Consider the following 43,412-nt stretch of genomic DNA (forward strand, 5'->3'; position numbering starts at 1 on the left):
CGAGGCGGAGGCCAACTTCTACGCGGCTCTGGAAACTGAAGACATGGCCGCGTAACTAATGACAATAAGCCTCCGACAAACTCGGTGCGGTTCATTTTGTCTTGCTTGTGCCCAGTAAGGTCATCGACTTCGACGATCAGAATAATCAGATCAACGGGCATTGGATGGAGTTGCAAGCAATCTTCGAGCAGGCCGACCAATGTCTCGTCATCGATGATCCGCTGAAGGTGGTACTCGACCGCATTCACGACGGCGTCACGCAGATCGGCGCCTCAGCCTATCTCTTGAGCAAGCTGCCACTGGCAGTCGCCGGGGCCGAAGACGACCCCGCCGAGGTGTTGCTTAGCAGGAGCTTTAGTGCCTACCGCGCATTAGTTGCCGCTGATGCCGACTGGCTGAGCACAAGGGTCGCTTCGGCTCTAGCCGCACGAGCCAGTCTTGAACTGCCTGAATCCGACCGCTGGATCGAACAGGTTTCTGGAGCAACTGGACTTTCAGTCGAGTTGCTCCAGCAAATTGTCGAACACCTCGATGCCGGCGCTTTTTCGGGAACGTCTCTCGAGGTAGTCATGGCGTTGCTAGACTGGCTCGACACACATCCGAGCCTGCTGCTCAAATTGGTGCGGCCGGAGAGCCTAGAGGAGATGTTCGGCACGCCCTACAAGAAACTCGCCGACGATGAGGCGCGTGGAAAACATGCGTTGTCGTGGCTGCGCAAGCTTTGGCCGCTTTGGATGTCAGGCGTGCCGCTATGCGAGCTTGAAAAGGTATTTCTCGAACGCACCACGAATCTCAAACAATGCAAGAATGCCCGTGTGTTTTCATTACGGCTCGTACCCGATCTTGCGTTCCTGGCGGGCCTTCCTGGACGCCTGCTCGCCGCGCGGCTGCGCGCGGCTGAAGACGAAACACCTGTCTCGACGGTCTTGGCTACCCTGGGCAGCACCGTGCGCGAAGGCTGCGACAGCCCAGACAATTTGGCGGTGCGGCTTCATTTGACTCGATCAGTATCTCGTGTTGCCGCCCGCCAACATTATGACTCTATCCGACATCATATTCAGCCAGGCAGTCCCAACGAGAGCTTCGACGATACTCTAGAACGCATCCGCAATGCAGACATAATGGCCAGCTTCGACGATATAGATGATCTCAGCGGGGATAGTTGAAAGGTTGCTCGGCGGCGAAAACGCAAGCGCCCCCGGAGAAAACGTTTACAAAGTTGGTTGCGGCGGCATGGTCCGAAGCTACGTACCGTTGCCTATGAGCTTGGTGCCCCCGCATCCTCCAACTGCTCCTGATCGGGAAGATCGCGAAGACTCTCCAAGCCGAAAGCGACGAGGAACTGCTCGGTGGTGACGAAGGTATAGGGCGCCCCGCGTCGAGGCGACCGTGGCCCGGTCCCAATCAGGTCGCGCGCATGTAGCCGACCGATCAGGTCACGGCTGATCTCCTTGCCGAAGATGTCCTTCAGCCCGTCGCGCGTGATCGGCTGGTGATAGGCGATGGCCGCCAGGACCGCGACGTCGAACTCGCTCAGATCCAGCAATTTATTGCCGACATCCGCAGCGGCCCGGATCGCGGGAGCGTAGATAGCCCGCGTCCGGAATATCCAGCCGCCAGCGACCTGCGTAACTTCAAAAGCCCGCCCCTCCAGATCGGCGGCGAGGTCCTCGACCAGAAGGTCGACCGAAGCTCCGTGCCCCACCACTCGTGCCAGGTCGTCACGCGGCACCGGCGAAGCTGAGGCAAAGAGCACAGCCTCGATCCGGCGCATCCATTCCCGCCAGCGCAGCTCGGGCGGCAGGTCGGGCAACTCGCAATCCAGTTCAGGGTCAGAGCGATCCTTCGCCATCGCTACACCCCGTAAAGCCGGAAGGCGTCGCGCCCGGTCAGCTCGCGCACCGCGCCGAGGTCGACCAGCCGGTCGCAGAGCCGCCGCGCGGCGCGATCCGGCAAAGGCAAGGCCGACGGCGCCACCGCCTCCCAGGTCAGGAACATCTCGACCGCGTTCCCTGCCCCTTTGGCGCGAAGCTTCGGGGCGACTGCCTTAAGATGCGCCGCCCGACGCGCGAGGTCCGCGGCCTGCCGAACGGCCTCGATCACCGAAGAGATGAGCGCCCGATGACAGGCCAGACGCAAGTCGCCGCCCTGCTTGCGCAGATCGGCGCGTTTCAGGCCTACGGCCAGCAGCGGCACGAGATGATCCCAGCCGTGCGCATGAGCCAGGGCCGCATCCGCGAGGATCAGTCCTGCTACATCTGCGCGCGGCGCCTCGCGCAGCACCGCCTCGAGCACCATCGCGGCCCGGGTCACCGGGGAGCCCTGCCCCGCATCCAGCCACCTCGCGATCCGGTCCGGTTCGAAAGCCGACAAGCCGCGACTCATCGCCTTGACCGACATCGGCCGCTCCACCGCGCGCCGCCAGGCGAGGCAGATCTCGCCCGCCGGTCCGGGCAGGTCTCCGGGTCGCAGGAGGTTCACCGCGTCGCGCAAATCTCCGGCCCGCTCCGGTCGGCCAGAAAACGCGACACAAGCCTCCGCCGCGCGCAGCGACAAGCGATCCCGTAACAAGGCTTGGGGCACCTCGTCGCGTCCCAACATAAGATGCAGGTGGTTCAACGCCGCACCCGACAAAAACGCAACATCTTCAATAGTTTCGGCACGCGCGGAGATGACCCAGGCGGGTATCCGGGGTAGCCTGGCTGGGTCGTCGATGGGATCGTGCCGAGCGAATGTCATGCTTGAAGCCTAACTCACGGCGGCGCTTTCGTCCACAATATGATGCAAAAACCGCCCCACCTTGCCACTTCCATTTATGTCCAATAAGTTTGCATTATTGGACATTTGAAGTTACGCTTGGAAGCAGTTCAATTTCACCGCCGGGTTCAGTGGAAAGATGCCCTCAGAGACCGAGAAATCGACGTCAACGCCCTCTGTTAAGGCTGACGATGCTCCCGTCGACGAGAGAGGACAAGACGAAAGCGATGGCATAGCTTTGCCGTCCCAGGTCGCGGGGTCCGGTACGCTGGATCGACTAGTGGATACGGCCCGAAATTACGCCCGCGCTGCGGCCTCCGACAACACGCTGAAAGCTTATGCGAAGGACTGGGCGCATTTTACCCGCTGGTGCCGGATGAAAGGTACCGAGCCGCTGCCACCGTCACCAGAGATGATCGGGCTCTACCTCGCGGATCTGGCCACCGGATCAAGTCCCACCCCAGCCCTCTCCGTCTCAACCATCGACCGGCGCCTTTCGGGTCTCGCCTGGAACTACGCACAGCGCGGATCTTCCCTAGATCGAAAGAACCGCCACATCGCTACGGTGCTGGCGGGGATCAAGCGCAAGCATGCGCGGCCGCCCGTGCAGAAGGAAGCGATCCTGGTGGAGGACATCCTCGCAATGGTGGCTACCCTGCCCTATGACCTCCGCGGGCTTCGAGATCGGGCGATCCTTCTCATCGGCTATGCAGGAGGTCTCCGCCGCTCGGAAATTATCAGCCTCGATGTTCACAAGGACGACACCCCGGATTCCGGCGGCTGGATCGAGATTTTCGAGAAAGGGGCCCTGCTCAGTCTCAATGCCAAGACCGGTTGGCGTGAGGTCGAGATCGGCCGTGGCTCAAAGGACCAGACCTGCCCGGTGCATGCACTGGAACAATGGCTACACTTTGCTAAGATCGACTTCGGTCCGGTCTTCGTAGGCACCTCGCGCGATGGCAATCGCGCCTCTGAAACGCGGCTGAACGACAAGCATGTAGCGCGTCTGATCAAGCGCACGGTCCTGGACGCCGGCATCCGAGCCGAGCTGCCCGAAAAAGAACGCCTGGCGCTGTTTTCCGGCCACTCGCTGCGCTCCGGCCTCGCCAGTTCGGCGGAAGTCGACGAACGCCATGTCCAGAAACAGCTTGGACATGCCTCGGCCGAGATGACCCGCCGTTACCAGCGTCGGCGCGATCGGTTCCGGGTGAACCTGACCAAGGCCGCCGGCCTTTGACCCCCTGCCCCATCACGCCGCCTGCCCGCTGAGCCTGCCATAGAAGCTGCGTTCGAGGTGCAGCTCCCCTGCCCCGGCCTTCTCGACCATGCCGCGCAGATAACCGCCCGGGGAGGCAACCTCACCCGCGCTATGTTTTTCGAAGACAAGGGCCAGCGCCGCCGTCGCCACCTGCTTGCCGAGCCGGTCCTGCGCCACGTTCCAGGCGTGTTCAGACACACCGATCATCGGTCTGAGCTGCCCCGCCACCCGATGCAGATCGTTCCAATCCTTCAGGAACCCTCCCATATTGCGCGCCCAGGACGCGAATTCGGGACAGGCCTGCATCACGGTAGGCAGATCCAGCGCCGCCCGCTTCTTGCGGACTTCGGCGACCCATTCTTCCAACTCGCTATCAACCTGTTCCTCGGGCCGAGCATTGGGCGTCGCGCTTACGGTTTCCTCATTTTCTGAGGAATTACTAGTTACAGGATTAAGTTGGTTTGTAATTTGTATGTGGGTGTCAGAAATGACCTCCCTGGGGTTCATTTCTTGAGTCTTCTCGGACACTTGTTCCTTGTTTGCCGACGCGTTTTCCACAGGCTGAACGATCTCGGTAGCCTTAAGATAGGCAGCTTCAACGCGTTCCTGGAGCTCCTTAAACCAGCTCAACAGCCGCGCAAGCTGCTCGGACACTTCATGGCGACGCGGAAGCCGCTCCAGAAGCTCCTCAAAAAGCCGCGTGAACTGCGCCCAGGGGCCGCGCATCGCGCTGCTGACGGCTGCCTCGATCCGCGCGCGGATCATCCGGCGCGCCACGGTGATCTGGCGCTTCAAACGCTGGCAGAGCTCGCGCTCAGCCTGAAGCTCAGCGTGCAGCTCCTCGAACGCATCGACACGCGCCGACAGCGGCGACAGATCGAAGCCATAGGCCTCGACGATGCGCCCCTCGGCGTCCCGACGGCCCCAACGCTTGCCGTTCGGGCTGTCCTTAAAGGAAATCACCCCGGCCTCGGCCAGACGCCGGGCGTGTCGCTTGAGCGCGGAAAGCGAGAACCCCGTCTGCTCCATAAGATAGGCGTTCGACGCCCAGACGATCGGGCGCTGCCTCTCCTCCCAGTCCTGAGCCTGGGTAAAGGCCCCGAGTGTGTCGAGAAGCATCATGTCCCCGGCCTTGAGGCCTAAGTATGCCCCCACCCGCTTCACCGCCACGAAAGCCCGCGATTTGGGTACAGCGGCCCGTTCACCGGCTTGGGCAAGCTGCTCTGCAATGCCAAGACCCGGTGTCGGCTTACGCCAACCTGTATGTTTCATGTCTGTTTCCTACCTCCGGCTATGTGGAGGCAAAAGAAAGCCGTTCGCTCGGAAGCGTTCTTCGTTGACACCGATTCGAGAGAGACTTATCTTCAAGGCGACCAAACCAATTAGATCAGCTCTCAGGCCCTCAGCTTGGGGGCTTTTCTTTTGCCGTTAGATCACATTCTTTCCTTGTTGCTCATATCCTCAACGTGGGCAGATCGGCCGGTGGACAGACTTCAGTCCGCCGGCGAACCTTCCTTGCTCTTGACCAGAAAGTCGGCGATCAGATCGCTCAACTCCTCCAGCTTGTCCTGGCTCAGCGGTACACTGGCCGCCTTGATCGAAAGCGTGCCGTTCTCTGATGTCAGCGAAAGGTTGCGCCCCCCGACCTTGCGCTTGGCGGTCAGCTTCTGCGCGGACTTCTTGACCTGCTTCCTCGGCTTTCCCTCAAGGCTGGCCATGGCTTTCTGCAGGTCTTGGAAACTCATCTCGTAGGCATTCTTGAACGCATTCAAGATCTGATCGCGCGCAGCGAAGACAGCGCGCGCACGCGACACGATACTCTCGTGGACACCGATCCGGGACGCAAATGCCACCGCTGTGGTTTTCTCGCCCGAGGCATGAAGCGTCTCGTACATTTCACCGATGGCCAGCAGACGCTCGAAGGCGCTGAGGTTCTCGCGTTCCTCGTTCTCGCGGAAGCGAAGGAACAGCATCTCGAACTGCGTGTTCTCGGCATCACGCTTGTCCGGTGGGGCCAGGATGGCCCGCAGCTTGAGCCCCAGGGACTTGGCCGCAGCATGACGGCGCCGGCCGGTCAGCATGATGAAGCGCACGCCACTGACATCCGTCGGATTCAGCGGGTCGGGTTTCCAGTTCGGATCCTCGGGCCAGACCAGGATAGGGGTATCCTGCCCGTTGATCTCAATGCTCTTCAAAAGCGTCTGGAAGGCATCCTGCGCCATCCAATCATCACGACGATCCGACCCGATCGGGTCCTCGACCTGCTCGGGTGCGACCTGAAGTTCGTGCCGGCCGTTCAGGATATCATCGACAAGCTGTGCGCGCCCCTGCTCGACCGCGGCCTGCGATTGTGCAAGTGCACCGGCCTTCCACGCGCTTCCCGCACCCTTGAATGCGGCAGCTGCCGAAGCCGGTGCAGCGTCTGCTTTTGCCTCATCGTCATTACCATTCGGCTCAGCCGTCTGGTTCAACGCTTTAGAAACCAAGGACCTCGGGATCGTTCGCTTCATGCTGCGGTCTCCCCGTCATCGTCGTCATAGAACGTGTCCATCCAGGCATTCGCATAACCACGCTCGAGGCCTGGCCACAGGCGGCTGACGATCGCGTCGTTCACCGCGTCAGCGTTCTCGATAAACCTGTTGATGCCCTTGCGTTTGCCGGGCGTGTCAGGCTCATACTCATAAACCGACTGATAGACGTCTGAAGCGTTCGAAATCGCGTCTGACCGAAGATAGAACACGGGCAAAATTTCTGTGGGGCAGTGCTCCAGAAGATTGCCGATGTGGTTGAGATCCTGACCGTTAGAACGCTGCACGATGGTCGGCAGCAACATGTTTGCCCCCGAGCCGATATCGATCCGCTCATGCGCCAGGATATGCTGCAGCATGCCAAGCAAACCCGTGACGAAGGTCGACAGGGTCGCGATATCGAACCCCTTCATGGTCTGCGGAATGACCAAGGACGAAGACGCGATCACGTTGTTCAACTGAAAGAGCGTCAGCGCAGGCTGGTAGTCGATGATGATGCAGTCCAGCGTCTCATTGAGCGCCTGATCCAGGCGGGCAGGGTCCACCTTGCCATCCGTCACCAGTTCGTTCGGTGCGGTCACCGGGGGGTGCGCTTCTTTCCAGCGATCAATCGAGTCTCGCAGATAGCGATAGAAGCTCTTGCCCGCAGGTGCCTCACGCACCAGACGAGCGATCTGGATCTCCCCCTCGGAAGTCTCACCGTGTGCGGGCACCAATCGAAGTCCCGGCCAGGACGTCTTCAAGAAGAAGCTGTCCAGCGTCTCCGCAGAATGGTCTGTATAGGGCGCGTCTTCAGACTGGAAAAGACCGGCAAAGTCCACCATCGATGGCGTTGCCTCGGTCGGCATCTTGGACAATCCCTCGCCGCCGACGAAGTACAAGGTAATTGTGCTTTGCGGGTCCGCATCCATGACGCCAACGCGCATGCCGTAATGCAGGCTGAGATACTGCGCGAAATGCGCGGCACTGAGGCTCTTCGCCGTCCCGCCTTTTTGGCTAGCAAACGAAATCACAGGAAGTGGGTCACCGGGCTTGCGCCAAGCCAGATAATCGAAAGGACGCTTTGCCGATGCCGCCATAAGGACGCGCATATGCATCAACTCATGGAGCGTGAAGACACGTTCGCGGCCGACATATTCGCCCTTCGGAAAATCGTCGTTACCGTTCGCGAACTTGGTCAGGTACTGGATGCTGACGTTCAAGAAGCGAGCGCACTGTCGCATCGACCAGGTACGTTTGATGCGATGGCGCAGCGTCAGCTCTTTGTTGACGGCAACCATCGTGCGCTCCAGACCTCGTGACAGGTCGGTCAAAAACTGCTCTAGACTTCCGCTCATATCACTGCCCCGACGTCGGTTGATTCCGAGTTCGACTCGCTTCAGCTCTGATAGTAGCACCTTTAGGGCTACTATGGGAAGATACCACGCGCCTATCCGATTTTAGGAGCATGGTATAGGGCTGCACGGCTGGGAAACACCCAATCTTGAACGCGTTCAAGATTGCCTGTGAACCCGTTGGGATGAATGGCATCGGACCCAGCTTTCCAGATCGCGAAGTACGGTCGGAAGTGTGGAAGCTGATGGAGCACAAGAAACTCTTATCCCATGCTCGACCTCTCCACGGCTCGCCCCCTTTCCGGTCCGGCGACCAGGCAAAAGGCGGCCCACACCGCATGGCTACCCCTCCTCTCGACCAGACGCTCTATGTCACCGAGGGCTGCGCACTCGTGCAGATCGAACGGCAGGCGGTAGTCGTGACTGGTCCGGGCGCCATCGTCGTGATGCCGTCCACCGTGAAGCGCAGGAAAGGTGCTTCCGCGGCTGGTCCTATGAGCCATCCAGCACTTGCTGAATCCGTCAACGGCTCTGCCGTGCCTCGGATGGGAACCCTGACCGAAGCCGAATATGCCGCCGCCCCCTCAGGGTGCACGCAGGACTGACGGTCTTGTCGGCCCAGTTCTACGGATAGTGGCGGCCGACATTGATGAACTCACAGCATTAGCGCAATGGGATCTCATCACCTATTGGGCAGGGTGTCCCTGTGTTAACTTCTGTCATAGCTCGGCCGTGGCCCCGCGCGGGACGGCATCCGAGCCCCGGCCAGCCGCTCAGACCGGCGCCAAATCTGGCGCCCGGTCCGCCATGGCAGATAGAAGATCCATAAGGAGTGATCCCATGAAAGCGACCATGCTCTATGGCGCAGGCGATGTCCGGTTCGAGGACGTGGCCAAACCGACCATCCAGAAACCGACCGATGCCATCATCCGCCTTGCCGCAAGCTGCGTCTGCGGCTCCGACCTCTGGCCCTATCGCGGCGCGCAGCCAGTCGATGGCCCGCAAGCCATGGGCCACGAGTACTGTGGCGTGGTCGAGGCCGTGGGCGATGCCGTCACCAGCGTGAAGCCCGGGCAATTCGTCGTCGGCTCCTTCGTGCTGTCTGACAACAGCTGCCCACATTGCAAATACGGCTTCCAATCCTCCTGCGAGCAGCGCGAGTTCATGACCGGCGCGCAGGCGCCGCTGGCCCGTGTGCCGCTGGCCGACGGTACGCTGGTCGCGCTTGATCAGCACCCGGACGAAGACCTGATCCCCTCGTTTCTGGCGGTCTCGGATGTTTATGGCACCGGCTACTTCGCCTGTGACGCGGCGGGCGTGAAGCCCGGCATGACCGTGGCCGTGGTGGGGGACGGTGCCGTGGGCCTGATGGCCGTCCTTTCGGCCAAGCAGATGGGCGCGGATCGGATCATTGCTATGTCGCGCCACAAGTCGCGTCAGGACCTTGCCCTCGAATTCGGCGCGACTGACATCGTTGCCGAGCGCGGCGAAGATGGCATCGCCAAGATCCGTGAGCTGACCGGCGGCGTCGGCGCGGATGCGGTGATGGAATGTGTTGGTATGGAAGAGTCGATGAAACAGGCGATCTACGGCGCCCGTCCCGGCGGCTCGATCGGTTACGTCGGCGTGCCGCATGGCGTGACCTTCGACGGGCAGGAGCTGTTCTTTGCACAGCGCCAGATGCTCGGCGGGCCCGCCCCGGTGCGGCGTTTCCTTCCGGACCTGATCGACAGCGTGCTCAAGCGCGAGATCAATCCGGGCAAGGTCTTCGATCTCGAAATCCCGCTCGCCGACGTGGCCGAGGGCTACAAGGCGATGGACGAACGCCGCGCGATCAAGACCCTGCTGCGTGTCTGACGCCAGCGCGCCAAGACTGCGAAAGCGAAGGCCGGCCCGGTTCCCCGGGCCGGCCTTTTTCGTGTCCTGCCTGTCGTGCGATGCGCAAAGGGCGCGCCCCAGAGGCCGCGCCCTTGCGTGGTTGCCGTGAGTGGGCCGGAGGGGCGTGAAACTGCTGATCAAGCAGGCCTGAGCACAGCATACGGGCAACTATGAATACGCCGCCCGTATGCAAGGCCTTATGAACCCGCGGTATTGAACCGGGCCGGGGCGCGCGCCGGGCGAGGGATCAGGGCCCAGGCGATCACCAAAGACAGCACCAGCAGGATCGCTCCGGTGGTCATCGCGGCGTGGTAGCTGGCGGCGAAATCCGCAGGTCCGCCGAAGAGAGCGGCCATGGCGACAAGGAAGGCGAGGCCAAAGGACATGCCCATCTGGTGCGCTACGTTCACAAGCCCCGAGGCCGCGCCTGCGTCTTCCTTGCGGGTGCCCGCGATGCCCGAGGCCGTGAGCGGCCCGAAGCAGAAGCCCTGACCGGCGCCGATCAGCGCCATGGGCAGCGCGATGGAGGTGACATAACCCGCCCCCGCATCGGCCTGCGCCAGCCAGATCATCCCCACAGCGGTGACCGCGAGGCCCGCGAGCATCAGCGTCCGGTTGCCCAGTGTCTCGGTCAGGCGCGGCACCGTCATGGCGACGCCGAAGTTGACCAACGTCATCGGAAGAAAACCGAGGCCTGCCTGCAACGGGCTGAAGCCGTCGACGCCTTGAAGGAACTGTGTTGTGAAGAAGAAGAACCCGACCATGGCGGCAAGGAAGAGGAACCGCGCCCCGTACGCGCCGATCCGCTCTCGGCTGGCGAAGAGACGCAGTGGCATGATCGGCTGGGCGGCGCGGGCCTCATGCAAAACAAAGGCCACGATGATCAGCGCGCCGACCCCGATCGCCGAAAGAGCGGTGCTGTCGCTCCAGCCGCGCTCAGCGGTCGAGAGGACGCCCCAGATCAGCGCCCCGAACCCGAGGGTCGAGCCGATGGCACCGGCAAGGTCGAACTTGCCCGGCGTCGGCGTCGTCTCCTCCACGAAACGTGCGCCGAGGAAGATCATCGCCAGCCCGATGGGCAGGTTGATGAAGAAGCCCACGCGCCAGCTAAGCGTATCGGCCAGCACGCCGCCGAGGACGAGGCCGAAGGCTGCCCCGATCCCGGCGGTGGAGCCGTACCAAGCGGTTGCGCGGGTCCGTTCGCGCCCCTCCGCGAATGAGAAGGAGAGCAGCGCCAGCGTCGAAGGTGCGAGGATCGCCGCGCCGAAGCCCTGGATGCCACGGGCGATGATCAGCATCTCCGCGCTCTGCGCCACGCCGATGGCGAGGGAGGCCAGGGTGAAGATCACCAGCCCAGCCTGAAACGTCTTGCGCCGCCCGAGGATGTCGCCAGCCCGTGCCCCCAGAAGGAGGAAGCCGCCGAAGGTGAGCGTGTAGATGGATTGCACCCAGCTCAGCTCGGCCGTGGTGAACGAGAGCTCCTCGCGGATCTTCGGCAGGCCGGTTATGACGATGGAGACGTCGAGGATGATCATCAGATAGCTGATGAGGATGATGGCGAGGATCGCGCCGGGGTGGCGCGCGGGGGTCTCGCCCTGTTCAGGATGTGACATGGGGAGGGTCCTTGAAAGAGGGTATCAGGCCGACTGCGTCACGCCCATGAGCGAGCGGAGCCTGTCTGCATCGGTATTGGCGCGGAAACCGGGGGCGCCGCGCTGGAAGAGGCGCGCGGTCTCGAGCCCCCCGGTCACAACCGGGTCGCACCCCGTGTCACGCACCAGGCGGGCGGCGAGGGCCATCGCCTCGGCGTCATCGCCCGCCAGTGGCACGCCAAGGGTGGCGCTTTCGCCATAGCCATGGGTGTCTTCAATGCAGGTCGCATCCACCGCACAGAAGCAGCGCACCAGCTTCGCCGCCGGGAAATACCCCTGGCTGAGCGCGCCGACGCCGATACGTGCCCCCTCAATGCCAAGCCTGGAGCTGCCAGAGGGATTTGTGGCGTCGATCACGACCTTGCCCGCGAAGTGCTCGGCAAACCGCGCGCCATAGTCAGGCATTGCGTCATAGGGCGTTGCCATCACGATCACCTCGCAGGCGGCGGCCTCGTCTACCGAGCCCGCCCGGGCGGTTGCCAGCCCTGCCACGTCGCGCTTCAGTCTCTCGGGGTGGCGGGTTGAGAGCACGACCTCGTATCCGGCCCGGGCAAGTGCCCGTCCAACTGTACCGCCCAGCCAACCGGCGCCGATCACGCCGATGGACGGACGGCGCTCTGTCCGTTGTCCGTCAGTCATCTTGGAATGTCCTGTGATGAGGCGCCACTCCTTCATGGGGGCGCTGTCTGACACGTAAGATGGCAGATTTCAGAAATATGATTAGACGCTGAATGCCGCATGGGTTTATGCGGATGCGGCATGTATGGCGCGGTGCCCGCAACGGCAAGCCGTCGACCGAACCCATCCACATCAGCCGAAACACAGTCGCCGACCTGCCCGAGAGTTCTGGCGACGGGACGGCCCCTGTCTTGTGCGGACTACCGGGCCTGTCGCCGGGTGGCGCTTGCAAGCACCAGCCCGATGCCCGCAAAGAGGCCGATCACAGCGCCCCAGTGCAGGAAGAAGGGCCAGACCGCCGCGTTGAAGTCCCACATGGCAAGGCTGTAGCGAAAGCCGAGCCGGGGCCAGAGCCCCAAAAGCCCGCCACTGGCCAGCCCTTGCAGTGCGACGAGGCAAAGCAACGCGCATAGCCCCAGCCGCAGCGCCCGCGGTGTCGCGGGCAGGCCGACCTGTCGCAGCAATCGCCCGATCCGCCCGGTGTTCAGCCCGAGGTGCAGCGCGGCCAGTGGGATCAGCCAGTAGGCCGCGAACCAATGCACTTCGCGCAGGGTGAAGAGGGCAGGGCGGGGCAGTGCTGCCAGAAGGGATTGCGAGATGGCGAGGCTGGTGCCCAGCAGGACCAGCACGTCGAGCGCAACGAGGAGGGTCAGGGCCGTGGTCACGGCCCGCTCTGCCGTCCAGCGACCGGCGCGCAGCTGACGCCACCAGAAACGGTTGTTCAGTATATGCCGCGACAGCGCCAGCAGCATAACGGTGCCGGCGATCTCATGGGCAAGATTGCCCAGCCACCAATAGGCAAAACAGAAGACCAGCAGCGCCAGAGTCAGAAGGGCCAGCCACAACCGCGTGCCGGGTCGCTTCCAGCGGCTCATTCGAAGCGACGCGCGTCGTTGTAGGTGAACATGAAGTTCCGATCCTCGCGCGACATGTGGCAGGAGCGGCATCGACCGGTATTCTCGTCCATGTTGACCGTGCCATCGGGCCAGTACCACTGGAACTGCCAGTCATCGGCGCGGCTGGACTCGTCGTAGTCGGCGCCCCAGTTTTCGCCCTTTTCCATCACAAAGAGGCGATAGACCTCGCCCTCGCGCCAGTCCTGCAGGATCACCTGGGTGCCGTCGGGCACCTGGGTGCCCTCGCGGATGGCAGAGAGTGCCTCTGGCGAGGTGTACATGTACTCGGTGACATTGCCGCGGGTCACGGTCGTGTAGTGTTCCAATTCCGCGATCATCTCGTCGGTCGGAAAGCGGACGCGGTTCGGTTCTGCCAGAACGGCGGTGGCGGTAACGGCGGCGAAGGTGGTCGGCAGCAGGGCCCGAGCGAGCGTCATGGAGTATCCCTAATTGGCGTTCCACTGCCATCGATAAGATTGCTGGGACCGATAGAGCTTATCGGCGACGGGGCATAATCTGCGCTTAGTTCATGAGCATTGAGTGGTGCCCACCTGGCCACCCATGAATTTCCAGCATCAAAGCAATACCGATCCAGCGACTAATCATATCACCAAGGCGGCGTATATCAGTGTCAACGCAACCAAGGAGACGGTCATGAAGATCCTCAGAAATGCAGAACAGCCCTCGGGTGTCGGCCCGGCCAAGACCTTCACCGGCGATGTGCGCGTCGACCAGTATTTCGAGGCAGAGGCCCCCGGTCGCACCGGCTCGGCCATCGTGACCTTCTCTGCCGGGGCGCGGACCGTTTGGCACAGCCATCCTGCGGGGCAGCTGCTCTATATCCTCAGCGGCCGCGGTTGGGTGCAGAAGGCAGGCGAACCCAAGCAGGAGGTGCTGGCTGGGGACACCGTCTGGTTCGCCCCGAATGAACGCCACTGGCATGGCGCCAGCGACACCAAGGCGATGAGCCACGTCGCGATTGCAGAGAGCCTCGACGGGCGCTCGACGGACTGGGCCGAGCATGTCTCGGACGAGGACTACCTCGGCTGACAGTCGGACCGACATGGAACGAACAAGGACAAGACAATGGAAGATCTGAACAACAAAGTCGTCGTCATCACCGGCGCGAGCTCGGGCCTCGGCGCGGAAACCGCGCGCCAACTGGTCGCTCAGGGTGCCAAGGTCGCCCTCGGCGCGCGGCGGATGGACCGGTTGAAGGAACTGGTGGCCGAACTGGGCCCGGAAAACGCTTCCGCCTTTGCGGTCGACGTGACCAGGCAGACCGAGGTCGAGGCCTTTGTCGCCGACGCCAAGTCCAAGTGGGGCAAGATTGACGCCATGCTGCACAACGCGGGGGTCATGCCGCTGGCTCCGCTTGCGATGAAGCGCGTTGACGAGTGGGACCAGTGCATTGACGTGAACCTGAAAGGGGTGCTCTACGGGATCGGGGCGGTGCTACCGATCATGCAGGAGCAGGGCTTTGGCCAGAACCTCTTCGTCTCTTCGGTTGCGGGCCATGTAATCAATCCGGCCGGCGCCGTCTATTGCGCCACCAAGTTCGGCGTGCGTGCGATTGCCGAGGCCCTGCGGCAGGAGGTCAAGCAATACGGCCCCCTGCGCACCACGATCCTGTCGCCAGGTGCCGTGGACACGGAACTGCCCGGTTCGGTCAAGGCCGAGGGCGTGCATGAAGCCATCGCGGGGTTCTACGAAGATCAGGCGATCCCAGCCTCCAGCTTTGGCCGCGCTGTGCTCTTTGCACTGAGCCAGCCTGCTGACGTGGACATCAACGAGATCCTGTTCCGCCCGACCAAGCAGGACATGTAAGATAACAGTTCAGAAGGGGCGTCCTCGGGGCGCCCCTTTCTCTGTTCTGCCGTCAGCCGCCCAACCAATCATCCACGCGGTTCACCACCCGGCGCTCCTGTTCGCCTTCCATGACAAAGGGAGCGGTAACCTCCGCCTCTGGAGCAGCAGCGTGCAGCAGCGCCATCGCCTCGCCCGGGCCATAGCCGCCGTGGCAGATCATGGGCACCAACCGCTTGCCGCCGAGGTCATGGGCGTCGAGGAAGCTGCGAACCGGCGGCGGCAGGCTGCCGCCCCAGATTGGAAAGGCGAGGACAATCGTGTCATATCCTGCGATATCCGCCACGTCTCCGGCGAGTGGCGGGCGATAGTCGGCCTCACGTTCGCGTGTCACTTGCTCCACCGTTTCGAAATAGTCGATCGGGTAGGGGTTTCTGGTGCGGATCTCGAAGAGGTCGCCGCCGGTCCGGCGGCGCACCAATTCCGCCGGGATGCGACTGTTGTGGCTGCGGGTGTAGAGCACGACCAGTACGCGGCCAGAAATGTCCAATGCGGCAGTGCTATCTTGTGCCCTGGTACGGCTCGCCAGCGGTAGCAGCGTGAGCGCCGCAAGCATGAGCCGGCGCGAGAAGGGTAAGGACGGCATGGTGGTCTCCTTTCGGTCGGCAGGGCGTCCATGGCGATCAGCATTGGGTGATCAGGCAGCCTCCATCTTGACCATCATGTAAGTGAACGATTTATTCAGATAAGAAAGATCAGACCGGATACCTTTATGAAGGACATTCATCATTGAAGCGGGACGAACTGGGTGACCTCATGGCCTTTCTGGCGGTCTGCGAAGAGCGGAGCTTCACCCGCGCCGCGGCCCGTCTGGGCACCTCTCAGAGCTCGCTCAGCCACACGGTGAAGCGGCTGGAGGAGCGGCTCGACCTGCGCCTGCTGACGCGGACCACGCGCAACGTCTCGCCCACGCTGGCAGGGGAGCAGCTGGCCGAGACCCTGCGCCCGGCCTTCGACGATATCGAGGCGCGGCTTTCCAGCCTGAACGAGATGCGTGCCAAGCCTGCGGGCCTCGTCCGGCTCACCACCTCGCGCCATGCCGCGACCGAGATCCTCTGGCCTCGGCTGAACCCGGTGCTGGCCGAACATCCGGACGTTGAGCTGGAGATCAACGTTGAGCAGCGTATGGTGGACATCGTCGAAGAACGCTTCGACGCAGGAGTCCGGCTGGGCGAAAGCGTCGAGAAGGACATGATCGCGGTGCGGATCGGCCCTGACCTGCGGATGCTGACCGTGGGAGCGCCGGAGTATTTCGCCGCTCATGGCCGCCCCGAGACGCCCCACGACCTGACCGAGCACAATTGCATCAACCTGCGCCTGCCCACACTCGGCGGGCTCTACGCGTGGGAATACGAGCGGGATGGCAAACCCCTGAACGTGCGGGTCGAGGGCCAGCTGACCAGCAATGACGTGGATGTGATCGTGCAGGCCTGCCTCGACGGGCGGGGGCTATGCTGCCTGCCAGATTACCATTTGAACAGCCACCTGCAGGACGGGCGGCTGGAAGCCGTGCTCAAGGATTTCTCGCCGCCCTTCCCAGGTTACCACATGTACTACCCGTCGCGGCGGCAGGCCTCGCCCGCCTTCCAGCTCATCCTACGCGCACTGAGGTATCGCGATTGACCGCGTAGCGCAGGTGCACCGCCTGATGCTCCAGCGCCTCGACGCTTTTTAGGCTCAGCTTCAGCTCGGTCATCGAACGGCTGGTCTCCACGAGGTTGCGTGCGCCTTCGCGGCCATCAAGCGCGGGGATCATCAGCAGGCTGAACTCATCGATCAACCCGGCCTCCAGGAAGAGGCCGTTGATGACACCGCCGCCCTCGACCAGCATCAGCGTCGCGCCGAAATGCTCGGCCAGCTCTGCCAGAAGCCAGTCCGGGTCGATCCGCTGCGTCGGAGAGACCAGGTAGGAGATGCTGCGCGAAGCAAGCTCGCGGAGGTGGCCGTCCGGCACGTCCGGGCCCAGCACCATGACAAGATGTTCCCCGTCCAGGACACCGCTTTCCCAGTGCAGCTTGCCAGAGGGGTCCAGCACGACCGCCAGCGGCAGATCACGGTTGACGCCCAGGTGCAGGCGGCGGGCCGGGGCAGCGCCGCCGGGATCCTCCGCCATGCCCGTCGCATAGGGGGCCATTGTCACCCGCCCCACGATATAGCCACGGGCGCCGAAACCCCGCATCAGCTCGTAGTAGAGGTCAGTCTGGTCGCTCCGCTCGACGCCTTCCGTGGCGCACCAGCTGGATACGTCGACCCGGGCGTCCAGTCCGGTGACCATGTGGCAGATGACGCGGGGCCTCGAATTCGGGGGCGGAGAGTTGGTGTCAGTTGCCATTTCTCTGCTCCAGGATCTGTTTCAGGACGGGCACCGCGGACATGGCTCGCGGCCAACCGGCGTAGAAGGCCAGGTGGGCCAGGGCGGCACCGGCCTGCTCTTCGGTCAGGCCGTTGTCGAGCGCGCGGTTCATGTGGAACGGAAGCTGTTCGGGTTGGCCGATCATGACCAGCGCGGCAACCGTGGCGAGCGAACGGTCACGCGGGCTCAGGTCCGGGCGGCGCCATAGATCACCGAACAGGGCCTCGTCGGTCAGGTCGGCCAGCAACGGCGCGGTCGGGCGGACGTTCTTGTCCACGATGGCGGCGCGGGCAGCTTCGGCCTCTGCGGGCAGGTCCAGCTTGGGTGACGGGCTCTGCGTCACCTGCGCCACGCCCCTCTCGTCGAAAACCTTGCGCAGTTCCGCGGCGGCGGACATGGCATTCGGCCAGCCCGTGTAGATCGCCAGTTGCAGGGTAATCTCCGCCAGCTCCTCGGGCAGCAGCCCATTGTCCAGACCGCGTGCCGAGTGGCTGCCCAGCTGCGGGACCTTGCCGCCCGCGATCAGCGCCGAGATGGTCAGCAGCGACCGGTCGCGCTGCGTCAGGGCGTCCGATGGCCAGACGCGCCCGAACAGCACCCGGTCCGTAAAGGCCCCGAGGCCGGGCGTGGTGTCGTAGATCATCGCGGGGGCGACGCGCGGAAATTCTTCGGGCATGCGGTTTCCTTAACTTCTGTCTATTTCTGGGGTCGGGGACGCGCCCCGGAGTAGGGCCGGGGCGCATCGGAAGGACAGGGGCTCAGAGACCAGTGGTGGCTTCCAGCGCCTCCGTATAGCGGGTGCCTTCTACCTTGGCGGCCGCAGCGTTGATCGAGCCGAGTTCGTCCGTGCTCAGAACTAGGTTGGCCGCGCCGTTGTTTTCCTTTACACGGGACAGCTTGGTGGTGCCGGGGATCGGAACGATCCAGGGCTTGCGGTCCAGAATCCAGGCAAGGGCAACCTGCGCCGGGGTGGCTTCGTGATCGGCCGCGATGCCTGTCAGCAGATCGACCAGCGCCTGGTTATGCGCCATCGCCTCCGGCTGGTAGCGCGGCAGGGACTTGCGGAAATCACTGTCCTTGATCTCGTCCGCCTTCGGCGCCTTGCCGGTCAGGAAGCCCTTGCCCAGGGGCGAATAGGCGGCCCAGCCGATGCCCAGCTCCTCGCAGACCGGCATGACGGTCTGTTCGTGCTGACGGGTCCAGAGGGAATATTCGCTCTGCAGCACCGTCACCGGCTGCACGGCATGGGCCCGGCGGACTGTGTCAGCGCCCGCTTCGGACAGACCGAAATGCTTCACCTTGCCCTCGGCGATCAGGTCCCTGACGGTGCCCGCAACGTCCTCGATCGGCACATTGGGGTCGACCCTGTGCTGATAGAAGATGTCGATCACATCGGTGCGCAGCCGCGACAGGGAGTTCTCGCAAACCTCGCGTATCCGCTTGGGATCTGAAGAGGCACCCTCCACCGTGCCGTCGTTGGAAATGCGGAAACCGAACTTCGTGGCGATGACAACCTCATTGCGCACCGGAGCGAGAGCCTCACCCACCAGACGTTCGTTGCTGTAGGGGCCGTAAATCTCGGCCGTGTCGAAAAAGGTCACGCCGGCATCATGCGCATCGCGCAGAACCGGGATCATGTCCTTGGGATCGGGAATGTCGCCGTAGGAAAAGCTCATCCCCATGCAGCCGAGACCGATGGCCGAGACCTCCGGGCCCCGCTCGCCGAGTTTGCGCGTCTTCATGGCTATCTCCTTTCATGGAATGCTTAGGGGACCCCTGGGGGTCTCCCGGTCAGAAGGTAGCCATTGCGAGATATCTGATTAGCTGGCGAATACCGCAAGCGCTTATGCAAGTGCCTCATTAATGCGCCACGCGCATGAGCCCTTGCCGCATCATATCTCTAATCGCATGGACCTCACTGCGTTACCTTCTGCGTCAGCAAGAGGAAAAGCCCATGACGAACATTCTGATCATCGGTGCAACCGGCGGGATCGCCCGTGAGGCCATTGGCCTCTTCGAGGACCGGACCGACTGCACCCTCACCCTGTACCAGCGCCGTCCCGCACGAGGCGACATCGAACACCGCGTGATCATAGGCGACGCCACGGATGAAGCTTTGCTGACCCGCGCCATGGCCGGGCAGGACGTAGTCTATGCCAACCTCTCCGGTAACCTGCCGCAGCAGGCCCGGGCGATCACCTCCGCCATGGACGCCGCCGGCGTCAAACGGCTGATCTTCATCCTCTCCATGGGTATCCATGACGAGGTTCCCGGCGAAAGCTACGGATCCATCCTGGACCCCTACCGCCACGCAGCTGAGGTCATCGCGCACAGCGACCTAGATTATACGATCCTGCGTCCCGCCTGGCTGAACGACAAGGCATAGATTTCCTACGGGACGACCACCCGGAACGAGCCGTTCAAGAACCCGGACGCCTATGTCTCTCGCCGCAGCGTGGCCGACATGGTCGTGAAACTGGCCACCAACCCGGGCCTAGCAAGCCGCGAAAGCCTTGGCATTCACAAGAAGTGAACCTGGAGTAAAGACATGCAGACCTTCAAACTGAACACCGGTGCGGACATTCCCGCCATCGGCTTCGGCGTCTACCGCGCCGCTCCGGAAGAGACCGTCGAAGCCGTGAAAGCGGCCTTCGAAGCCAGGTATCGCCACGTGGACACCGCCGCGGCCTACATGAACGAAGAGCAAGTCGGCGAAGCCTTCCGCGCCTCGGGCCTGGCCCGCGAGGACGTCTTCATCGAGAGCAAGCTCTGGATTTCCGACTACACCTATGACGGCGCGATGCACGGCTTCGACCGCTCGCTGCGCAAGCTCGGCATGGACTACGTCGACCGCTACCTGCTGCACCAGCCGGCCACCGAAGAGTTCGAGCGTACTCTGGGCGCCTTCAAGGCCATGACGGAAATCGCTGCCTCTGGCCGTGCCCGCGCCATCGGCGTGTCGAACTTCTCCATCGACCAGATCAAGGCCGTCATCGACGCCACGGGCGTGGTGCCCGCCACCAAACAGGTTGAGCTGCACCCGTTCTTAACCAACGCACCCCTCGCCGCCTTCCACCGCGAACACGACATCCTGACCCAGGCCTGGTCTCCCATCGGTGGCGTGACCCGCTACTTCACCGAGGACCCCAAGCCCGAGGGTGACCCCCTGACGCACCTGACCATCGTCGAGATAGCCTAAGCCCATGGCAAGACCACCGCCCAGGTCATCCTGCGCTGGCAGGTCGAGCTTGGCCACTCTGCCATCCCGAAATCGGACAAGCCGCACCGGATCGCGGAAAACATCGACGTTTTCGACTTCTCCCTGACGGAGAAGGAAGTCGCGCTGATCTCCGCCCTCGATACAGGCAAGCGCGGTGGTCCGGACCCGGATACGATCAGCACCAAGACCTACAGCTTCGCGATCCCAGACTGATCTCTCCGTCTGTGGTTAAAGACCAAGCATCCCAAACCTGCCCCGCCGCATCTCCGGTAGGGCGGGTTACATGATTACTCATGCGCCACCTGACAACCCATGCTGGATTTAGCGGATACTGACACAGGCCACGAAAATCATCGTTAGGTCTATAAGACGGCGGGAGACCGGCGCTGATCATTATTAGGAGCAGGACCCTGATGGATTTCGAACATGACGGCGCCGCACTGCCCTCCATTAATGTGATCGGTCCCGGGTCGCTCGGAGAAACGGTTGGACGGGCGCTGGCCGCTGCCGGCTACCGGGCCATTCTCTCTCCCCCCCGAACGGCTGGAGCACGACGCGGCAGAGATGAAGAGCAAGCTGATCATCGACGCCACCAACCCCTCGGGCCCCTCCGCCCAAGGCCGCCAAGGCGAGAAGATCGGCACGAGTGAGATCTGCCTGCGACGCGGGCCGCATTCTGAACCCGGTGACAGCGCGCACGACTCTCGGCGGCGACGTCGATCTGGGCATCCGCATCGCGCCCCTGCCGGTCAATCCTGCCATCGTTTTCGACGAAAACCTCGCTACCTTCGACCCAAGGTTGACGGCAAAACCTTGCGGTAAGCGCCGCATCTTACTGAAGTTAAAAGATGAAACCATCCAGGCCCTATGCGGTCGTCGCCTAGACAGTATTGGTCCGATCATTTTGTTGACCTGCAAGGCAAAAAGGTAGAACCATTAAGCACCCAAGCAGCGCATTCCAATCTTGGGCGCAGCGCCCTGGAGAGAGGGGCGCAGTACAACGAAGCGGACCGGTGGCAGGGAGGAGAGCTGCCGTCGCGTCCCTATCCGGACGACAATTCATTGGTAGGAGGAGACCAAGATGAGGACGCCGAAAAATGCGACGATGGCAGATGACGGACGGCACGACACGATGGCCGGGCAGGCCCGTTTTCGCCGAAGCGCGGGTGCCGGGGCAACAGCCCTCGCCCTGTTCGCCCTGACGGCCTCGGCAGGCACGGCGGAGAGTCTGACGCTTGCGCATGGCTTCAACCCGAACCATTACTGGTCCACCCAAATCATCGACCCTTGGATGGCCTGCGTCACCGAGGGCACCGGTGGCGACTACACCTTCCAGAACTATCCCAGCGGCCAGATCGTGAAATTCGCGGAATCCATTGACGCCATGCATGGCGGTCTGACGGATGTCTCGACGATTTCGGTCGGTTACGAAACGACCCGGCTGCCGCTGAATGGCGTGTCGATGCTGCCCGACATGGGGGGCACATCGGTCGAGATGGTGGGGGCATACCGTCATATGCTGGACGAGAACACGGTGCTGAAGGCCGAATACACCGACAACGATGTGCATCCGCTGATCGTCAGCCTGCTGCCGGTCTACCAGTTGGTCACCCGATCGGGACCGATCACCAGCCTCGAGGGGCTGCGGGGCAAGGTCATCCGATCCTCTGGCGGCGCGCTGACACTGACGGTCAACACGCTGGGAGCCTCGGCGACCGAGATGCCTTCGTCGGATGTCTATGTGGCCTTCCAGAACGGTGTGGTGGACGGGGCGCTCTCGGCGATTTCGAGCATCAAGCCCTATCACCTGGAGGAGGTCGTGAAAGGGGTCAGCACCAACGGGCAATTCGGCTCTTTCGCGACGCTGCTGGCGATGGAGATGCCGACCTACGAGGCGCTGCCCGACGACGTGCAGCAGGTCTTCGATCAATGCGGCCTGCAGGTGGAGCGCGACGTTGCCGCCTATCTGGATGCAGAAAACGAGACGCTGAAGGAAGAGCTCTCGGGGATGGGGATCGCAGTCTATGAATTCCCGGCCGAGATGCAGCAAGCCATGCTGGAGGCCATGGCACCGGTTGCCGAGGGATTCATTTCGCGGCTGTCCGAACGGGGCCTGCCGGCGCAGGAGACCTATGACGCCTATCGCGCGGCGCTGGCCGAGTAACGCGACAGATCTGGCATTTGGTTGTCCCGGCCGACGGGCCGGGGCCGCCGTTCGGTCGGCTTGCCGCTGGCGGCCGCCATCAGGGGAGGCAGGACATGACGGAATGTGGAATGGCGAACCAGGCAGAGCGGATCCGAATCCGCTCGATCCTGGTGGCGGCTTTCACCACGGGGCTGGTCAGCTTTGCGGTGCTTTACTCTCCTCAGCCACTGCTACACCTGGTGGCGGCGGACTATCGTGTCACACCGGCTGCCAGCGCGCTGACCATCTCCTTGCCCTCGTTGATGCTGGCGGTCTCTTCGATCGCGATGCTCTGGCTGGGGCGGCGGTTTCCGGCGGCGAAGGTGCTGCCGCTGGCAGTGCTGGCGTCCGGTGTGGTGAACATGGGCGTCTGGATGTCGCCCTGGTGGGCGGGCGTAGTGGCGGGGCGGACCGTTTTCGGTCTCTTGGCCGGGGTGATCCCGGCGGCGGTGGTGGGCTACCTGGCGGCCGAGATCCCGGCCGAGCGGATGGGGCGGGCCATGTCCTGGTACATTGCGGGCACCGGTGCGGGCGGGCTACTGGGGCGGTTGATCGCGGGTCTGTTGACCGAACCCTTCGGCTATCGCGCCTCGTTGCTGGGGATTGGCGCGGTGGCGCTGGCCTTCGGGCTGATCCTGCTCGTGGCCTTTCCGAAACCCGTGGTGGGGGATGCGGCGCGGCCTCCAGGGCGGCTCGACCTGGCCGGGCTGGGGCAGGCATTGTGCAATCCGCGTGCCGCCAGCATCTATCTGCTGGGTTTCTTTGCGATGAGCAGCTTCGTCGCCATCTTCAACTACCTGCCGTTTGAGCTATCGTCGCCACGTTTCGGACTGTCGCAATCCAGTCTCACGCTCAGTTTCCTGCCGCTGGCGCTCGGGGTCTTCATGGTGCCGATCTTTGGTATGTTCTATGATCGGCTTGGCCCGCGCGTGATGACCAGCCTGGCCTTTTTCCTGCTGCTGACGGGGTCGTTGGTGACGCTGACGCGCTCCATTCCCGTGCTTTTCCTTGGCATCATGTTGATCGCGCTCGGTGCCTTCGCTGGACACAGTTCGGCGACCGCGACCCTGGGTCGCCAGCGTGAAGTCGACCCGGCCTATGCCGCTTCGCTTTACATGTTCTGCTACTACATGGGCTCGGCCATTTCGGGTTATCTGGCGGGCATGGCCTATGACAGTGGCGGCTGGAGCGCGATCATCACCGCTACCGCGATCCTGTGCGGCCTGGGGGTGGGCGTGGCGCTGGCTGTCTTGCCACGCAATCCGCATTGATCCTTCTTCGCTGCAAACGGATCGCTCCCCCTTTAGGCCGTGATTTCGTGCCCGTGTGCTCTGACGGATGGGCCGATTTGTACTGTAAGCAGTATCCATAACTCACTGTATTATAATAGAAAATATTCTTCTTTCTGGGGCACTGTCGAATTCGGCTTTACAGGGCTGCCCGCATGATGCGAGAAATGGTCAGTCCATATTGGAGTGGCGAGTCTTGGACGGCCGCGCCAGGGATGCGCAGGCGGTCGGAGGAGGTACCGGGCTGACCTGCATCGAGGAGACAAGGGAGGCTCAAGATGCCGCAATCCGCGGATACATTGCCGATGGAGCAGGTCCAGGCGGTGGCCAACAGGCCGTTGGAGGGCGTGACGGTCATCGATCTCGGCCAGATCTATAACGGTCCGTATGCAACGTTCCTGATGGCCATGGCCGGGGCCCGAGTCATCAAGGTTGAACCGGTGGGCGGCGAGAAGATGCGCCGGCGCGGCACCGTTGGCGGGGCCATGCTGCCCTTCGCCATGCTCAATTCCAACAAGGAGTTCATCACCCTCAACCTGAAGTCCGCAGAGGGCGTCGAGTTGCTCAAGAAGATGGTGCAGAAAGCCGACATCCTGCTGGAAAACTTTGCGCCCGGTGCCATGGATCGGCTGGGTCTTGGCTACGATGTTTTGAAAGAGGTGAACCCGGGCCTCGTCTATGCCTCGGGCACCGGTTACGGCAGCTCCGGCCCGAACCGCGACATGCTGGCCATGGATCTGACGATCCAGGCGATGTCGGGTGTGATGGCGTCGACGGGCTTCCCCGATCGTCCGCCGGTCAAGGCGGGACCGGCATTGTGCGATTTCTTCGGTGGCATCCATCTTTACGGCGCCGTGATGACGGCGCTCTACAACAAGGCGGTGACCGGCAAGGGGATGCATGTCGAGGTCTCGATGCTCGAGTCGGTCTACCCTTCGCTCAGCTCCACCCTTGGGCTCTATTATGGCTCGGGTGAGAACCCGCCCAGGACCGGCAACCGCCACGGCGGCATGGCCGAGGCCCCCTACAATGTCTACCCCTGCTCGGACGGGCACGTGGCGCTGCTCTGTGTCAGCGAAAGGCACTGGGAATCGTTGCTTTCGGCCATGCACCGCGAAGACCTGATCGGGGTGGATCGGTTCAGTGACCTGCAGCACCGTGTCGACAATATCGACGAACTCGATGCGCTGATTGGCGGTTGGACATCGGGTTTCACCAAGGCGGCGCTGGTCGAGGTGCTGACCGCGCGGCGTATTCCCTGCGCCCCGGTCCGCGAGATCGACGAGGTCGTCAACGATCCGCACATGCATGCCCGCGGCACGCTCAAGCGGCTTGAACATCCGGAGCTGGGCGAGGTCGTCCTGCCCGCCGGGCCAATGTTTTTCGGCGACAGCGCGCGGGCCGAACTGATCCCCAGCAAGGCCGTCGGTGCCGATAACCGGCACGTCTTCGGCGATTGGCTGGGGCTCGATGAAGAAGAGCTCGCGGCCCTTTCCAGGGGCGGCGCCTTCTGATCGCGGCCCCGCCGCGCCACTGACATCACGCATTCGAGGTAAGAAATGAGTTTCGAGGAAACTGAAGATCACCGCGCTATTCGCGACGCCGTTGCAGCCGTCGTCCAGCAGTTTGATGACCACTACTGGTCGATGAAGGAAGAGAAGGCGGAATTTCCTTTCGAATTCCACCAGGCCATGGCCGATGGCGGCTGGCTGGGCATCACCATGCCCGAGGAATACGGCGGCGCCGGACTAGGTGTGACCGAGGCCGCGATCATGATGAACGAGGCCTGCAAGCACGGTGGCGGTTCGGCGGCGGTGTCGTCGATCCACATCAATCTCTTTGGGCCGCATCCCATCGTGGTCTTTGGCACGGAAGAGCAGAAGAAGCGCTGGATCCCCAAGTTGGTCTCGGGCGAGGACAAGGTCTGCTTTGGGGTGACCGAGCCTGATGCGGGCCTTGACACCACCCGCATCACGACCTTCGCAAAGAAGGTTGAAGGCGGCTACATCGTCAATGGTCGAAAGTTCTGGACCTCGACCGGTCAGGTGGCGAACAAGATCATGCTGCTGGCCCGCACCACGCCCATCGAGGAATGCAAGAAGCCGAGCGACGGCATGTCGATTTTCTATACGGATCTCGACAAGACCAAGATCGAGGTGAAGCGCATTCCCAAGATGGGCCGCGCCGCGGTGGATTCCAACGCGACCTTCATCGACAACTACTTCGTGCCCGACGAGGACCTGATCGGCGAGGAGGGCAAGGGGTTTTCCTATATCCTGCACAGCCTCAATCCCGAGCGGATCCTGGTGGCCGCCGAGGCCATCGCGATCGGCCAGGATGCCTTGTCGCGGGCGGCGAGTTACGCTCAGGACCGTGTCGTTTTCGGGCGCCCCATCGGCCAGAACCAGGGCATCCAGCATCCGCTGGCGGAAAACTGGATCGATCTGGAATCGGCGCTGAACATGACGATGAAGGCGGCCTGGCTCTATGACAACGACAGGCATTGCGGCGCCGAAGCGAATGCGGCCAAGTTCCTGGGTGCGCGTGCGGCGCATCGGGCCTGCGAACAGGCGGTCTTCACCCATGGCGGCCTCGGCTATGCCAAGGAATACCAGGTTGAACGGTTGCTGCGCGAGGTGATCGTCTTCCGCATCGCACCGGTCACCGAACAGCTCATCCTGTCCTACATCGCCGAGCGCGTGCTAGGCCAGAAGAAGAGCTACTGAGGCTGGCCATGAACGTGTCCCTGCGCAAGTTCCCGGACCTAACTGCCAAGGCGCTGGCAAAGGAGATCGTCGGCGCGAAGGAGATCTACGTCTCCGGCTGCGCGGCCGAGATCACCGCGCTGCCCCGGTTGCTGGGTGGCGCCGGGGCCACGGTCACGGCGATCCTCAGCCCGCTGGTCAACACCCGGTCCTATGCCGATCCGGCAACGGGTCGCCGCTGTCGCAGTTTCTTCCTTAACCGCGAGATCAGGGAGCACATGCGCAGCGGGCATGCCGAGCTCTGTCCCTGGAGCTATGGGCGCATCGCGCGCTGGCTGGGGACAGAGGTCGTCATGGACGCGGCCGTCATCATGACCTCCCCGCCGGATGAGGGCGGCCGCGTCTCACTTGGGGTGCAGACGGACTTCCTGCCGCTGTTCCGGCATCGTGTCGGGCGGATGATCGCGGTTGTGAATCCCGAACTGCCCTTTACCGAAGGGCCGACGGTCCTGCCCCTCGGCAGCTTCGACACGGTGTTTTCCGTCGATCAACCCCTGCTTTCGGTCCCGATCGACAGCGGTGCGCTGGACGATGTAACCCGCGCCATTGCCACCCATGTCGCGGGCCTGGTGCCGGACGGGGCGACGATCCAGCTGGGCCTGGGCAAGGTCTCGCAAGCCGTTGCGGGGCTGCTGGGCGCGCACCGGGGGCTGAGCATGGTGTCGGGGCTGGTGGACGACAACGTCCTGCGCCTCGAGGCGGTCGGCGCGATGCGCCGCGACCTGCCCATCGTTACCGGCGCCGCCATCGGCACGGCGGAGCTTTACGCGGCGCTGCACCGCAATCCGCGGTTCAGCTTCCGCCCCACCGACCAGACCCATGCGCCGCGGCTGCTTGCCGACCTGCCGTTGTTTCACTCGATCAATTCCTCGCTGCAGGTAGATCTTTTCGGGCAGATCAACTCCGAGATGGTCAATGGGCGACTGATCTCGACACCCGGAGGCTTTCCGGATTTCCTGCGCGGTGCGGTGCTGAACCCCGAGGGGCGTTCGATCGTGACGGTGCGGGCGCGGGGCGGGGGCAAGGTAGCGCCCGGGATCGTCTCGCAGCTGACAAGCCCCGCCTCGGTCACCGGAACGAAGACAGATGTCGATACTGTGGTTTCGGAATTCGGCATCGCGCAGGTCGCGGGCCTTTCGATGGACGCCCGAGCCCAAGCGCTGATCGCGATCGCAGCGCCCGAAGACCGCGACCGCCTGCAGGCGACATGGGACGACTATCGCATCACCGGGCGAAGCCCTGCCGCGACGGCGATGGACCAGGCGCGCTGAGCGCCGCAATTCAAGACCCCGGCGGGGCCGGGAGGAACGGAAGGAGAGGCCGAGATGGCTGGACTATATTTTGATGAATTCGAAGTCGGTCAGGTGTTCCGGCACGCGACCCGCCGCACTGTGACAGAGGCTGACAACGTCTGGTTTTCAACGGCAACCTGCAACCCCGCGGCGATTCACATCGACGAGGACTACTGCCGCAAGCACACCGAGTTCGGTCAGCGGATCGTCAACAGCGCCTTCACCATGGGGCTGATGGTGGGGCTTTCGGTTGGGGATACCACGCTGGGAACGACTGTCGGCAACCTCGGTTTCGAGGAATGCCGCTTTCCCAAGCCGGTTTTTCACGGTGACACCCTGCGGTCCGAAACCGAAGTGCTGGAGCTGCGGGAGAGCCGCTCGCGCCCAGGGCAGGGCATCGTGACCTTCATGCACCGTGCCTTCAACCAGCATGAGGAACTGGTCGCCCACTGCAAGCGCCCGGCGCTGATGATGAGCAAGCCGACTGGCTGAAGCATCGTCATCGCTTCGGTGCCCGCAGGAAGGCGGGTCCACAGGACGATGATGCCGCAGGAGCGCGGCACCAGAATGAACACGGGCACGCCCCGGAGCGGCCCGACACCCGGTTTCCCGGGACGCAAGGATACCAAGGGAGGAAATCTTGGCACGTAAAGTCATCATCACCTGCGCCGTCACGGGCGCGATCCACACCCCCACGATGTCACCGCATCTGCCGATCACCCCGCAGGAGATCGCCGATGCCGCCGTGGAAGCCGCCGAGGCCGGTGCTGCGATCATTCACCTGCACGCCCGCAACCCCGAAACCGGCCAACCCGACCAGACTCCCGAGGCCTTTGCCGAGTTCCTGCCGATCATCAAGCAGCGCAGCAACGCGGTAATCAATCTGACATCGGGCGGTTCGCCTTGGCTGCCGGTCGAAGATCGGGTGAAGCCCGCCGCCGTCTATCAGCCTGAAGTGGCTTCGATGAACCTCGGGACGATGAACCTTGGTCTCTATCCGATGCTCGACCGCTACAAGGATTGGAAGTTCCCCTGGGAGCCGGAGATGCTCGACAATTCCCGGCGGTTGTTCTTCAAGAATACCTTCGAGGATATCGAATATGCGCTGACCACACTGGGGGAATGCGGCACCCGGTTCGAATTCGAATGCTATGACACGGCGCATCTGTATACGCTGCGCCACTTCATGGACCGGGGCCTGGTGAAGGCGCCGCTGTTCATTCAGACCGTCTTTGGTCTGCTGGGCGGCATCGGCGCCCATCCGGATGACGTCTACCACATGAAACGCACCGCCGACCGACTGTTTGGATCGGATTACACCTGGTCCGTTTTGGGCGCGGGCCGTTACCAGATGCCGGTGGCCGCCATCGCCGCCGCCCAGGGTGGCAACGTTCGGGTCGGGCTCGAGGATTCGCTCTGGGGCGGGCCGGGACGACTGGCAGAGACCAATGCCGAACAGGTCCGTGCCGCGCGGAAGATCATCGAGGGGCTCGGGCTCGAAGTCGCCTCGTCCGACGAGGCGCGCGAGATGCTGGCACTGAAAGGGGGCGACAAGGTGGCCTTCTGAGCCGCTCGTCGCGCAAAGACCGGACGCGGCGCCTTGCAGCGTCCGGTACGACCTGAAGAATGAGAGGACAGGCAATGGCCGTCAGCATAGTGGGTTGGGCACATACGCCCTTCGGGAAACATTCGGATGAAACCGTCGAAAGCCTGATCGTCCAGGTAGCCCGTGGCGCGCTGGATCACGCGGGCCTTGCGGCCGAGGATGTCGATGAGGTCCTGCTGGGCCATTTCAATGCGGGCTTTTGCGACCAGAGCTTTACCGCGTCGCTGGTCTTCCAGGCGGATGACGGGTTCCGTTTCAAGCCTGCGACCAGGGTCGAAAATGCCTGCGCCACGGGATCGGCGGCAGTGCACCAAGGGCTGCGGGCAATTGAATCGGGCCGGGCGCGTTGCGTGCTGGTGGTGGGGGTCGAACAGATGACAACCACCCCGGGCCCCGAGATCGGAATGAACCTGCTGAAGGCATCCTATCTGCCTGAGGATGGCGAGACGCCTGCTGGGTTTGCCGGTGTCTTTGGCAAGATCGCCGAGCTCTATTACCAGCGTCATGGCAATCAGGATGACGCCCTGGCGATGATTGCCGCCAAGAACCATCGCAATGGCGTCGGCAATCCCTATGCGCAGATGCGCAAGGATCTGGGCTATGATTTCTGTCGGTCCGAGGGCGACAAGAATCCCCATGTTGCGGGCCCGCTGAAGCGCACCGATTGTTCGCTGGTTTCCGATGGTGCGGCGGCGTTGGTGCTGATGGAGAGCGCGTCCGCTGCCGAGATGCCGCGCGCGGTCACCTTCCGTTCGACTGCACATGTGCAGGATTTCCTGCCCATGTCGAAACGCGACATCATCCGTTTCGAGGGGTGCAGCCGGGCCTGGACGCAGGCGTTGGAGGCAGGTGGGCTGACGCTGAACGACCTGTCCTTTGTCGAAACACACGACTGCTTCACCATCGCCGAACTGATCGAATACGAGGCCATGGGACTGGTCCCGCCGGGGCAGGGCGCGCGCGCCGTGGCCGAGGGCTGGACACAGCCCGACGGTCGCTTGCCGGTGAACCTGTCGGGCGGGCTGAAGGCCAAGGGCCATCCGATCGGTGCCACCGGCGTGTCGATGCATGTGCTGACCGCGATGCAGCTTTGCGGTGAGGCCGGCGACATCCAGGCCCGTGACCCTGAACTGGGCGGAATCTTCAACATGGGCGGTGCGGCCGTGGCCAATTACGTCAGCATCCTCGAACGGGCGAAGTGAGGGCGGTATGAACAACAGGATCAGAGTGGGCATCGTCGGGCTGAAACCCGGTGTCAGCTGGGCGGCCCGTGCTCATGTCCCGGCGCTGGAATTCCTGAAACAGGATTTCGAGATCGCCGGTGTCGCCAATACCAGCCTCGCCAGTTCCGAGGCCGCCGCGAAAGCCTTCGGCATTCCCCGCGCCTTCGCCGATGTCGAAGCGCTGGCGCGCTCCCCCGAGATCGACCTGGTGGCCGTGACCGTGCGCGTGCCCTACCACCTCGAACTGGTGCGGGCTGCGGTCGATGCGGGCAAGCATGTCTACTGTGAATGGCCGCTTGGGAATGGCCTGGCCGAGGCCGAGGAAATGGCCGGGATGGTGCGCCGCGCAGGCGTCATCGGTGTGGCAGGCACCCAGGCGCGGGTGGCGCCCGAGGTGCTCTATCTGCGCAAGCTGATCGAGGATGGCTACCTGGGCGAGGTGCTCTCGGCCACGATCACTGCGCAGGGGCGCAGCTGGGGACCGACCCATACGGATTTTGCGAACCGTGCCTACCTGCTGGACAACCGCAACGGCGCCTCGATGCTGACGATCCCCTTCGGTCACACCGTCGGTGCCGTGCGTGACGTCCTGGGGGATATCACTGCTCTGACCGCGATGATCGAAAATCGTCGCAAGCAGATCCTGTTGCCCGAAACCGGAGAGATCGTGCCCTTCGATACGCCCGATCAGATCGCTGTTTGCGGTCGCATCGGTCCGCAGGCCGCGCCTATCGTCATGCATTATCGGGGTGGCATGCCGCGCGGTGAAACCGGTCTCGTCTGGGAGATCAACGGTACCGAGGGCGACCTGCGGGTGACCGGGCTGCATGGCGGGTCGCAGCAGGTGCAGTTGACGCTTGAGGGCGGGCAGGGGGCCAAGGCGCCCTTCGCGAAGATCGCGCTGCCGCCCGAGTTCGGCGGCGACTGGCCCGATCATATCTACCCGGCGAACGTGGCCCAGCTCTATGCCCGGATGGCTGCCGATATCCGCAATGGCAGCCAGCTGGCTCCGAGTTTCGACGATGCGGTGGAACTGCATCGGGTGATCGATGCGATGGAGCGTGCCTCTGCGGGACGTATCTGGGAGGATGTGACAGCGCCAAACCGACCGCTGCCCTACGTCTGATCCCGTTGTCGGCGCGGCGACGCGCGGCGACGCGCGGCGGAATTATGAAAGGATCCGAGATGTTCGATTTTTCCGGCAAGGTGGCGGTTGTGACAGGTGCCGCCAGCGGTATCGGCCGCGCCACCACCGAACTGTTCCTGGCTGGCGGGGCCAGCGTGGTGGGGGGCGACATCGATGCCGAAGCGCTGGCCGCCCTGAAGGCAGAGCTGGACCCGGATGGCGCCCGGTTGGAAGTGCAGGCCTACGACGCTGCCAGTTCGGCCAGCGCCGATGCGCTGATCGCACTGGCAATGGATCGCTGCGGGGCGCTGGATCACCTGGCGCTCTGTGCCGGGGTATATCGTCAGCATCCACTTAAGGAAATGACCGATGCGAACTGGCGGCAGACGATTTCGGTCAACCTGGACGGCGCCTTCTACCTGATCCGGGCTGCGGCGCAGGTGATGGCGCCCGGCAGTTCCATCGTTACCCTGGCTTCGGTTGCGGCGCACAAGGGGGGCACTTATGGTTTTGCCCATTACGGTGCCTCCAAGGGCGGCATCCTGGCACTGACACGCAGCGCGGCGCAGGACCTGGCCCCAGATGTCCGGGTCAACTGTGTCTCGCCGGGTCTGATCGAAACCCCGATGACCGTGGACCTGGTGCAGCGGCTGGGCGAGGATATCCGCAAGCAGATCCTGCTGGGCCGCTATGGCAAGCCCTCTGAAATCGCCAGTGTCGTCGGCTTCCTTTGTTCCGATGCGGCCAGCTTCGTCAATGGCGAGGTCATCATCGCCTCGGGCGGGGCCTACATGGGATGAAGGCCAGAGCAGCGAAATGAGCGAGCGGTACGACGAAATCGGCCCGGCGCTGGCACGTTTTGCCCTGGGGGCGGCCCCGGTGGGTGCCTTTCATGTCGCGACCTTCATGAACTGGTATGCCGTGACCCTGGCCGGGGCGCGGCGGGCGCCGGTCGAGACAATGTGTCGGGCACTGGCCGCCGAAGGCGCGCAGGGGGCCTGCCGTCCGCTCGGGCGGGACGAGCGGTTGCCCGCTTCGGCGGCGGTCGGGCTCGATTGCCTGTCTTCGGCGACGCTGGCCTATGACGACATCCATTTCGCCACGACCCTGCACCCGGCAGGTCCGGTTGCAGCGGCGATCTGCGGCGTCGCCCGGCTGCGTCCAGTGACCGGGGCGCAGGCCCTTCAGGCGCTGCGGGTCGGGATGGAGATCGAATGCCGCCTGTCGGCGGCGATGTTCAACTGCGGAACGGGTGCTGCGACGGGCTGGTACCCGACTGGCATGGCTGGAGGTTTCGGCGCTGCCGCCGCCGCTGGCCGGTTGTTGGAACTGGATGCCGCGGGGGTGGAAACGGCGCTGGCCCTGGCGGCCAGTCGCGCTTCGGGGACCCGTGGCAGCCACGGAGCCATGACCGCCTACTGGCCGCCCGCGCTGGCCGCCGAGGCAGGCTTTGCCGCCGCGTTGATGGCGCAGGCGGGCTTTACTGCCGGGATGGGCGCGCTGAGCGGCCCCAACGGATTGCTGCGCCAGATCGCGCCGACGCCCGATCTGGACGCCCTGCTTGGCGGGCTTGGAACCCAGCACCGCAGCGAGGAGACCGCCCCCAAGATCTATCCTTATGGCTTCATCGCCTATGCGCCAATCGATTGCGCTACCCGGGCGGCCGAGGGTGGGGAGATGGCCTCTGCGGTCCTGACCGTCTCGCCGACCTGCGCAGGTTTGGGGGGGCAGGGGCTGCCGTCGAACATGTTCGAGGCCCAGGTGGCGCTGCGGCTGATCGTGGCTCGAACCCTGGCGGATCCTGCCAGCGCCCTGCGACCCGTTCCCGAGGATTTCGCGGTAAGTACGGAAGATGCCGAACGCGCCGCAAGGGTCGACCTGCGCGAGGATCCTGCCCTGGCCAATGACCGGGCGCGTCTGCAGGTGACCTATGCAAATGGCGGCGAAGCTCTGTTTCGTTGTGACGCGGCTCCGGGCAGCGTCGGTAATCCGTTGCCGGCCGGGGCCGTTGCCGAGAAGGCTCACCGCCTGTTGAGTGCCACCTGCGGCGCCGAGGAGGCAGGGCGCCTGATGGACCTGCTGCAGGCGCTGCCGGAGCTCACCGACCTTTCGGAGGTGCTGCCTCAGTAACCGCGATGCTGGCGAAGGATCAGTTCGGCCAGCTTGCGGGCAATGAAGGGCACCTCGGCCTGATCGGCATTGTCCAGCCGGTCACGGGCCTCGGCGATCTCGGGCGCGGTATGGCGGATATTGTCGTGGATCAGTGGCACATGAGACGGGATCATGGCGATGGAGCCGGTATAGCCGTCGTCCCGCCAGGCACGCAGGAAGGCTGCGACGCGCTCGGTGTCCCGGAAGGCGGGAATAAGCGATCCGCCAGTGGCGAAGACGTCATGCTCGGCCGCGGCAGCGGCGATACGGGCGCGGGGCATCTTCATTGCGATACCGCGGAAATCGCTTCCCTCGTCATCAAAGAGGGCACAGCCGACCTCGGAAGCATAATCGGTATAGCCAAAGTGCACCCCCACCACCTCGGGCCGCGACAGGATCGCATCGAGCTGAGAGACCCCGCGCGGGCTTTCCACCATGACATAGATCCTTCGTGCTGGTCCGCCGTGTTGCAGCAGTTGTGCGGTCATCCTGGAGATTTCGTCTTCGTGTTCGATCTTCGGATAGCAGATCATCACCTCGGGAGGGCAGGCGGCCACGGCGGCCAGATCCTGATCCAGCAGTCCGCTCTGATGGCCGTTCACACGGATGAACATGTGTTTCCCGGCGATCAGCGCGGGATCGTTGCAGATCCGGACGGCACGTGTTCGGGCTGCGTCCTTCTGGGCGGCAGGCACGGAATCTTCGAGGTCCAGCATGATTGCATCCGCCGTGCTGCCGGGGATCTTTGGCCAGAAGCGATCGGTCTTCAGGGGGACCTCGAGGATGCTGCGCAGGGTGCCGAAGGTTTCGCGGATTGATGTCATCTGGGCCTCCGAAAGGGTCAGCGGATCGGTGAGAAGTCGGTGGGGATCAGGATGTCGTTTGACATGGCGTCAACCAGGAAGCCGTCTTCCTCGCTTTTCTTGCGGGCGACAGTCCATTCCGGATCCGCGCGGAAGGCCTGCCAGGCGGCCATGCGCTGATCGAGCGAGTCCCAGGCAAGCAGGTAAACCAGCTCGGGCCGGTTCTGGCCGAACTCGGTCACGAAAAAGCCGAGCGGCCGGAAGTCGTGCTTTTCGAAGAGGCGCAGGGTGTCGTTACGGAACCGGTCCAGCAGCGCCGGAAGGCGGTCGGGCAGGCAATGATAGGTGCAGCGTTCGACATACATGGCGGGCTCCGTCACACAACGAGGTAGCCGCCGTCGACGGGCAGGATGGCACCGTTGACATAGGAGGCGTCGGGCGAGGCGAGAAAGGCGATGGCGGCCGCGATTTCCTCGGGGCGACCCAGACGTTTCATCGGGCAGTGAATGTCCATCCAGTCCGAAACGTCGCCCGCGCCGCCTGCCAGCATCGGCGTGTCGATGTAGCCCGGCGCGATGCAGTTGGCGCGGATGCCGAAGGGCGCCAGCTCGCGGGCCAGCTGACGAGTCAGGGCCAGGACGCCCCCTTTCGAGGCGGCATAGCCTGCCTCGGCAAAGCCACTGCGCATCCCCACAACGGAGGAGACGGTGACAATGGCTCCGCCCTTCGTCTTGAGCTGGTCGATGCAGCCTGAAATCACGTTGAAGCTGCCGGTGAGGTTGATCGCGATCTCGCGGTCCCAGCCTTCGGCATTGCCTGTCTCGCCGATGCGCGACACGGCGGCGATGCCTGCGCAGGTGACGACGACCGATATCGGGCCGCGGTCCCGGCCCACTTTGGCCAGGGCGCTAGCACACTGGGCGCGGTCGGTCACGTCCAGCGGCACCGCGAAGGCGGAATGGCCTTGGCTGGTCATTTCGGCCACGGTCTGGTCGAGCAGATCACGGTTGCGGTCGGCCAGGCCCACCGAGAGGCCGCGTGCGGCCAGCGTTTCGGCGGTGGCGCGACCGATGCCGCTGGCGCCGCCGGTGATGAGTGCAATTTTGTCAGTCATTTGGATCTGATCCCTGGAATTTCAGGCCGCGAAGGCTTCGTGAATCTTCAGCACGTGGCGGGCCTGGTTGAGGTGGGGGATGTCCAGCATCTCGCCGTCGATGGCGATGGTCCCGGCGTCACCTGCTTCGTCGAAGGCGGCGATGATGCGTCGGGCCCGATCGACCTCGGCTTCAGCGGGCATGAAGGCCTCGTTGATCGGAGCCACCTGGGCGGGGTGAATGGCGAAGCGACCGGTGAAGCCTTCGCGCCGTGCTTCGAGCGAGCTGCCATAGAGACCTTCGGGGTCGCGGAAATCGACGTAGAGGGTCTCGATGGCGTTGACGCCGCAGGCCTTGGCGGCGAGCAGGCACTGGCTGCGGACCATGCGATAGGTCAGCGCCCATTCACCCTGTGGGGTCTTGTTCGTGGCGGCTCCTATGGCGCTGGAGAGATCCTCGGCGCCCCAGGTCAGGCCCCAGAGCCGAGGCAGGTCGTACTTGTGATATTCGCCGAGCGCGAAGGGGGCGGCTGCGGTTTCGGTCACCACGGCCATGATGCCGATGCCGTCATCGGTCATCCCTGCCTTTGTGGTCAGCGCATCGAGATAGTCCGACGCGGTACGCACATCCCAGGGACCGGTGCACTTGGGCAGCAGAACCCCGGCCAAGTGTGGTGTCACCACCGCGCAGAGGTCCTCCAGTGCCATTCCCGACGGCAGCGGATTGATCCGCACCCAAAGCTGTCCGCCGTAGGCCTGGGGAGAATGCGATAGTAGTTCAGCCAGCTGCTGCCGGGCCTCGCTCTTGCGCGAGGGCATGACCGAGTCCTCGAGGTCAAGCACGATTGCGTCGGCCTCGGTGCCGAAGGCCTTCTCGATCTTGCGGGGACTGTCTGCGGGCACGAAGAGGATGGAGCGAATGGGTTTCGTAGTCCGGCTGGCGGGCATGGGGTAATGTCCTCTGCTGAGGTTTTCGGAAAATGGGCGCGGGCCGGGCGTCAGCCCAGCTTGTACGTCCGGCGTGCGTTCTCGACGAAGATGCGGGACAGCTCGTCGGGGCTGAGGTCGATGAGCATTTTCTTGAAGGCGTTCAGAAGCACGCGGTAGGAGGCCGCCTGGCGGTCCACCGGGAAATTGCTGCCGAAGATCGCCCGCTCGGGCCCGAAAGCGTCGATGCAGGTGCGCACGTAGGGTTTCCAGGCCTCGACCAGCATATCGGAGGTGGCGGTGCCGCCGAACTGCCAGCCCATGCGGGAGATGCCCAGGCCACTGATCTTGACGCTGACGTTTTCCGCTTCGGCCAGGCTGTAGATGCCGCGGGCCCAGTGCCGGAACACCTCCTGCCGCATCGTGGCATAGCGACCGACACCAAGGGGACCGCCGACATGATCCAGAACGATCTGCGTGTCGGGCACCTTAGCGGCGAAGGCCTTGACCGCGTCGAGCTGCGTATGGAAGGCCCACAGGTCGAGCACCAGGTCCATCTCGCCCAGAAGGGCGGTGGCCTGCTGCAGTTCGGGCCGATGCATCACATCCTCGTTGAAGTAACCGGGTTCATGGTAGCCAGCCTCGGGATCCTCGTCGAAGGCAACCCGGTAGCGCACACCGCGGAACCGACCCTGACTGGCTTCGTCCTGGGACGCGAGGATCGGCTCCAGCTCGCGGCCCAGCAACAGGTTGCCCGCGCCCAGGATGCCTTCGGCCAGGCGATGCGGGCTGTCGCCCGCCAGCGCGATCTGGTCCATGACATAGCGCGCTTCGGCGGCGGGTTGCTCGGCCTCGGGCAGGCCGTCATCGTAACCCATGTTGCATTCGACATAGATGCTTGAACGCACGCGATGGCCATCGGCCACATCGGCCAGGAACTGAGGCGCGAAGTAGTCGAAGCCGGTGCGATCCCATAGGTGAATATGGGCATCGATGATCTCGAGATCGGGCAGGACGATCTCTTCTGGGTGCCCCGAAGAGACCGGCTCACTCGCGGTTTGGTTCATGTCTTCCTCCTCCCAAAGGCAATTCGTAGGGGCGGCGCGCCGCGATACAAATTGGTCAGTCCTTTTTAGGGCTCAATTTTAAGTTTGAGAAGTCCCGATGTTGGAAAATCGCCGTCGAAGGAACGGAATAACGCCCGCCTGCAAGATGGGAATTTATAAATTATCTTTTAAAATCCTACTGTTGTTTCTTTTCTTCGGGTCCTGGCCTGCCGTCGCATCACGAGCCGTATTGACGAGTTCGCTTGGCCTATTTAAGGTCTGACCAAATTAGGGAGACCGGTGCTCGCCCCACGGAAAGAGGAGATCCGCGGGGACCAAGGGAACTGGGCTCACAGAGGAGGAGAGGTCATGATTCTTGAACTTTGCGTCTACCGATGTTTGCCGGGGCGGCTGCCGGCGTTGATGAATCGCTTCGAGTCATCCACGCTCGACCTCTTCGCCAAGCACGGCTTCACGCCCCATGGCTTTTTCACCACCATGGTAGGCCGATCGGCCCAAGAGCTGACCTATATGCTGCTGTGGGACTCGCTCGATCAGCGCGAGAAGTGCTGGCACAGCTTTCATCACGACCCCGATTGGATCGCGGCCAGGACGGCCAGCGAAGCCGATGGGATGATCGTGGTGAACGCCAGCAATCAATTGCTTCAGCCCACGCCGTTTTCGCCGCTGCGCTGAGCGGTTCAGTCTGGAGGAAACGCGTGGCTGCGGACGGGGATCCGTCGTCGCATTTCATTTTCTGAGGAGGAATTCATGACTTTACCGACACGCGAACTGGGCCGAAGTGGCCTGAAGGTTTCCGCCCTTGGCCTGGGCTGCATGGGCATGAGTTTTGCCTATGGTCCGACGCCCGAGAAATCCGAGATGATCACGCTGATCCGTCAGGCGGTGGAGCGCGGCGTGACCTTCTTCGACACCGCCGAGGTCTATGGCCCCTACGTGAACGAGGAACTGCTGGGCGAGGCGCTTGAACCCTTCAAGGGTGAGGTGGTGATCGCCACGAAGTTCGGCTTCCAGCTCAAGCAAGATCTCACGCCGGGTTGGGACGGGCTGAATTCGCGTCCCGAGCATATCCGAAAGATGACCGAAGGGTGTTTGAAGCGGCTGCGGGTCGATGCGATCGACCTGATGTACCAGCACCGCACCGATCCCGATGTGCCGCCTGAAGACGTGGCCGGAGCGGTGAAAGACCTGATCGCCGAAGGCAAGATCAAGCACTTCGGCCTGTCCGAGGCCGGTCCGGAGACGATCCGCCGCAGTCATGCCGTGCAGCCTGTCACTGCGCTGCAAAGCGAATATTCGCTGTGGTGGCGCGATCCCGAGACCGAGATCCTACCGTTGCTGGATGAACTGGGTATCGGCTTTGTGCCCTACAGCCCCCTGGGCAAGGGCTTTCTGACCGGCAAGATCGACGAGACGGTCGAGTTCGACAAGACAGATGGCCGTGCCAACAAGCCGCGTTTCACCGTCGAGGCGCGCAAGAACAACCGCGCGCTGGTCGATGTGCTGGGTGGCATCGCGGACGAGAAGGGGGCGACCCCGGGGCAGGTGGCCTTGGCCTGGCTTCTGGCTCAGGCACCCTGGATCGTGCCGATCCCGGGAACCCGCAAGTTGCATCGGCTTGAGGAGAACCTCGGTGGTGCCTCGGTTGAGCTCTCGACTGCCGATCTTGAGCGGATCGAGGCGGGTGCTGCCGGTGTGACCATTCAGGGCGGACGTTATGATGCGGAATCGGCCAAGTTCCTGGACCGCAAGTAAGCGCCGCAAGGTGGGCGGCCCGGGACGGATCCCGGGCCTGCCACGAAGGAGATTGCCTGTGAAGAAAGACGATATGACTCCGCCGATCTGTTCCAAGAAGACGCGGCAAGAATGACCGGTCGCGAGGGCCCGTTGACGGGCATCCGCATCCTTGACGCCGCCTCGCTGCTTGCGGGACCGACGGCGGCGACACTTCTGGCGGAATACGGTGCCGAGGTGATCAAGCTGGAACAGCCCGACAGCGGTGACACGATGCGGCGTTACCCGCCGTTCCATGAGGATGTATCGCTGCTGTGGAAGGTGATTGCCCGCGACCGCAAGAGCGTCACGCTCAATTTGCGGACGGAGGCGGGGCGCGACATGTTCCGCAAGCTGGTCGCCGAATGTGACGTGGTCACCCTCAACAATCGTCCCGAGACGGTGCGCAAATGGGGCATCGATTTCGAGGATCTGAAGAAGGTGAATCCGCGCGTCGTCATGCTGCATGTCACCGCCTACGGGCGGACCGGGCCCTATGCCGAACGTCCCGGATTTGCGCGGGTCGCCGAGGCTTTCTCGGGCCTGACCCATCGTACCGGCTTTGCCGGTGAGGAACCCGCGCAATCCGGCTACCCGATGCTGGGCGACGGTGTAACCGGCCTTTACGGCGCCTTCGCCGTCATGCTGGCCCTGCGCCAGCGCGATCAGACAGGAGAGCCGCAGCTGATCGACCTCGGTCTTTACGAGACCTTCCTGAGGCTGATCGAGGACCAGGTTCCGGCCTATGGTCAGGACGGCACGGTGATGAGCCGGATCGGCAATTCAAATCCGCTGATCTGCCCCAACGGGCTGTTCCCGACCAAGGATGGCCGCTTTGTTTCCATTCCCGCGTCGACCGAGGCGCTCTGGGGGCGGCTGGTCAAGATGATGGATGCGCCCGAATTGGCACAATACGACAGCAACCCGGTGCGTCTGCAGCATCGTGCGCTGATCGAGGGCAAGGTCGAGGCCTGGACCCGCCAATACGATTTCCGCGATTTGCTGGAGATCTGCGCCGCGGGTGGCATCGCTTGCGGCCCGGTCTATTCGGTCGAGGACATCGTGAACGATCCGCATATCCGCCACCGGGGTTCGGTGATGGAGGTCGAGGACGAGGAATGCGGCAAGGTGATGATCGCCTCGCCTGCTGGCCGCTTCTCGGGCTTCGAGGCACGGATCGGCCAGTTGGGGCCCAAATTGGGAGCCCACACCGAGGAAGTCTTGACCGAGATGCTGGGGCTGGACCCCGGCGCTATCAGGAAACTTAGGGAGAACGGCGACATCTGAGCGGCCCGGAGACGTTCGATTGCGCCGCAGGAGGAAAACGATGAGCGAGATTCAGGGAAGTTGGGACCCGAAGTTCGAGAAGGTGCGCGACCTCTTTGCCGAAAAGGTGGCCGATGGCAGCGAAGTAGGCGCCAGCCTCCATGTCACGGTCGACGGCAAGGATGTGATCGACATCTGGGGGGGCTGGCGTGAGCGAGAGCACCTGACACCGTGGGACGAACATACCGTCGTCAATGTTTTTTCGGGCTCTAAGCCGGTCACCAGTCTGGCGCTTTTGATGATGGTGGACCGCGGCCTGCTGGATCTGGACGCTCCGGTGGCAGACTACTGGCCCGAGTTCGCGCAGAACGGCAAGGAGGGTGTGCTGGTACGGCACCTGATGAGCCACACCGCCGGGCTGCCCGCCTGGTTGCCGCCGTTCTCCTTCGAGGAAGCTGCAAATACCGAATTGTCGACGGCACGCCTTGCCGCGCAGGCTCCCTGGTGGGAGCCCGGCACGCGGGGATCCTACCACGCCAGTTCCTTTGGGCATCTGAACGCCGAACTGGCGCGCCGCGTCTGCGGTCGTCCGTTGCGCGAGTTTATCCGGGACGAGATCGCGACGCCGCTACAGGCAGATTTCTTCCTGGGGTTGGAGGATGCGCAGATGGGGCAGGTCGCCACGATTTATCCTGACAGCGATGCCCCCAAATCGGCGCCGAAACCGGCTGGCAAAGTGGCTGTTCCGGCTGGCGAATTCAACGAACCCACCGAAGAGGAAGTGATCGCCAAACGCACCCGCGAGGGCTCTTTCTCGGGCACATTGGGGGACGAGCAGACGGTTTTCAATTCCACCGAATGGCGGCGCACCGATTTCGCCGGCAGCAGCGGCCATGCCAACGGGCGTGGCCTGGGCCGGATCATCTCGGCCCTTGCAAACGGTGGCACCTCGCAGGGGGTCAAGCTGCTGTCGCAGGCAACGATCGACCAGATCTTCCGCGAACAGGCCAGTGGTATCGATGCCTATTACATGAAGCCGATCCACTGGGGCATCGGCTACGCCCTGGCACCCCAGAAGGAGAAGGAGCGCGGCCCGCTGCCCTTCCTGAAACCCGGCCCGCGCACCTGTTACTGGTACGGCACCGGTGGTGCGCTGGTGCTGGCCGACCTCGGGAACCGGTTGTCGATCGGCTATGCGATGAACCAGTGCCAGAGCGGGCGCAGCTCGCTCAACGGCGTCTACTACAATGCCATCTACGATTGCCTGTGAGGCAGCTGAACCACAGGGAGATCCCCATGTATGTTGACAGAGATTTCGCGCTTGGGCTCGACCTCGATCCGATACCGATCGAGGTCGAGCGTGGCCGCCTGCGATTGTTTGCCAAGGCCATCGGCGAAACCAACCCCGTCTACTTCGACCTGGATGCCGCCCGGGCCGCAGGTTATCCGGATCTGCCCGCGCCCCCCTCGTTCCTGGGCAATGCGGTTGAGCTCGAAATTCCTGAACCTCTCTACTGGATGTCGGCCGTGGGTATCGACATCACGTCGACGCTGCATGGCGGGCAGAAGATGGTCTACCACGAGATGGTCTTTGCGGGGGACAGCCTGATGCTGCATCGCTCGATCGTCGACGTTTACGTCAAGAAAGCCGGGGCGCTGGAGTTCGTGGTCAAGAAGACCGAAATCATGCGCGGCGACACGCTTGTGGTCGAAGCCTTCTGCAACATCGCCGTTCTGCACCCGGAGGCCGGAAAATGACCACCACGGAAGTGACACAAGACCTTGCGCCCGGAACCGAGCTGCCACCGCTGGAGATCGGGCCGATCACCCGCCGCACCCTGGCGCTGTTCGCCGGTGGGTCAGGCGATCATCAGCCGGTGCATGTCGACATTGATGCCGCGCGCGAACGGGGCCGGGAAGACGTGATTGCCCATGGCATGATCTCGATGGCCTACCTCGGGCGTTACCTGGCAGGGTTGATTCCGCAGGAACGGCTGCGCAGCTTTGACGTGCGCTTTGCTGCCGTGACGCCCGTTCTGGCCAGGCCGATCTGCTCTGGCTCTGTCCGGTCGATAGAGCAGGGTGTGGCCACGCTGGATCTGAAGGTGGCGCTGGCCGACGGCACGGTGACGGTTACAGGAACAGCCACCGTTGCCGTCTGATCTTCCTTCACCATGATCGCAAGGGCCCCCGATGTATCGGGGGCCTTTCTTATGTGGACGGTCGTCAAGGGAGACGGTCAACGAAGCTGGGCTCAATTCGCCCACAAGAGGCAGAATTGAGCCCGTCAGCGGTCGTTTGGGCAACGGGCAGCGAAGGTCGGGAGCGAGCCCAGACTCACCGATGCTGCGGGGCGCGCGAATGTCGGCTTTCGTCCGGCGCGTCGCACCATGATGGAGTTAGTCAGCTTCCACCAAGTCACTCCG

The 43,412-nt window shown here is 63.3% G+C and carries 44 protein-coding genes and 1 pseudogene; 27 read left to right on the forward strand and 18 right to left on the reverse strand.

What is annotated here, in order from left to right:
- Nucleotides 1-101 precede the first annotated feature (101 nt).
- On the forward strand, nt 102-1,166 hold the full coding sequence (locus C8N44_RS20305) for a hypothetical protein (protein ID WP_210204201.1): 1,065 nt from the start codon (nt 102-104) through the stop codon (nt 1,164-1,166).
- 92 nt (nt 1,167-1,258) lie between these two features.
- Here C8N44_RS20305 and scpB read toward each other — a convergent pair whose 3' ends face one another.
- The gene (gene scpB, locus C8N44_RS20310) at nt 1,259-1,852 is read right to left on the reverse strand and encodes an SMC-Scp complex subunit ScpB (protein ID WP_107978594.1); all 594 of its coding nucleotides are present in this window, start codon (nt 1,850-1,852) and stop codon (nt 1,259-1,261) included.
- Nucleotides 1,853-1,854: 2 nt separating this feature from the next.
- Nucleotides 1,855-2,739 (reverse strand): DUF1403 family protein, encoded by an 885-nt coding sequence (locus tag C8N44_RS20315; RefSeq protein WP_107978595.1) that lies wholly within the window; start codon nt 2,737-2,739, stop codon nt 1,855-1,857.
- Nucleotides 2,740-2,896: 157 nt separating this feature from the next.
- On the opposite strand from C8N44_RS20315, the gene C8N44_RS20320 reads away from it, so the two are divergent.
- Nucleotides 2,897-3,994: a tyrosine-type recombinase/integrase gene (locus C8N44_RS20320; RefSeq protein ID WP_107978596.1), complete on the forward strand. Its 1,098-nt coding sequence runs from the start codon at nt 2,897-2,899 to the stop codon at nt 3,992-3,994.
- Between the two features lie 12 nt (nt 3,995-4,006).
- On the opposite strand, the gene repC is transcribed toward C8N44_RS20320, so the two are convergent.
- From repC to C8N44_RS20335, 3 genes are all read right to left on the reverse strand, one after another.
- Nucleotides 4,007-5,287, reverse strand: coding sequence for a plasmid replication protein RepC (gene repC, locus C8N44_RS20325; protein WP_107978597.1), 1,281 nt, complete (start codon nt 5,285-5,287; stop codon nt 4,007-4,009).
- Between the two features lie 221 nt (nt 5,288-5,508).
- Nucleotides 5,509-6,525 (reverse strand): ParB N-terminal domain-containing protein, encoded by a 1,017-nt coding sequence (locus C8N44_RS20330; RefSeq protein ID WP_107978598.1) that lies wholly within the window; start codon nt 6,523-6,525, stop codon nt 5,509-5,511.
- On the reverse strand, nt 6,522-7,880 hold the full coding sequence (locus C8N44_RS20335) for a ParA family protein (protein WP_188758798.1): 1,359 nt from the start codon (nt 7,878-7,880) through the stop codon (nt 6,522-6,524). The genes C8N44_RS20330 and C8N44_RS20335 overlap by 4 nt, the downstream gene beginning before the upstream one ends.
- Nucleotides 7,881-8,026: 146 nt before the next feature.
- Here C8N44_RS20335 and C8N44_RS23215 point away from each other — a divergent pair, with 146 nt between their 5' ends.
- Both C8N44_RS23215 and C8N44_RS20345 read left to right on the forward strand, forming a co-directional pair.
- The gene (locus C8N44_RS23215; RefSeq protein ID WP_158274111.1) at nt 8,027-8,482 is read left to right on the forward strand and encodes a cupin domain-containing protein; all 456 of its coding nucleotides are present in this window, start codon (nt 8,027-8,029) and stop codon (nt 8,480-8,482) included.
- 235 nt (nt 8,483-8,717) lie between these two features.
- Entirely contained in the window at nt 8,718-9,734 is a 1,017-nt protein-coding gene (locus C8N44_RS20345; protein ID WP_107978601.1) for a zinc-dependent alcohol dehydrogenase family protein, read from the forward strand.
- A gap of 218 nt (nt 9,735-9,952) precedes the next feature.
- Here the strand turns inward: C8N44_RS20345 and C8N44_RS20350 are convergent, their stop codons facing one another.
- The 4 genes from C8N44_RS20350 to C8N44_RS20365 all read right to left on the reverse strand — a co-directional run bounded on the left by C8N44_RS20350 (nt 9,953) and on the right by C8N44_RS20365 (nt 13,418).
- The gene (locus C8N44_RS20350; protein WP_107978602.1) at nt 9,953-11,368 is read right to left on the reverse strand and encodes an MFS transporter; all 1,416 of its coding nucleotides are present in this window, start codon (nt 11,366-11,368) and stop codon (nt 9,953-9,955) included.
- A gap of 24 nt (nt 11,369-11,392) precedes the next feature.
- Nucleotides 11,393-12,046, reverse strand: coding sequence for an NADPH-dependent F420 reductase (locus tag C8N44_RS20355; RefSeq protein ID WP_158274112.1), 654 nt, complete (start codon nt 12,044-12,046; stop codon nt 11,393-11,395).
- Nucleotides 12,047-12,285: 239 nt separating this feature from the next.
- Nucleotides 12,286-12,960, reverse strand: a complete 675-nt coding sequence (locus C8N44_RS20360; RefSeq protein ID WP_158274113.1) for a DUF4405 domain-containing protein — start codon at nt 12,958-12,960, stop codon at nt 12,286-12,288.
- The gene (locus C8N44_RS20365) at nt 12,957-13,418 is read right to left on the reverse strand and encodes a cytochrome P460 family protein (RefSeq protein WP_107978605.1); all 462 of its coding nucleotides are present in this window, start codon (nt 13,416-13,418) and stop codon (nt 12,957-12,959) included. The genes C8N44_RS20360 and C8N44_RS20365 overlap by 4 nt, the downstream gene beginning before the upstream one ends.
- 217 nt (nt 13,419-13,635) lie before the next feature.
- Between C8N44_RS20365 and C8N44_RS20370 the strand changes: the two genes are divergently transcribed.
- Nucleotides 13,636-14,031 (forward strand): (R)-mandelonitrile lyase, encoded by a 396-nt coding sequence (locus tag C8N44_RS20370; RefSeq protein ID WP_107978606.1) that lies wholly within the window; start codon nt 13,636-13,638, stop codon nt 14,029-14,031.
- 36 nt (nt 14,032-14,067) lie between these two features.
- Nucleotides 14,068-14,808 carry an SDR family oxidoreductase gene (locus tag C8N44_RS20375; protein WP_107978607.1) on the forward strand — a complete coding sequence of 247 codons (741 nt, stop codon included), beginning with the start codon at nt 14,068-14,070 and terminating at the stop codon, nt 14,806-14,808.
- Between the two features lie 52 nt (nt 14,809-14,860).
- On the opposite strand, the gene C8N44_RS20380 is transcribed toward C8N44_RS20375, so the two are convergent.
- Entirely contained in the window at nt 14,861-15,433 is a 573-nt protein-coding gene (locus C8N44_RS20380) for a flavodoxin (RefSeq protein WP_210204202.1), read from the reverse strand.
- 143 nt (nt 15,434-15,576) lie between these two features.
- Here C8N44_RS20380 and C8N44_RS20385 point away from each other — a divergent pair, with 143 nt between their 5' ends.
- The gene (locus tag C8N44_RS20385; protein ID WP_107978608.1) at nt 15,577-16,470 is read left to right on the forward strand and encodes a LysR substrate-binding domain-containing protein; all 894 of its coding nucleotides are present in this window, start codon (nt 15,577-15,579) and stop codon (nt 16,468-16,470) included.
- Here the strand turns inward: C8N44_RS20385 and C8N44_RS20390 are convergent.
- From C8N44_RS20390 to C8N44_RS20400, 3 genes are all read right to left on the reverse strand, one after another.
- On the reverse strand, nt 16,439-17,179 hold the full coding sequence (locus C8N44_RS20390; protein WP_107978609.1) for a RibD family protein: 741 nt from the start codon (nt 17,177-17,179) through the stop codon (nt 16,439-16,441). The genes C8N44_RS20385 and C8N44_RS20390 overlap by 32 nt on opposite strands.
- Nucleotides 17,169-17,876, reverse strand: a complete 708-nt coding sequence (locus C8N44_RS20395) for a carboxymuconolactone decarboxylase family protein (RefSeq protein ID WP_107978610.1) — start codon at nt 17,874-17,876, stop codon at nt 17,169-17,171. The genes C8N44_RS20390 and C8N44_RS20395 overlap by 11 nt, the downstream gene beginning before the upstream one ends.
- Before the next feature lie 82 nt (nt 17,877-17,958).
- On the reverse strand, nt 17,959-18,942 hold the full coding sequence (locus C8N44_RS20400; protein WP_107978611.1) for an aldo/keto reductase: 984 nt from the start codon (nt 18,940-18,942) through the stop codon (nt 17,959-17,961).
- Nucleotides 18,943-19,154: 212 nt separating this feature from the next.
- Between C8N44_RS20400 and C8N44_RS20405 the strand changes: the two genes are divergently transcribed.
- The 14 genes and pseudogenes from C8N44_RS20405 to C8N44_RS20470 all read left to right on the forward strand — a co-directional run bounded on the left by C8N44_RS20405 (nt 19,155) and on the right by C8N44_RS20470 (nt 34,036).
- On the forward strand, nt 19,155-19,586 hold the full coding sequence (locus C8N44_RS20405; protein WP_210204203.1) for an NAD(P)H-binding protein: 432 nt from the start codon (nt 19,155-19,157) through the stop codon (nt 19,584-19,586).
- 162 nt (nt 19,587-19,748) lie between these two features.
- Nucleotides 19,749-20,633, forward strand: a pseudogene (locus tag C8N44_RS20410) (aldo/keto reductase).
- 433 nt (nt 20,634-21,066) lie between these two features.
- Nucleotides 21,067-21,351, forward strand: a complete 285-nt coding sequence (locus C8N44_RS20415) for a hypothetical protein (RefSeq protein ID WP_107978612.1) — start codon at nt 21,067-21,069, stop codon at nt 21,349-21,351.
- A gap of 150 nt (nt 21,352-21,501) precedes the next feature.
- A complete protein-coding gene (locus tag C8N44_RS20420; protein WP_107978613.1) occupies nt 21,502-22,584 on the forward strand; it encodes a TRAP transporter substrate-binding protein in 1,083 nt (360 codons plus the stop codon).
- A gap of 110 nt (nt 22,585-22,694) precedes the next feature.
- On the forward strand, nt 22,695-23,876 hold the full coding sequence (locus tag C8N44_RS20425; protein WP_158274114.1) for an MFS transporter: 1,182 nt from the start codon (nt 22,695-22,697) through the stop codon (nt 23,874-23,876).
- Between the two features lie 296 nt (nt 23,877-24,172).
- On the forward strand, nt 24,173-25,408 hold the full coding sequence (locus tag C8N44_RS20430; protein WP_244641155.1) for a CaiB/BaiF CoA transferase family protein: 1,236 nt from the start codon (nt 24,173-24,175) through the stop codon (nt 25,406-25,408).
- Nucleotides 25,409-25,453: 45 nt separating this feature from the next.
- Nucleotides 25,454-26,620: an acyl-CoA dehydrogenase family protein gene (locus tag C8N44_RS20435; RefSeq protein ID WP_107978616.1), complete on the forward strand. Its 1,167-nt coding sequence runs from the start codon at nt 25,454-25,456 to the stop codon at nt 26,618-26,620.
- An 8-nt stretch (nt 26,621-26,628) separates the two neighbouring features.
- Nucleotides 26,629-27,930 carry an acetyl-CoA hydrolase/transferase family protein gene (locus C8N44_RS20440; protein ID WP_107978617.1) on the forward strand — a complete coding sequence of 434 codons (1,302 nt, stop codon included), beginning with the start codon at nt 26,629-26,631 and terminating at the stop codon, nt 27,928-27,930.
- A 54-nt stretch (nt 27,931-27,984) separates the two neighbouring features.
- A complete protein-coding gene (locus tag C8N44_RS20445; protein ID WP_107978618.1) occupies nt 27,985-28,443 on the forward strand; it encodes a MaoC family dehydratase in 459 nt (152 codons plus the stop codon).
- 148 nt (nt 28,444-28,591) lie between these two features.
- Nucleotides 28,592-29,518, forward strand: coding sequence for a 3,5-dioxohexanoate:acetyl-CoA acetone transferase (gene kce, locus C8N44_RS20450; RefSeq protein ID WP_107978619.1), 927 nt, complete (start codon nt 28,592-28,594; stop codon nt 29,516-29,518).
- A gap of 74 nt (nt 29,519-29,592) precedes the next feature.
- Nucleotides 29,593-30,759, forward strand: coding sequence for an acetyl-CoA acetyltransferase (locus tag C8N44_RS20455; protein WP_107978620.1), 1,167 nt, complete (start codon nt 29,593-29,595; stop codon nt 30,757-30,759).
- Between the two features lie 7 nt (nt 30,760-30,766).
- Complete coding sequence (locus C8N44_RS20460) at nt 30,767-31,906, forward strand: Gfo/Idh/MocA family protein (protein ID WP_107978621.1); 1,140 nt, start codon at nt 30,767-30,769, stop codon at nt 31,904-31,906.
- 59 nt (nt 31,907-31,965) lie between these two features.
- Entirely contained in the window at nt 31,966-32,706 is a 741-nt protein-coding gene (locus C8N44_RS20465) for an SDR family NAD(P)-dependent oxidoreductase (RefSeq protein ID WP_107978622.1), read from the forward strand.
- A 16-nt stretch (nt 32,707-32,722) separates the two neighbouring features.
- Entirely contained in the window at nt 32,723-34,036 is a 1,314-nt protein-coding gene (locus C8N44_RS20470; RefSeq protein WP_158274115.1) for an MmgE/PrpD family protein, read from the forward strand.
- Here C8N44_RS20470 and C8N44_RS20475 read toward each other — a convergent pair.
- From C8N44_RS20475 to C8N44_RS20495, 5 genes are read right to left on the reverse strand one after another with little or no spacing between them, the layout of a single operon-like run.
- The gene (locus C8N44_RS20475; protein WP_107978624.1) at nt 34,030-34,881 is read right to left on the reverse strand and encodes an HpcH/HpaI aldolase/citrate lyase family protein; all 852 of its coding nucleotides are present in this window, start codon (nt 34,879-34,881) and stop codon (nt 34,030-34,032) included. The genes C8N44_RS20470 and C8N44_RS20475 overlap by 7 nt on opposite strands.
- Nucleotides 34,882-34,898: 17 nt before the next feature.
- Nucleotides 34,899-35,225, reverse strand: a complete 327-nt coding sequence (locus C8N44_RS20480) for an NIPSNAP family protein (protein ID WP_107978625.1) — start codon at nt 35,223-35,225, stop codon at nt 34,899-34,901.
- A gap of 11 nt (nt 35,226-35,236) precedes the next feature.
- Nucleotides 35,237-35,974 carry an SDR family NAD(P)-dependent oxidoreductase gene (locus C8N44_RS20485; RefSeq protein WP_107978626.1) on the reverse strand — a complete coding sequence of 246 codons (738 nt, stop codon included), beginning with the start codon at nt 35,972-35,974 and terminating at the stop codon, nt 35,237-35,239.
- Between the two features lie 21 nt (nt 35,975-35,995).
- A complete protein-coding gene (locus C8N44_RS20490) occupies nt 35,996-36,901 on the reverse strand; it encodes an HpcH/HpaI aldolase/citrate lyase family protein (RefSeq protein ID WP_107978627.1) in 906 nt (301 codons plus the stop codon).
- A 50-nt stretch (nt 36,902-36,951) separates the two neighbouring features.
- Nucleotides 36,952-37,947 carry an amidohydrolase family protein gene (locus tag C8N44_RS20495; protein ID WP_107978628.1) on the reverse strand — a complete coding sequence of 332 codons (996 nt, stop codon included), beginning with the start codon at nt 37,945-37,947 and terminating at the stop codon, nt 36,952-36,954.
- Between the two features lie 348 nt (nt 37,948-38,295).
- On the opposite strand from C8N44_RS20495, the gene C8N44_RS20500 reads away from it, so the two are divergent.
- The 6 genes from C8N44_RS20500 to C8N44_RS20525 all read left to right on the forward strand — a co-directional run bounded on the left by C8N44_RS20500 (nt 38,296) and on the right by C8N44_RS20525 (nt 43,148).
- A complete protein-coding gene (locus tag C8N44_RS20500) occupies nt 38,296-38,622 on the forward strand; it encodes an NIPSNAP family protein (RefSeq protein ID WP_107978629.1) in 327 nt (108 codons plus the stop codon).
- A 75-nt stretch (nt 38,623-38,697) separates the two neighbouring features.
- Nucleotides 38,698-39,702, forward strand: a complete 1,005-nt coding sequence (locus tag C8N44_RS20505; RefSeq protein ID WP_107978630.1) for an aldo/keto reductase — start codon at nt 38,698-38,700, stop codon at nt 39,700-39,702.
- A 111-nt stretch (nt 39,703-39,813) separates the two neighbouring features.
- Nucleotides 39,814-41,007 (forward strand): CaiB/BaiF CoA transferase family protein, encoded by a 1,194-nt coding sequence (locus C8N44_RS20510; RefSeq protein ID WP_107978631.1) that lies wholly within the window; start codon nt 39,814-39,816, stop codon nt 41,005-41,007.
- 40 nt (nt 41,008-41,047) lie between these two features.
- Nucleotides 41,048-42,256, forward strand: a complete 1,209-nt coding sequence (locus tag C8N44_RS20515) for a serine hydrolase domain-containing protein (protein ID WP_107978632.1) — start codon at nt 41,048-41,050, stop codon at nt 42,254-42,256.
- A 26-nt stretch (nt 42,257-42,282) separates the two neighbouring features.
- Nucleotides 42,283-42,744: a MaoC family dehydratase N-terminal domain-containing protein gene (locus tag C8N44_RS20520; protein WP_107978633.1), complete on the forward strand. Its 462-nt coding sequence runs from the start codon at nt 42,283-42,285 to the stop codon at nt 42,742-42,744.
- The gene (locus tag C8N44_RS20525; protein ID WP_107978634.1) at nt 42,741-43,148 is read left to right on the forward strand and encodes a MaoC/PaaZ C-terminal domain-containing protein; all 408 of its coding nucleotides are present in this window, start codon (nt 42,741-42,743) and stop codon (nt 43,146-43,148) included. Before C8N44_RS20520 ends, C8N44_RS20525 begins: the two co-directional genes overlap by 4 nt.
- The last annotated feature ends 264 nt before the right edge of the window (nt 43,149-43,412 follow it).

Origin of the sequence: Allosediminivita pacifica (assembly GCF_003054175.1) — a bacterium.
GTDB lineage: Bacteria > Pseudomonadota > Alphaproteobacteria > Rhodobacterales > Rhodobacteraceae > Allosediminivita > Allosediminivita pacifica.

What these genes read in the sequence shown, in the direction of transcription:
- C8N44_RS20315 (WP_107978595.1), bottom strand. Translation starts at nt 2,739, where the DNA reads ATGACATTCGCTCGGCACGATCCCATCGACGACCCAGCCAGGCTACCC.
- repC (WP_107978597.1), bottom strand. Translation starts at nt 5,287, where the DNA reads ATGAAACATACAGGTTGGCGTAAGCCGACACCGGGTCTTGGCATTGCA.
- scpB (WP_107978594.1), bottom strand. Translation starts at nt 1,852, where the DNA reads ATGGCGAAGGATCGCTCTGACCCTGAACTGGATTGCGAGTTGCCCGAC.
- C8N44_RS20350 (WP_107978602.1), bottom strand. Translation starts at nt 11,368, where the DNA reads ATGTCACATCCTGAACAGGGCGAGACCCCCGCGCGCCACCCCGGCGCG.
- C8N44_RS20370 (WP_107978606.1), top strand. Translation starts at nt 13,636, where the DNA reads ATGAAGATCCTCAGAAATGCAGAACAGCCCTCGGGTGTCGGCCCGGCC.
- C8N44_RS20455 (WP_107978620.1), top strand. Translation starts at nt 29,593, where the DNA reads ATGGCCGTCAGCATAGTGGGTTGGGCACATACGCCCTTCGGGAAACAT.
- C8N44_RS20360 (WP_158274113.1), bottom strand. Translation starts at nt 12,960, where the DNA reads ATGAGCCGCTGGAAGCGACCCGGCACGCGGTTGTGGCTGGCCCTTCTG.
- C8N44_RS20515 (WP_107978632.1), top strand. Translation starts at nt 41,048, where the DNA reads ATGAGCGAGATTCAGGGAAGTTGGGACCCGAAGTTCGAGAAGGTGCGC.
- C8N44_RS20525 (WP_107978634.1), top strand. Translation starts at nt 42,741, where the DNA reads ATGACCACCACGGAAGTGACACAAGACCTTGCGCCCGGAACCGAGCTG.
- C8N44_RS20460 (WP_107978621.1), top strand. Translation starts at nt 30,767, where the DNA reads ATGAACAACAGGATCAGAGTGGGCATCGTCGGGCTGAAACCCGGTGTC.
- C8N44_RS20425 (WP_158274114.1), top strand. Translation starts at nt 22,695, where the DNA reads ATGGCGAACCAGGCAGAGCGGATCCGAATCCGCTCGATCCTGGTGGCG.
- C8N44_RS20375 (WP_107978607.1), top strand. Translation starts at nt 14,068, where the DNA reads ATGGAAGATCTGAACAACAAAGTCGTCGTCATCACCGGCGCGAGCTCG.
- C8N44_RS20420 (WP_107978613.1), top strand. Translation starts at nt 21,502, where the DNA reads ATGAGGACGCCGAAAAATGCGACGATGGCAGATGACGGACGGCACGAC.
- C8N44_RS20470 (WP_158274115.1), top strand. Translation starts at nt 32,723, where the DNA reads ATGAGCGAGCGGTACGACGAAATCGGCCCGGCGCTGGCACGTTTTGCC.
- C8N44_RS20440 (WP_107978617.1), top strand. Translation starts at nt 26,629, where the DNA reads ATGAACGTGTCCCTGCGCAAGTTCCCGGACCTAACTGCCAAGGCGCTG.
- C8N44_RS20400 (WP_107978611.1), bottom strand. Translation starts at nt 18,942, where the DNA reads ATGAAGACGCGCAAACTCGGCGAGCGGGGCCCGGAGGTCTCGGCCATC.
- C8N44_RS20485 (WP_107978626.1), bottom strand. Translation starts at nt 35,974, where the DNA reads ATGACTGACAAAATTGCACTCATCACCGGCGGCGCCAGCGGCATCGGT.
- C8N44_RS20430 (WP_244641155.1), top strand. Translation starts at nt 24,173, where the DNA reads ATGCCGCAATCCGCGGATACATTGCCGATGGAGCAGGTCCAGGCGGTG.
- C8N44_RS20480 (WP_107978625.1), bottom strand. Translation starts at nt 35,225, where the DNA reads ATGTATGTCGAACGCTGCACCTATCATTGCCTGCCCGACCGCCTTCCG.
- C8N44_RS20395 (WP_107978610.1), bottom strand. Translation starts at nt 17,876, where the DNA reads ATGCCCGAAGAATTTCCGCGCGTCGCCCCCGCGATGATCTACGACACC.
- C8N44_RS20505 (WP_107978630.1), top strand. Translation starts at nt 38,698, where the DNA reads ATGACTTTACCGACACGCGAACTGGGCCGAAGTGGCCTGAAGGTTTCC.
- C8N44_RS20495 (WP_107978628.1), bottom strand. Translation starts at nt 37,947, where the DNA reads ATGAACCAAACCGCGAGTGAGCCGGTCTCTTCGGGGCACCCAGAAGAG.
- C8N44_RS20330 (WP_107978598.1), bottom strand. Translation starts at nt 6,525, where the DNA reads ATGAAGCGAACGATCCCGAGGTCCTTGGTTTCTAAAGCGTTGAACCAG.
- C8N44_RS20475 (WP_107978624.1), bottom strand. Translation starts at nt 34,881, where the DNA reads ATGACATCAATCCGCGAAACCTTCGGCACCCTGCGCAGCATCCTCGAG.
- C8N44_RS20345 (WP_107978601.1), top strand. Translation starts at nt 8,718, where the DNA reads ATGAAAGCGACCATGCTCTATGGCGCAGGCGATGTCCGGTTCGAGGAC.
- C8N44_RS20520 (WP_107978633.1), top strand. Translation starts at nt 42,283, where the DNA reads ATGTATGTTGACAGAGATTTCGCGCTTGGGCTCGACCTCGATCCGATA.
- C8N44_RS20500 (WP_107978629.1), top strand. Translation starts at nt 38,296, where the DNA reads ATGATTCTTGAACTTTGCGTCTACCGATGTTTGCCGGGGCGGCTGCCG.
- C8N44_RS20405 (WP_210204203.1), top strand. Translation starts at nt 19,155, where the DNA reads ATGACGAACATTCTGATCATCGGTGCAACCGGCGGGATCGCCCGTGAG.
- C8N44_RS20445 (WP_107978618.1), top strand. Translation starts at nt 27,985, where the DNA reads ATGGCTGGACTATATTTTGATGAATTCGAAGTCGGTCAGGTGTTCCGG.
- C8N44_RS20355 (WP_158274112.1), bottom strand. Translation starts at nt 12,046, where the DNA reads ATGACTGACGGACAACGGACAGAGCGCCGTCCGTCCATCGGCGTGATC.
- C8N44_RS20510 (WP_107978631.1), top strand. Translation starts at nt 39,814, where the DNA reads ATGACCGGTCGCGAGGGCCCGTTGACGGGCATCCGCATCCTTGACGCC.
- C8N44_RS20490 (WP_107978627.1), bottom strand. Translation starts at nt 36,901, where the DNA reads ATGCCCGCCAGCCGGACTACGAAACCCATTCGCTCCATCCTCTTCGTG.
- C8N44_RS20365 (WP_107978605.1), bottom strand. Translation starts at nt 13,418, where the DNA reads ATGACGCTCGCTCGGGCCCTGCTGCCGACCACCTTCGCCGCCGTTACC.
- C8N44_RS20380 (WP_210204202.1), bottom strand. Translation starts at nt 15,433, where the DNA reads ATGCCGTCCTTACCCTTCTCGCGCCGGCTCATGCTTGCGGCGCTCACG.
- C8N44_RS20390 (WP_107978609.1), bottom strand. Translation starts at nt 17,179, where the DNA reads ATGGCAACTGACACCAACTCTCCGCCCCCGAATTCGAGGCCCCGCGTC.
- C8N44_RS20465 (WP_107978622.1), top strand. Translation starts at nt 31,966, where the DNA reads ATGTTCGATTTTTCCGGCAAGGTGGCGGTTGTGACAGGTGCCGCCAGC.
- C8N44_RS20335 (WP_188758798.1), bottom strand. Translation starts at nt 7,880, where the DNA reads ATGAGCGGAAGTCTAGAGCAGTTTTTGACCGACCTGTCACGAGGTCTG.
- C8N44_RS20435 (WP_107978616.1), top strand. Translation starts at nt 25,454, where the DNA reads ATGAGTTTCGAGGAAACTGAAGATCACCGCGCTATTCGCGACGCCGTT.
- C8N44_RS20320 (WP_107978596.1), top strand. Translation starts at nt 2,897, where the DNA reads ATGCCCTCAGAGACCGAGAAATCGACGTCAACGCCCTCTGTTAAGGCT.